The 57671-nt window shown below is 44.7% G+C and carries 51 protein-coding genes, 1 pseudogene and 1 riboswitch (1 of these 53 running past the window's edge); of the genes and pseudogenes, 10 read left to right on the forward strand and 42 right to left on the reverse strand.

Annotated features, from left to right (window positions below; all coding sequences use genetic code 11):
- Positions 1-240 precede the first annotated feature (240 nt).
- Positions 241-441, reverse strand: a complete 201-nt coding sequence (gene cspD, locus BBA02S_RS10875) for a cold-shock protein CspD (protein ID WP_041101023.1) — start codon at positions 439-441, stop codon at positions 241-243.
- Between the two features lie 324 nt (positions 442-765).
- Here cspD and yhfH point away from each other — a divergent pair, with 324 nt between their 5' ends.
- On the forward strand, positions 766-897 hold the full coding sequence (gene yhfH, locus BBA02S_RS20300; RefSeq protein ID WP_082028256.1) for a protein YhfH: 132 nt from the start codon (positions 766-768) through the stop codon (positions 895-897).
- Positions 898-1005: 108 nt separating this feature from the next.
- Here the strand turns inward: yhfH and BBA02S_RS10880 are convergent, their stop codons facing one another.
- The 8 genes from BBA02S_RS10880 to BBA02S_RS20660 form a co-directional block, all read right to left on the reverse strand.
- On the reverse strand, positions 1006-2535 hold the full coding sequence (locus tag BBA02S_RS10880; protein WP_041114302.1) for an FAD-dependent oxidoreductase: 1530 nt from the start codon (positions 2533-2535) through the stop codon (positions 1006-1008).
- 157 nt (positions 2536-2692) lie between these two features.
- Positions 2693-3688, reverse strand: coding sequence for a metal ABC transporter solute-binding protein, Zn/Mn family (locus BBA02S_RS10885; RefSeq protein WP_041101020.1), 996 nt, complete (start codon positions 3686-3688; stop codon positions 2693-2695).
- Between the two features lie 147 nt (positions 3689-3835).
- A complete protein-coding gene (map, locus tag BBA02S_RS10890) occupies positions 3836-4579 on the reverse strand; it encodes a type I methionyl aminopeptidase (RefSeq protein WP_041101018.1) in 744 nt (247 codons plus the stop codon).
- Positions 4580-4651: 72 nt separating this feature from the next.
- Positions 4652-5833 carry an amidohydrolase gene (locus BBA02S_RS10895; protein WP_156141506.1) on the reverse strand — a complete coding sequence of 394 codons (1182 nt, stop codon included), beginning with the start codon at positions 5831-5833 and terminating at the stop codon, positions 4652-4654.
- 17 nt (positions 5834-5850) lie between these two features.
- On the reverse strand, positions 5851-6207 hold the full coding sequence (locus tag BBA02S_RS10900; protein WP_156141508.1) for a response regulator: 357 nt from the start codon (positions 6205-6207) through the stop codon (positions 5851-5853).
- On the reverse strand, positions 6182-7798 hold the full coding sequence (locus tag BBA02S_RS10905; RefSeq protein WP_041114300.1) for a sensor histidine kinase: 1617 nt from the start codon (positions 7796-7798) through the stop codon (positions 6182-6184). Before BBA02S_RS10905 ends, BBA02S_RS10900 begins: the two co-directional genes overlap by 26 nt.
- Positions 7799-7828: 30 nt before the next feature.
- Positions 7829-9436, reverse strand: a complete 1608-nt coding sequence (locus BBA02S_RS10910; protein ID WP_041101011.1) for a response regulator — start codon at positions 9434-9436, stop codon at positions 7829-7831.
- A 360-nt stretch (positions 9437-9796) separates the two neighbouring features.
- Complete coding sequence (locus BBA02S_RS20660; RefSeq protein WP_156136662.1) at positions 9797-9943, reverse strand: hypothetical protein; 147 nt, start codon at positions 9941-9943, stop codon at positions 9797-9799.
- Between the two features lie 198 nt (positions 9944-10141).
- Between BBA02S_RS20660 and BBA02S_RS10915 the strand changes: the two genes are divergently transcribed.
- Positions 10142-10864, forward strand: a complete 723-nt coding sequence (locus tag BBA02S_RS10915) for a class I SAM-dependent methyltransferase (protein WP_231557215.1) — start codon at positions 10142-10144, stop codon at positions 10862-10864.
- Positions 10865-10978: 114 nt separating this feature from the next.
- On the opposite strand, the gene BBA02S_RS10920 is transcribed toward BBA02S_RS10915, so the two are convergent.
- The gene (locus BBA02S_RS10920; protein ID WP_041101009.1) at positions 10979-11302 is read right to left on the reverse strand and encodes a hypothetical protein; all 324 of its coding nucleotides are present in this window, start codon (positions 11300-11302) and stop codon (positions 10979-10981) included.
- 256 nt (positions 11303-11558) lie between these two features.
- On the opposite strand from BBA02S_RS10920, the gene BBA02S_RS10925 reads away from it, so the two are divergent.
- Positions 11559-14723, forward strand: coding sequence for a hypothetical protein (locus BBA02S_RS10925; RefSeq protein ID WP_082040270.1), 3165 nt, complete (start codon positions 11559-11561; stop codon positions 14721-14723).
- A 16-nt stretch (positions 14724-14739) separates the two neighbouring features.
- Positions 14740-15447, forward strand: a complete 708-nt coding sequence (locus BBA02S_RS10930) for a glycoside hydrolase family 16 protein (protein ID WP_041114298.1) — start codon at positions 14740-14742, stop codon at positions 15445-15447.
- 61 nt (positions 15448-15508) lie between these two features.
- Here the strand turns inward: BBA02S_RS10930 and BBA02S_RS10935 are convergent, their stop codons facing one another.
- Positions 15509-16681: an MFS transporter gene (locus tag BBA02S_RS10935; RefSeq protein ID WP_041114297.1), complete on the reverse strand. Its 1173-nt coding sequence runs from the start codon at positions 16679-16681 to the stop codon at positions 15509-15511.
- A gap of 141 nt (positions 16682-16822) precedes the next feature.
- On the opposite strand from BBA02S_RS10935, the gene BBA02S_RS10940 reads away from it, so the two are divergent.
- Positions 16823-17581 carry a TrmB family transcriptional regulator gene (locus tag BBA02S_RS10940; RefSeq protein WP_041114296.1) on the forward strand — a complete coding sequence of 253 codons (759 nt, stop codon included), beginning with the start codon at positions 16823-16825 and terminating at the stop codon, positions 17579-17581.
- A 96-nt stretch (positions 17582-17677) separates the two neighbouring features.
- Here the strand turns inward: BBA02S_RS10940 and BBA02S_RS10945 are convergent, their stop codons facing one another.
- Entirely contained in the window at positions 17678-18304 is a 627-nt protein-coding gene (locus tag BBA02S_RS10945; protein WP_041114295.1) for an HAD-IA family hydrolase, read from the reverse strand.
- Positions 18305-18532: 228 nt separating this feature from the next.
- Here BBA02S_RS10945 and BBA02S_RS10950 point away from each other — a divergent pair, with 228 nt between their 5' ends.
- Positions 18533-19273, forward strand: coding sequence for a YwaF family protein (locus BBA02S_RS10950; RefSeq protein WP_041114294.1), 741 nt, complete (start codon positions 18533-18535; stop codon positions 19271-19273).
- Positions 19274-19640: 367 nt separating this feature from the next.
- Here BBA02S_RS10950 and BBA02S_RS21700 read toward each other — a convergent pair.
- The 28 genes and pseudogenes from BBA02S_RS21700 to BBA02S_RS11080 all read right to left on the reverse strand — a co-directional run.
- Positions 19641-19766, reverse strand: a pseudogene (locus BBA02S_RS21700) (hypothetical protein); the annotation flags it as partial.
- Between the two features lie 104 nt (positions 19767-19870).
- Positions 19871-20530 carry a hypothetical protein gene (locus tag BBA02S_RS10955; RefSeq protein ID WP_041114293.1) on the reverse strand — a complete coding sequence of 220 codons (660 nt, stop codon included), beginning with the start codon at positions 20528-20530 and terminating at the stop codon, positions 19871-19873.
- A 554-nt stretch (positions 20531-21084) separates the two neighbouring features.
- Positions 21085-22569 carry an aldehyde dehydrogenase family protein gene (locus BBA02S_RS10960; RefSeq protein ID WP_041100990.1) on the reverse strand — a complete coding sequence of 495 codons (1485 nt, stop codon included), beginning with the start codon at positions 22567-22569 and terminating at the stop codon, positions 21085-21087.
- 256 nt (positions 22570-22825) lie between these two features.
- A complete protein-coding gene (locus BBA02S_RS10965) occupies positions 22826-23563 on the reverse strand; it encodes a S8 family serine peptidase (RefSeq protein ID WP_052475316.1) in 738 nt (245 codons plus the stop codon).
- Positions 23535-25214 (reverse strand): ABC transporter ATP-binding protein, encoded by a 1680-nt coding sequence (locus tag BBA02S_RS10970; protein WP_041100988.1) that lies wholly within the window; start codon positions 25212-25214, stop codon positions 23535-23537. The genes BBA02S_RS10965 and BBA02S_RS10970 overlap by 29 nt, the downstream gene beginning before the upstream one ends.
- A 10-nt stretch (positions 25215-25224) precedes the next feature.
- On the reverse strand, positions 25225-26217 hold the full coding sequence (locus BBA02S_RS10975) for a peptidase U32 family protein (protein WP_041114292.1): 993 nt from the start codon (positions 26215-26217) through the stop codon (positions 25225-25227).
- A gap of 18 nt (positions 26218-26235) precedes the next feature.
- The gene (locus BBA02S_RS10980) at positions 26236-27168 is read right to left on the reverse strand and encodes a hypothetical protein (RefSeq protein WP_041114291.1); all 933 of its coding nucleotides are present in this window, start codon (positions 27166-27168) and stop codon (positions 26236-26238) included.
- A gap of 35 nt (positions 27169-27203) precedes the next feature.
- Positions 27204-28274: a YncE family protein gene (locus tag BBA02S_RS10985; protein WP_041100983.1), complete on the reverse strand. Its 1071-nt coding sequence runs from the start codon at positions 28272-28274 to the stop codon at positions 27204-27206.
- Entirely contained in the window at positions 28274-29755 is a 1482-nt protein-coding gene (locus BBA02S_RS10990; RefSeq protein ID WP_255211752.1) for a radical SAM/SPASM domain-containing protein, read from the reverse strand. Before BBA02S_RS10990 ends, BBA02S_RS10985 begins: the two co-directional genes overlap by 1 nt.
- A gap of 46 nt (positions 29756-29801) precedes the next feature.
- A complete protein-coding gene (gene peaA, locus BBA02S_RS10995) occupies positions 29802-31421 on the reverse strand; it encodes a quinohemoprotein amine dehydrogenase subunit alpha (RefSeq protein WP_041100979.1) in 1620 nt (539 codons plus the stop codon).
- 14 nt (positions 31422-31435) lie between these two features.
- The gene (qhpC, locus tag BBA02S_RS11000) at positions 31436-31756 is read right to left on the reverse strand and encodes a quinohemoprotein amine dehydrogenase subunit gamma (RefSeq protein WP_041100977.1); all 321 of its coding nucleotides are present in this window, start codon (positions 31754-31756) and stop codon (positions 31436-31438) included.
- 247 nt (positions 31757-32003) lie between these two features.
- Entirely contained in the window at positions 32004-33872 is a 1869-nt protein-coding gene (locus tag BBA02S_RS11005; protein WP_041100975.1) for a sigma-54-dependent Fis family transcriptional regulator, read from the reverse strand.
- Between the two features lie 224 nt (positions 33873-34096).
- Positions 34097-35110, reverse strand: coding sequence for a ThiF family adenylyltransferase (locus BBA02S_RS11010; RefSeq protein WP_041114290.1), 1014 nt, complete (start codon positions 35108-35110; stop codon positions 34097-34099).
- Between the two features lie 13 nt (positions 35111-35123).
- Positions 35124-35942, reverse strand: a complete 819-nt coding sequence (thiS, locus tag BBA02S_RS11015; protein WP_063440975.1) for a sulfur carrier protein ThiS — start codon at positions 35940-35942, stop codon at positions 35124-35126.
- Complete coding sequence (gene thiH / locus BBA02S_RS11020) at positions 35884-37062, reverse strand: 2-iminoacetate synthase ThiH (RefSeq protein ID WP_063440973.1); 1179 nt, start codon at positions 37060-37062, stop codon at positions 35884-35886. The genes thiS and thiH overlap by 59 nt, the downstream gene beginning before the upstream one ends.
- Before the next feature lie 15 nt (positions 37063-37077).
- Positions 37078-37842 (reverse strand): thiazole synthase, encoded by a 765-nt coding sequence (locus BBA02S_RS11025; RefSeq protein ID WP_041100968.1) that lies wholly within the window; start codon positions 37840-37842, stop codon positions 37078-37080.
- Positions 37835-38044 carry a hypothetical protein gene (locus tag BBA02S_RS20665; protein ID WP_041100967.1) on the reverse strand — a complete coding sequence of 70 codons (210 nt, stop codon included), beginning with the start codon at positions 38042-38044 and terminating at the stop codon, positions 37835-37837. Before BBA02S_RS20665 ends, BBA02S_RS11025 begins: the two co-directional genes overlap by 8 nt.
- Before the next feature lie 11 nt (positions 38045-38055).
- A riboswitch (TPP riboswitch) is annotated at positions 38056-38156 on the reverse strand.
- Between the two features lie 84 nt (positions 38157-38240).
- Positions 38241-39665 carry a glycosyltransferase family 2 protein gene (locus BBA02S_RS11030; RefSeq protein ID WP_052475314.1) on the reverse strand — a complete coding sequence of 475 codons (1425 nt, stop codon included), beginning with the start codon at positions 39663-39665 and terminating at the stop codon, positions 38241-38243.
- Positions 39662-40717, reverse strand: a complete 1056-nt coding sequence (locus BBA02S_RS11035) for a HEAT repeat domain-containing protein (protein ID WP_041100965.1) — start codon at positions 40715-40717, stop codon at positions 39662-39664. Before BBA02S_RS11035 ends, BBA02S_RS11030 begins: the two co-directional genes overlap by 4 nt.
- A gap of 203 nt (positions 40718-40920) precedes the next feature.
- Positions 40921-42348: an alanine/glycine:cation symporter family protein gene (locus tag BBA02S_RS11040; protein WP_370670954.1), complete on the reverse strand. Its 1428-nt coding sequence runs from the start codon at positions 42346-42348 to the stop codon at positions 40921-40923.
- A gap of 169 nt (positions 42349-42517) precedes the next feature.
- Positions 42518-44947, reverse strand: coding sequence for a DNA topoisomerase IV subunit A (gene parC, locus BBA02S_RS11045; RefSeq protein WP_041114289.1), 2430 nt, complete (start codon positions 44945-44947; stop codon positions 42518-42520).
- A 4-nt stretch (positions 44948-44951) separates the two neighbouring features.
- Entirely contained in the window at positions 44952-46922 is a 1971-nt protein-coding gene (gene parE / locus BBA02S_RS11050; RefSeq protein ID WP_041114288.1) for a DNA topoisomerase IV subunit B, read from the reverse strand.
- A 326-nt stretch (positions 46923-47248) separates the two neighbouring features.
- Positions 47249-47662, reverse strand: a complete 414-nt coding sequence (locus BBA02S_RS11055) for a CoA-binding protein (RefSeq protein ID WP_041114287.1) — start codon at positions 47660-47662, stop codon at positions 47249-47251.
- A gap of 303 nt (positions 47663-47965) precedes the next feature.
- Positions 47966-48853 carry a DUF4097 family beta strand repeat-containing protein gene (locus tag BBA02S_RS11060; RefSeq protein WP_041114286.1) on the reverse strand — a complete coding sequence of 296 codons (888 nt, stop codon included), beginning with the start codon at positions 48851-48853 and terminating at the stop codon, positions 47966-47968.
- Between the two features lie 118 nt (positions 48854-48971).
- Entirely contained in the window at positions 48972-49895 is a 924-nt protein-coding gene (locus BBA02S_RS11065; RefSeq protein WP_041114285.1) for an ABC transporter ATP-binding protein, read from the reverse strand.
- A gap of 92 nt (positions 49896-49987) precedes the next feature.
- Positions 49988-50923, reverse strand: coding sequence for a sensor histidine kinase (locus BBA02S_RS11070; RefSeq protein WP_041100956.1), 936 nt, complete (start codon positions 50921-50923; stop codon positions 49988-49990).
- 4 nt (positions 50924-50927) lie between these two features.
- On the reverse strand, positions 50928-51566 hold the full coding sequence (locus BBA02S_RS11075) for a response regulator transcription factor (RefSeq protein ID WP_052475320.1): 639 nt from the start codon (positions 51564-51566) through the stop codon (positions 50928-50930).
- 184 nt (positions 51567-51750) lie between these two features.
- Positions 51751-53049 carry a purine/pyrimidine permease gene (locus BBA02S_RS11080; protein WP_041114283.1) on the reverse strand — a complete coding sequence of 433 codons (1299 nt, stop codon included), beginning with the start codon at positions 53047-53049 and terminating at the stop codon, positions 51751-51753.
- A 177-nt stretch (positions 53050-53226) separates the two neighbouring features.
- Between BBA02S_RS11080 and plsY the strand changes: the two genes are divergently transcribed.
- Together plsY and BBA02S_RS11090 are read left to right on the forward strand one after the other, a co-directional pair.
- On the forward strand, positions 53227-53808 hold the full coding sequence (plsY, locus tag BBA02S_RS11085; RefSeq protein WP_041100952.1) for a glycerol-3-phosphate 1-O-acyltransferase PlsY: 582 nt from the start codon (positions 53227-53229) through the stop codon (positions 53806-53808).
- A 154-nt stretch (positions 53809-53962) separates the two neighbouring features.
- Positions 53963-54259 (forward strand): HesB/YadR/YfhF family protein, encoded by a 297-nt coding sequence (locus BBA02S_RS11090; protein WP_041100951.1) that lies wholly within the window; start codon positions 53963-53965, stop codon positions 54257-54259.
- Positions 54260-54316: 57 nt separating this feature from the next.
- On the opposite strand, the gene BBA02S_RS11095 is transcribed toward BBA02S_RS11090, so the two are convergent.
- On the reverse strand, positions 54317-54619 hold the full coding sequence (locus BBA02S_RS11095) for a hypothetical protein (RefSeq protein ID WP_041100949.1): 303 nt from the start codon (positions 54617-54619) through the stop codon (positions 54317-54319).
- Positions 54620-54637: 18 nt separating this feature from the next.
- Entirely contained in the window at positions 54638-55060 is a 423-nt protein-coding gene (locus BBA02S_RS11100; protein ID WP_041100947.1) for an acyl-CoA thioesterase, read from the reverse strand.
- Positions 55061-55208: 148 nt separating this feature from the next.
- On the opposite strand from BBA02S_RS11100, the gene BBA02S_RS11105 reads away from it, so the two are divergent.
- Together BBA02S_RS11105 and ggt are read left to right on the forward strand one after the other, a co-directional pair.
- Positions 55209-56345 (forward strand): M20 family metallopeptidase, encoded by a 1137-nt coding sequence (locus BBA02S_RS11105; RefSeq protein WP_052475313.1) that lies wholly within the window; start codon positions 55209-55211, stop codon positions 56343-56345.
- Positions 56346-56369: 24 nt separating this feature from the next.
- Positions 56370-57671 carry the 5' portion of a gamma-glutamyltransferase gene (gene ggt, locus BBA02S_RS11110; protein WP_041100945.1) on the forward strand. The gene runs 390 nt beyond the window's last position, so the window shows 1302 of its 1692 coding nt (coding positions 1-1302); the start codon lies at positions 56370-56372; its stop codon lies beyond the right edge, outside the window.

Raw genomic sequence — 57671 nt, forward strand, 5'->3', positions numbered from 1 at the left:
GATCAATTTTGTTTTCTTTCACAAGAACTCTATTATCATATCATTATATCAACGTGAAAGTCAACTCTTTTTTATTTTCTCTTCTCACCGATTTAAAATTTAATTATCGGAGGAATTACATTCTATCATCCATCCCAAGAGAAAGTCAATACCTTTTCAATAAATTAATGGTATGAATAAATCCCTAAACAAATCATAAAAAAAGACGATGTGGTTACACATCGTCTTTTGTATGTTTAATTATTGTTTTTCTACGTTAGCAGCTTGTGGTCCGCGTGGTCCTTCAACAACTTCGAAAGAAACGCTTTGGCCTTCTTCTAAAGTTTTGTAACCTTCGCCTTGAATAGCTGAGAAATGTACGAATACATCATCTTGTCCTTCAACTTCGATGAATCCGAAACCTTTTTCTGCATTAAACCATTTAACTTTACCTTGTAACATGTAAATATCCTCCTCGAGCTAACTTGCTCATTCATTTCTTGCTGTTTATTACTATTTCAAGACGAAAACAACTTTATGTAAAAACTTGCTCTCTTTTGAAACGAACTTAAACAACTGCTTTCACTATACCACCTTTGCTGTTAAAAAGCAAGAAAATGTCGCAATGTATTTGGGTGAAACTTCTTTTTTTAGCGCTTCAGGACTATGGTACCAATCTTCAAAATATTTCATTTTGTTGTTTACAACACCAAAGAGAGTGAATATACTGTATTATAACAGAAAAACAAAATGTAAAACTGTTTTATAAAAGGAGGGAGTTAAGCCATGATGAGTCCATTAGAGTTTTTCAGAACACTGCCGCCAAAAATGTGTCCGGAATGCGGAGAGCATATGCATGAACAAGCCGAGTCTTACATGATGGAATGTGATCGCTGCTTGTCAAAAAAAGATGAATAGACTAACACAAGAAATCAAAAAAGCTGACAGCAGTAATTCTCTATCTGCACTGTCAGCTTTTTGTCTTTGTTTTTACTTACTCAAAAACAAAATGAACGTTTACAACGGTCATTCCTGCCACGTTTGGCCCCCGATCTCTCCAAGGTTTTTCAACGGCTTCTTGGCTGGTCCTTCAATTACTTCGCCTGTGATAGAATAACGCGAGCCATGACAAGGACAATCCCAAGTACGTTCGGCATCATTCCACTCACATTCACACCCCATGTGGGTACATGTCGTATCCACAAGATGCACGGTGCCGTCTTTTTCTTTAAAGGCCCCTGCCCGTGTTCCTTCCCAATTAACAACAATGCCTTGATCGACTGGCAGATTCCCCCGCTCCTTAAAGAAATAATCAAGCTTGCCTTTAATAAATGTTGCAGCGACATCGCTTTGCTGTTTAACAAATTGCTGGATGCCGGGATCAGCTTTAAACCGGTCTGGAGAGAATAATTCGGTATAACGATTTTGTTTATGGACAATTAAATCTGAAAGAAGCCTTGCTGCAGCCACGCTCGTTGTCATTCCCCATTTCTTGAATCCGGTAGCTGAGTAAATATTCTCTGCTTCATCCGCTTTTCCGATATAGGGGATTTTATCCATTGGAACTAAGTCCTGTGTAGACCAAGTAAACAATAACTCTTCTATGCCAAATTCCTTTTCAGCAAAGTCCATTAAGTTCTGGTAATGGCTCTCGGTCGGCTGCCCTTTTCCCGTCTTATGTCCATCCCCGCTGATTAGCAGGACTTCTTCGCCATTGTAAACTGTACTTCGCACAGAACGGGTCGGCTGTTCAGCTGTAATATACATGCCGCCTGGAAATTCTTTTTTAGGCTTAATAGCTATCACATAGGAGCGGGTTGGATGCAATTTAGCAAAATAAAACCCATTGTCATAAAAAGGAAAATGACTTGCCACTACAATATCATGCCCGATAGCCTTTACACCCGACCTCAAGACGACAGCCGGCCTCTCCCCTTTTTCTACATCTTCAGCTGGTGAATGTTCATAGATGGCGCCGCCATTTTTAGTAATGTATTCAACCAGCGGCTTTAGAAATTGCAAAGGATGAAAACGGGCCTGGCCTTTCATTTGCACTGCTTGCTTAAAAGGGGTTTTCCATGGCATCGAATCGACAAGCGATCCTTCGATGCCTAGCTTTTTATAACTTTCTGCTTCTTTCAGCAGGCTGGGCTCTTTTTCCTCAGAGTTTGTATAGACATAAGCCGTTTCCTCTTGAAATCCGCACTCGATTCCCTCTTGCTGGATGGTTTCCCTGATCCAGCGAGCTGCCTCCGCGTTTGCTTCATAATACAGTCTAGCCTGTTCCTCTCCCACAGAGGTAATCAGCTGATCGTAAATTAAATTATGCTGGGCTGTCACTTTCGCCGTCGTATGGCCGGTCGTGCCATTCAGTAACTCATCCGCTTCAAGAATGGCTACTTTTTTTCCTTCCTTAGTCAGCATATAACCTGTTACAATGCCCGTAATGCCGCCGCCTACAATCACAACATCCGCAAATATTTGTTCTTGCAAAATAGGAAAAGACGGCAGTTCTGTATCTGCTCTCCATAATGGTTCACGATTCATTTTCGTCATGACTATTCCTCCTTATAAAACATTGCTTGTTTTATATCTTTCCTTGATTGAGGAAAAGTATGCCAAAGAAAGCAAAGCTTTTTCATTTCCGCCTCTCTTTAAACAGACCATAAGAAAGCCGCCTTCCCATTAAATAGTGAAGGCGGCTCTTTAAAAATTATTTTCCAACGGCTTTTTTCAATGTCTGAACATTATGCTCCATAAGGGTAAAGTAATTTTCTCCCTTCGCCTCGTCTTCTTCAGTCAGTACAGACAGGTTATGAATTTGAAGCGCTTCTGCTTTTAACTCTTTTTGTACAACCTTCGCCACTTTCGGCGTAACATTTTGTTCAAAAATAACGTATTGGATTTGATGCTTTCTCGCTGTTTCAATCATTTCTTTCAGCTGTTTTTGGGAAGGCTCATTAGTAGGGGACAAGCCTGCTACACTGATTTGTTTGAACCCATATTCCTTCTCCCAATAGCCAAACGCAGCATGGGATACGAGAAACTCTTTGTTAGTCGATTGTTCAGCAGCCTTTTGAAACTCTCCATCTAATTTCATTAACTTGCTTTTCAGCTCTTCATAATTTCTTTCGTAGTCCTCTTTGTGCTTAGGATCAAGAGCTGATAATTCATCTTTAATCACACCTGACATATCCGCTGCCAGTACAGGATCGAGCCAAATATGCGGATCCGTTCCTCCATGCGCATGTTCATGGCCGTGTTCTTCATGCCCCTCTTCATCGGCATGCTCGTGATCAGCTTCTTCCTCGCCGGAAGCGTCTTTATGACCATATGATCCCAAGTCGATTTCTTCCCCTACCTCAACAACGCGCACGCCTTCTTTATCCATTGATTTCTTGACTTTTGCGCCGAATGGTTCAAGCCCTAATCCGTTATACATAAACAAATCCCCATCAGCAATATCAATGATGGTTTTGGCCGTCGGTTCGTATGTATGCTCATCTACTCCGGCTGGCAGGATACTTTCGACATCGACATGTTCCTTTCCAATTTCTTCTGTAAAAAACGTTAACGGGTAAATTGTCGTATATACTTTCAGAGCACCCTTTTCTTTGCTGTTGTCTTGTTGACTCCCCTTTTCCTGCCCGCAAGCGGAAAGAAGAAGAACAACAGCAAACACAAAGAAAACTTTTAAAAAGCGGAACAAAATAATTCCTCCTCCAAATATAAATATAAAATGATAATAATCAGCATTATATCGAAATCATTCCGTTTTGTAAATAGTAATCATTTCGATTTATAACCGATACAAAAAGCCAAATGCTCTCTATCTGCATTTGGCTGGATTTTTCTCTTATTTTGTTAAGATAATCGGCTCATCTTTAGTAATTACAATTGTATGTTCAATTTGGGCGACGAGGCTGCCATCCGGTGTTTTAAATGTCCATCCGTCTCCCCCTTCTACGATCATGTCTGCTTTAGCAGAGATAAACGGTTCGAAGGCAATAACCATTCCTTCTTTTAGTAAATCATTATCCCACGGATCAAAATAATTTAATATGTGGTCCGGCGATTCATGAAGTGTGCGTCCGATGCCATGGCCGGTTAAGTTTTTGATCACCGTCAAGCCATTGCGCTTCGCTTCATTCATCACTGCTTTTCCGATTTGGTTTTGCTTAGCCCCTGCTTTTGCTTTCAGCAGGCCCCGCTGAAATGCCTGCTCGGCTGTTTCGCATAGCTTGAAGAGCAAAGGATCGCCCTCGCCTACAACAAAAGAAATGCCTGTGTCCGCAAAATAACCGTCATAAGAGCCGGATACATCAATATTGACAAGATCGCCCTCTTTAATAACACGGCTGCCCGGGATGCCATGGGCCACTTCATCATTCACGCTGATGCACGTATACCCCGGAAAATCATACTCGCTTTTCGGGCCTGATACTGCGCCTTTTTCTGCAAATAGCCGGCCGCCGAGTTCATCCAGCTCTTTAGTCGTTACCCCCGGCTTTGTTGCAGCGCGCATTTCGTCGCGAATTTCTGCCACAATCTTTCCGATTTTCTTCAATGACTGCAGTTCTTCTTCCGTTTTTATAATCATCAAACTCTTCCTTTATCTTAAAATTGTTTCCGTAACATACTATACAGAAAATACCTTTGATTGAAAAGAAGTTCAATCTTTCTCATTCAAAAATCTCCAAGCAGCTGAGGCTAAAATTTTCCCAGCATGGAGCATCGCTTCCTCATCAATATCGAACCGCGGATGATGATGAGGATATACTGCATTTTTTTCGGCATTGCCTGCTCCTGTTAGAAAGAATGTGCCTGGAACATGCTGCAAATAATAGGAAAAATCTTCGCCTACCATTAGCGGTTCTGTTACATAACAATTGTCGCTTCCGAGAACTTCCTCCGCACATGAACGGACAAAACTGGTCTCGCGGGCGTGATTGATAACCGGAGGATACCCTTTGATATATTGATAGTTATAAGAGGCGCCTGCCGCTTCACATAGCGAGCGCACTATCGACTCCATTTTTCGCTCAATCACCTGTTGAACCTCTGTCCGAAACGTTCGCACCGTTCCTTTGATGGCTACTTTTTCCGGAATAATATTGAAAGCATCACCGCCATGAAAAGCGCCGACCGTTATAACAGCCGAATCGAGCGGGCTGACATTGCGGCTGACAATCTGCTGAACGAGCTGCACCCAGTTCGTTCCTAGCATAATCGGATCGACGGTTTCATGCGGCAGCCCGCCGTGCCCGCCTTTTCCAGTAATCTCCACTTCAAAATGATCCGCCGCTGCCATAATCGCCTGCGGCTGAAAAGCAGCCTGTCCTACTGGGATAGTTGACCATAAATGTGTGCCAAAAATCGCATCTACCCCTTCTAAGCAGCCATCCTTGATCATCTCTTTTGCTCCGCCCGGCACAAGCTCCTCTGCAAATTGATGAATCAGCACAACGTTGCCGCTTAACCATTCACGCTTTTCCTGCAGCGCCTTTGCCACCGACAGCAAAGCAGCGGTGTGGGCATCATGTCCGCACGCATGCATTTTTCCAGGAACGGTGGACCGATAAGCCACTTCTTTTAAATCCTGAATAGGCAGCGCATCAAAATCAGCCCGCAAGGCTACTGTTTTCCCCGGCCGCCCCCCGCGAATGATTCCGACTACGCCGCGCCCGCCAACTCCGGTTTTCACCTCTATGCCCATTTCTGTTAACCGGCGGGCAATAAATTTAGGTGTTTCTTCTTCTTCAAATGATAATTCCGGGTGCTGATGCAAGTACCTTCTAACCCTTATTGTTTCTTCAAAATCTCTCTCCAGCTGCTGATAAATTTCCTGCAACATCCTCCCATCCCCCTTCTTTATCTTTCTTCCAGTTCTGTCACTAATTCGATCAGTTTTAATGGGCTGAACGGCTTCGCCAGAAAAAAGTCTGCTCCCGCCTCCTTCGCTTCCTCTAAATTTCTCTGCTGTGTTTTAGCGGTCAGCATGACAATTTTCACGTCACTCGTTTCCCTTACCTTTCGAATTACTTCAATTCCTGTCATTCTCGGCATCATGTAATCCAGAAGCAAAAGGTCAAATGTTTTCTCTTTAAAACATTCAATTGCCTCGTGCCCATCAGCAGCCTCCGTGAGAACATGCCCTTCTTCCTCCAGCGTATCAACGATAAGCATCCGCAATACTTCTTCGTCATCTGCAATCAATATATTCATCAGACCTCTCCCCATTTACTGTCGTCTCTTTTTCCTCCCACAGAGGAAGAAGAACAGAAAAAACACTTCCTTCCCCATATTCGGAAGATACTGTAATGGTTCCTCCATGAGCTTCTGCTATTTCCTTGCAAACTGCGAGTCCTAAGCCAGTGCCGCCGATTTTCCTGCGATCCGAATTATCAATCCGATGAAACTTTTTAAACACATGCGGGATTTCGGCAGCCGGTATGCCAAGTCCTTCATCCTTTATCTTTATGAGCATATTCTTCTCATTGTTCGTTACATACACAGCGACCTGCCCTCCCTGCGGAGAAAACTTCACCGCATTGCCAATTAAATTAGTAAATACTTGGATCAGGCGTTCCTGATCGCCGGACAACCACTTTTTAGAGCGTTGATCAATCAGCTGAAAATGATGGCGGTTCGTCGTCTGGCTGATCGTCTCTATAATTGGCTCTATTAAAGGAGCGGGGTCTACCTTTTCAAATGAACAAGCGAAAGCGCCTGACTCCATTCGCTGCAAGTCTAAGAAGTCATTAATTAAGTTAGTCAGCCGCACAGCTTCCTGATGAATCGTCGTTAAGTATTTTTTCTGCTTTTCTTGATTAAGCGAACGATTCAGCATTAATTCAGTAAAGCCTAAAATACCGGCCAGCGGCGTTCGCAGCTCATGACTGACGGTGCTGACAAGCTCAGATTTCAACTGATCCACCTCGAGCAGGCGGTTTTTCATCTGCTCCGTTTCCGCCAGCATTCTTTCCAGCTCTTCCTGCTGCATCATCAATTCCTCATTATGAGCTGTTAGTTCATGCTCCCTTTCCTGGATCGTTTTCGTCATATGAACAAACGCAGCAGAAAGCACACCAAGCTCATCTTTTCTTTTTATTTGCCGAATATGTACTTCACCGCCCGCCGCTAATTTCTCAGCGGCTGCCGTGAGCTCCTGAAGCGGCTGCCCAAGTTTTCTCGAAAGCAGCCAGACTGCTCCGCTAGTCACGGCAAAAACGAAAACAAAATAACCGGCCACCGCTGCATTAAGCGCCCTTGTCTTCTCCAAAAATTGTTTATACCGCTGGTCAATCAGCTCATTCAGGCCGGATTTTTCCGCTTCAACCGCTTGTATTAAAGAAAGGATCTGATCGGTTGTCCCCAAAGATGACAATTGCCGCACGCCTTCATAATTCCCAGCCTTGACGAGAGCCTCTGCTTTAGGAACCAGTTGATTAGTATACGTACCGTTGAATTCAGCCAGCTCCGCAACGAGCTGTTTTTCCTCTGACGAAGAAGCAAGCGGCTTAAACTTCCGCATCGCCTCCTTTAATTTGCGCGCACTGTTATAGGCTTGCTGAAGTTCTTCTTCATTTTGGAAAGCGATATAACCGCGCATGGAGAAGATCGTATGTTTAAAGCTGCTTTCGACCAGTCCGACCGCCTTCACCTTTTCGTTCATCTTTCTTCTTTCTTCCATGTACTCATCAGCGAGCCGTTTTTCAGCCAGATAAGCAACTGCTGCCCCGGCCATTAAAAGCAAAAGCATGGCTACCATAATGACCAAGAATTGTTTGCGGATGGTTTGGCGGAATAGTGTAATCATGTAACCCTCCTATTCAACGGTCCAGATAGATTAATTGACGATTCTCATCGCAAGCCGGCGCACACGCGCTTCCAGCTCTTTCATGCTGAACGGCTTTGTTAAATAGTCATCCGCCCCTAACTCCAATCCTCTGACAATATCTTTTTCACTTTTTCTTCCTGTCAGCATAACGATGATAAAATCCTCTTCCGGGAATTCCTTTCGAAGCCGCTGGAGTACTTCTACACCATCCATTCTCGGCATGACGCCATCGAGTAAGATAATGTACTTCCCCCCTTGCTTGTACCAATCATCGTTAAAGAAAGCTTCCCCTTCCCGAAAGGAACGAATATCTATCTGATAATTTCCAAATGACATTTTGCGGAGTTGATCTTCAAGAATTTGCCTCATAACCGCATCGTCATCAATAATTCCGATGCGCAGCCACTTTTCTTTATCGATAGAAGGATTAATATCTTGATAGTTTGTTACCTTCCCGCGGCCGTTAATCTTCGAAGAGTAAAGAGCGAGATCTGCTTTTTTCAAAAATTCTCCCGGACGCTCTTCTGTATGATTGACTTCCACTACACCCCCGGAAAAGCTGCAAAAAACAGACTGGCCTTCAAACAAAAACTCATGCTGTTCAAGCTCCTGGATCATGGATTGAATGATTTGCTTCGCCTTTTCTCCCGTGCACCCCGGCATAAGCAAAACAAACTCTTCCCCTCCAAAGCGGATAAAAAAGTCATCCTGGTGAATCCGGCCTCGAACCATGCGGCTAAACTCCTTCAAGACCTCGTCTCCAGAAGTATGGCCATATGTATCATTGATTTTCTTGAAATGATCAAGATCCAGCATCGCTAAAGAAAATGGGGAGTGAGATTCTTTTAATAAATGAAGCTGCCGTTTAATTTCCACATTAAAAAACTTACGGTTAAATGCTCCCGTCAGCTCGTCAATTAATACGACCTCTCTCATTAAATCCCGATAATTCATTTTATTCTTCATACGAATAAGAATTTCATCCGGGTCCGCCGGCAGTTGAATGTAATCAAGGGCGCCTGCTTCATAAGCTTCCATGCGTGCTTGCTTTTCCCTGCTTGAACTAATCGCTATAACAGGCGTAAAACGGTTTCCTGCGATTTCTTGAATCTTTCTCAGCAGTTCGATCCCACTGTTTTTTGGCATATCCAAATCAATCAGCAAAAGATCCGGATGCTTTGACCAAAAAGCAGAAAGCCCCTTTTCCGGTGTCATTGCGGCCAGCACCACCCAGCCTTCTTTTTCCATTTCCCGCCTTAATGCCGTCAGCTTTTCAATATCGCTTTCAATAAACAGAACGACCTCACTGCCCCCGGCTTTTTTCTCTTTTATTGGCTCAATAGGCGGTGTTTCCTCTTGCTCATCATGACCTCCTAGCAGTTCCTTTAAAAAAAGCGGCCACTCTTCCCTGCTCCAGCGCTTGTCGCTCTCCTCATCCAGCTGTTCCAGCTTAGCAGCGGCCACTCTTGAAATATCTTCCAACCCAATCGAGCCGGATGTTCCTTTCAAGGAGTGAAGAAATCGGTACAATTCTCTTTCTGCAAGAAACGGCTGGCTCTTCCAGCGTTGAAAAGTGGTGTCCATTTTCTGAATGAATATTTCCTGATATTTTTTCACACATACCCTTCCCCCTTCCATTAATCATACATAAGCAGGCAGCTTACATAAGTGTATATGATAAATAGTTTGCAAATATTATCTCTCAAAGACGCTATGACGAAAGCTTCATCTAAATATTGTACATGGGTTTTGTTCTTGCTACAACGAATTCACCAACAGCCCGGCAGCAAAAAAAGCTTTGATATCTAACTATGTACAAAGGGACAAAACTGGAAAAGCAATGAACCGACCCATTTTTTCTGAAGAATGGATATGGAAAAAGCCCTTTAAGCAAAGGGCCTTATATTTTATGGAAAGGGGCTCGAATCGTCCATAGGTGGAACAAAGCATTTCATTTTGTTTTAATTCCGGCAATGATTAATCTGGCGAGACCATCCCGCCGGCTCCGGCTGAATCAGTGTCAGGGTGGGCGGCAAATGCGGATAATTCGTTTTCCTCTGGCTCAGGCTTTTGTTGTTCAGCAACTTTCAGCTTGCTAGATAACTTTTCTTGTTCAGCTTTCATCGTAAGATTGCCTCCTTATATCGGCCCCTTTTGTTAACTTTTCCCTTTTTATCCTTTAGTAAACCGACGCAGAAATAATATAGGGCTATCATCGAGTTTCACACAGGTTTTCTTATGTGAAAACGATGCGGTAAAAAGGCTTGAGAGGAACCATCCTATTGGTGGCTTCATATCCTATAAAGGAGATTAATAAAGAAGGTGGTCTTCATTAGAGAGTCAATGTATTTAGATTTTTTATCAAAATTTGGTGTCGGCGGTGCCCACCCAGGAGGCCTTGATTTAACCCAGGAAATATTAAAAAATGAAAAAATCAGCGAGTCTTCCCGTATCTTAGATGTCGGGTGCGGAACTGGGCAAACTGCTGCTTATTTGGCCGATCGCTATGGGGCCAGTATCATCGGCATGGACATTAATCCGATTATGATAGATAAAGCGAAAAAGCGGATCAAACAATGTCAGCTGCCAGTAGAAATCATCCAGGGCTCTATCGAAAATTGCCCTTTGCCGGATGGTCAATTTGATTTGATCCTATCCGAATCTGTATTAGCTTTCGCCGATAAGCCCCGCTCTCTTCACGAGATATTCCGGCTATTAAAGCAAGGCGGCCGTTTTGTTGCTAACGAATTAACGATTAACCAGCAACTAAATTCCACCTATACAGAGGAAATTCAACAATTTTACGGACTGGATTCTGTTTTTACGGAAAAGGACTGGCTCAGTCTGCTTGAAAAAACCGGTTTTACGGATATTAAGACCTCCATCCAAAAACCATCCATGCTTGAAAACAATCCTTCGCCTGAATTCCAATTCTCAGAACATATTGAACCGCACCTTTATATGATACCGGACCAGCATTTGTATATGATGACAAAATACCGGAATATTTTGGACTACAGAGTGTTTTCATGTACCAAAGAATAAACAGGCGGCAGCCGCTGCTGATCGACAAAAGGAGTTCGGAAGGGTCTTATTCCGAACTCCTCAGTCTTTTTATTTTTCCTAGGGATGTCTGCAAGCTTGCAGACATCCCTATATTTAAACAAAGAATGGAAAGAACGGACCAAACCCTCTTATGCCATAGAAAGGAAAGCCAAACAAACCAAACGGGCCAAAAAAGGGATAGAGCCGACTTTCGTCTTCGGTGTGCATAGATGGAGCATTTGATGTGTTCGGCTGATTCGTGTTAGGCATGATGATGTACATGTTATTTTTATCATAGCTATGCAGCAAGCCTTGATAGATCGCACCGTCATTCATTTCTACTTGAATAAATTGATATAAATGCTTTTTACACTTATCGTGTAATTTTTTATGATCCCTCTGGTAATAAGGGGCAGCCTCATTGGTATAGGGTTGCATGATACTTCCTCCTCCAATTCATTATATTTACACATATTCTTAAGCCAGGCTTTATGTTACAAAGTCTTGCCATTATTAAAACTCCTGCTTGAAAAGCCGCAAAATTTTTCCGGCATACTTTTTCGCTGCTGTCCTGCTCTTTGGCCGCTGTCTTCTGTCCTGTTCTTACATCCATTCAATGAATGGTTGTTTATTTTATGGGTAAAGGAGCGATATAATCAATTGAAGCAATTTAAATTCGAAAAAGGAGTTAGATATGATGAGAAAATGGCTGTGGTTTGTTCTCCTGCTAATTGTGATCCTGTCACCGATACTCGTCTGGCAGTTCAAACCAGCTGAAAAACTAGATCTATTAATCTTTGATAAAACCGTGCCGGATGATACATACCGGGAACATCAAGGGCTAATGTGGCTGCTGAATTACAATAAATACACTTCCTCCTCAGGCGCAGCGTACAATAAGAAACTGGACTATGCCGGCATCAGGCCGGACGGCAAAACATATGCGAATCGGCCAATTTCACAGCTGGCCCACTCGCCGCAGCTTATTTACACAGCTGATACATATGGGGTGGATACCGACCGCCGGAAAGCCGTGCACGGAGGCATGAGCCAACAAGAATGGACGGAACTGCAAGAGCTGTATTACGACCATCAGCCGGTGTGGGTGTCAGAATATAACAGCTTTGCCTCCCCTACCTCCAAGAGCGTGCGTGAAAATTTCTTAAACTTTCTAAATATCGACTGGACGGGATGGATTGGCCGCAGCTTTGCGGAATTAGACCCGGATAAGAACAAAGAAATCCCCGCTTCCGCTGTTGAAGCCTATAAAAAACAAGAAAAACAGCCATGGAAAAGCTCAGGACCCGGATTTATATTTATTCATGAAGATGGAAAAGTGGCCGTGCTTGAAGAAAAGCATTTAAAATCCCATAAGCTAACCGTTCAATTTACTGCTCAGGGAAAAAAAGAATTCGGCCTGAAAGAAAGTCCGGGCTATAACTATTGGTTTGATGTCATCGTTCCACGCGACAAAAAGGAAGTGATCGCCAACTACCAGTGGCAATTGACGGAGAAAGGAAAAAAACTACTCAGCCGCAATGGCATTCCTGAGCAATTTGCGGCTATCACGAAAACCGACAAAAACGGCTCGCCCGCCTACTACTTCGCCGGCGATTATAACGATACTAATCACTTGCCTTCTTTTCATAAAGTAGCCGGCCTTATTAAAATGAAAAGCTTATTCACGAAAGAAAACAGAATCGACAGCGAGGCTTTTTACTGGAGCACCTATGTACCGCTGATGGAAAAAATCCTTGATCAGGCCGCTCATGAAAAGCCGGAGAAAAAACAGACACCTGCTATAGAAACTAAAAAAATAGACGGCCTGTCTGTTAATGCCAAGCTAGCCAATGATCAATTTCAAATTTTGAAAAATGGCAAATGGGTGCCGCTGACGATTAAAGGGGTCAATATGGGAATGGGAAAACCAGGAGTTTTTCCGGGAGAAGCAGCTATTACGGAAGAAGAATATTACCGCTGGATCAAGCAAATTGGCGAAATGAACGCCAACGCGATTCGCATCTATACCCTTCATCCGCCTGGATTTTACCGGGCGTTAAAGCGGTACAACGAACAAGCTGATACGCCAATCTATCTCTTCCATGGAATATGGATCGATGAAGCGCCGCTTGAAGAAAAGCTAGATGCGTTCGACAGCAAGATTATGAAGCAGTTTCAATCCGATATTAAGACCATTGTAGACGTGGTGCATGGAAATGCTAAGGTTCCTGAAAGACCTGGGCATGCGAGCGGTTCCTATCAGGCTGATGTTTCTCCTTATTTAATCGGCTGGGTCATCGGGATTGAATGGTATCCCTACATGGTGGATAACACGAATCAAAAGCATCAGGGAAAAGGAGACTTTTCCGGCACATACATGAAAACGAAGGATGCGCAGCCATTTGAGCATTGGCTCGCTTATATGATGGACTACACTCTTAAAGAAGAAGCAGCTAATTATGGGACGCAGCACCCGATCAGCTTTACCAACTGGGTGACAACTGACTTGCTGGATCATCCGTATGAGCCGCTTGAACAGGAAGACTTAGTCGGGGTCAACCCGAATGTCATTCATCCGACAGAAAAGCTTCAAGCGGGTTACTTTGCTGCTTACCATGTGTATCCGTACTATCCGGACTTTTTGAATATTGATAAAAACTATTTGAACTATAAAGATCATCGCGGCCAGCCAAACAGCTATGCTGGATATTTACATGATTTAAAGAAAGCCCATACGATGCCGGTATTGATTGCTGAATTTGGCCTGCCTGCCTCCCGCGGCATTACTCATGCTAACCCATACGGCTGGAACCAAGGCCATAACAGCGAGAAAAAACAAGGAAAAGTGGTCGCCGAACGCTTTGAAGATATTATGAAGGAAGGATATGCCGGAGGGCTTGTCTTTAACTGGCAGGATGAGTGGTTCAAACGGACGTGGAATACAATGGATTTTGATAACCCTAACCGCCGCCCCCATTGGTCAAATGCCCAAACCAACGAGCAGCAATTTGGCATCCTTAGCTTTGACCGCTTCGCCATTCGCGTGGATGGAAAAACGGATGATTGGGAAAAAGCCGGCATTCAGCCTGCCAAGCTAAAGAACAACGATGAAATCAAACAAGCTTTCGTTACTCACGATGAAAGGTACATCTATCTGCGCCTCGATTATAAGAAGGCAAAAGCAGCGGGAATGGATACAACTCTTTTGATCGATACCATACCGAAACAAGGAAACAAAAAGATTCCGTACAATGGCGGCATCTCATCCGGACGAGGCATCGACTTTCTTTTGCGGCTTAACGGCAAACAAGATTCGCGCATGCTTGTTGACAGCTATTACGACAGCCATTATTTTATGTATGGCGAAAAGCTAAAGCTTATTCCTGAAAAAGCGTATGCTTCCAGAAAAAACAACGGGCAGTTCCATAAAATCGAAATGGCTTTAAACAAAACATTAGTGAACCCTGTTACGAAAGAAGTCTATCCGTTTGAGTCATTTGAAACTGGAAAATTGGAAAAAGGAAACGGCAATCCTGCTGATAAAAACTATAACTCTCTAGCTGATTATGAAATCAATAAAGAAACCGGCGTGGCAGAAATACGTATTCCATGGCTGCTTTTAAACGTAAAAGATCCAAGTACGAAGGAAATCGCCAGTGATTATTGGCAAGAGGGCTTGGAAGCCTCACAAACGATCAAAAATATTTCCTTCGCAGTGGCTGCCGGACCAAAAGCAGGCCTATTTACTGGCGATGACTTTTTCTCATACAACTGGAAGAAATGGGAGAAGCCGCAATACGAGGAACGGCTAAAACAATCCTATCCAATAATCAAAGAAGAATTTGCTAAATATAAATAACGATGGAGACAGACAAATGAAAAAGAAGTGGCTGCTGGCAAGTTTGTTTTTGTTTATGATTGTTTTTTCTGTGATTCTGCTGCTCTCACTGAAGGAGAGGACCGAGATGCCGAAAACAGAGCGAGAGACGTTTACTCCTTCAACCGTTGAGACATTTCAATCGTTCAATCGGGAAGACTGGGAGATAAGAGAGAAATTTAAATTAGGACGCGGTTACCTGCTTGCCCGGCAAGTGGCGCCCGCTCCCGGCAAAGTAGAAATCAAATTAAACAGCCGCACAGCAGATGGCGGGGAAATAAGAACAAGGGAATCCTTTCAATACGGGCAGTTTGAAGCGGCTATTCAAACGGCCGATGCGCCCGGGTCCATCACCGGATTCTTTCTATATGCCCCTCCTGATCTGCATCATGAAGTGGACATCGAAATTTTTAACGAAAGAAAAAGCAAAGTGCTTCTGACTATTTATCAAAACGGAAAAGTGGCAAAGCAAATGGAGCATCCCCTTCCTTTTGATCCGACAAAGGAGCTTCACGATTACCGGATCGATGTGCTCCCTGAAGAAACTCGTTTCTTGATTGACGGAGAACTCATCCAAGCGTGGAAAGGCAACTTCAGCTCCAAGCCGATGCAGTTAATGATTAACAGCTGGTACCCTTCTTGGCTGGAGGTCAAGGGAGACGCTTCATCACCCACCGTTATTGATCAAGTCAGCTACAGCCGCTAGCAAACAGCTTCATTTACACAAAGCAGCCGGCCGGGAAAACTTTTCCCAGCCGGCTGCTTTGTTATTGCTTGACCGTTTTCATCCCCTCTGCTCTCTTGCTTTCTTTGACAATAGAAAACACGGCAAGAATGAGGGCGATCACAATAAACACTCCGCCGACGCTCGCATTTTGTTCAACCGAAGCATGCTCAATCACGAGCCCGCCAATAAAGGAACCAAAAGCGATTCCAAAGTGAAGCGCCGAATTGTTTAAGCTTTGCTGAATGTCAGCCGTCTCTGGCGAAATTTCTATTAAATAGCTTTGCATAGCTGGTGTAATGGCCCAGCTAAGCATACTCCATAGCACCATCACAATCAAAAACAGCGGCAAAGCAAAGGTCGTATGCGGAATGGCAAACAGCGTAAAAGCAAACAACATGAGAACAGAAAGAATCGTCCGCTTCGTGCCGAACCGGTCCGCCAGCACGCCGCCAATCCCTCCGCCAAGTACGGCTGCGATCCCGAACACAAAATAAGCTATGCTCACCCATGTGCCATCTAAATGAAGCTCCGACTTTAAAAAAGGAGTCAAGTAGCCGTACAGTGTTAAATGACCGGCAAGAAACAAAAATGAAATCAGCTGAGCAAGCAGCACCTTGCCTTCTTTTAACGTCATGAGCTGCTCTTTAAACGGGATAGACGGCTTGGCGTCCAGCTTTTCCATAAAAAGATAGACACCGGCCATGGAAAGAATGGTTAACAGTGAAATAAGAACGAATGGGGCTCTCCAGCCAAATGCATTTCCAAGCACTAACCCGATGGGCACACCAAGCACCAGGGATGCGCTGATTCCCATAAATACAATGCCAATCGCCCGGGCCCGATATGTATCTGCTACAATATTCGCGGCCATCGTTACACATAAGACAACGAGCAGCGAGCCGCTTGACGCTGACAAAATACGGGCAAATAACAAGATTTCATAGGTCGAGCTGACCGCTACCGCCATATTTCCAATCAAAAAAATCAGCAAAGCAAGCAAAGTCAGCTTTTTTCGTTCCACCTTTGCAGTCATCGTCAATAAAATGGGCGCTGAAACAGCAAAGGTCAGTGAAAAAATAGTGATTAACAAACCGGCACGGCCAAGACTTATCTTTAAATCTGCTGCCACTAAATCTAGCAGTCCGCCAATAATTAATTCTACCATTCCAACCACAAAGGAAACGATAGTTAATAGATACACTCTTTTATCCATAAAAGTTCAACACGCCCCTCTAAAAAGTTACTACTAAAAGAGTAACTTTTATAAAAAGAAAAAACAAGAGTAAATTTTTAGGGAGAGCCGAGCTTTCCAGTTGTGTTATGATGGGGGTAAAAAACAATGAGGAGGCAAGCGATGCTTCAACAATTTGGATTCACCCAGTATGAGAGCAAAGTATATGAATCCCTTGTTTCAGCCGGGGAGCCGCTAGATGCAACCAGCATCGTTAAATTATCCGGTGTCCCCCGGGCAAAAGTGTACGAAGTCCTTCATCGAATGGGCGAAAAAGGAATGATCCTCGAATCCACTGTGGAGAAAAAGCGGCTGTATAGTGCTCTTCCTCTTGAATCAGCTATTGAAAAGCTAAAAGCGGATTTCGATTCCCACATTAACGAACTGCGCAAAGCCAAAGTGAAACAAGCAGCAGCAGATGACCGTATCTGGACATTAAAAGAAAATCATTCCATTCAAGCCTTGATGAAAAGCTTAATTAATAATGCGGCTGATTCCATCATTATTTCCGGATGGTCTGATGACTTTGCTGCCTATCTTCCTCTTCTTGAAGAAAAATATCTTCAGGGAACAGAAGTAACTATTCATGTCATCGGCGAAATTTCCACAACGATCCCGACCGTTACTACATTAATTCCGGATACAAATCATGAACAGTTAGAGAAGAGCCGAATCTTAATTGCGGACGGCCAGGAAATGCTGTTTGCGGGAATTGAAGACAATAAGTGGCAGGCGATTCATACGATGTCCCGGCCGTTGGTTAAATTTTTCACCGAATTTTTCTATCATGATGTCGCTCTGACAAAAATCACAGGCAGATACAAGGATACAATTATGAAGGACCCGGCCATTTGCGATCTGCTGCTCACACTCAGATACTAACCTGCCGCCCGATCAGCGGCTTAATCATGACAAAAAAGCTGCCGCCCGGCCATCTTTGGCTAGGCGGCAGCCCTTCGCAGTTATTCTTAGCCGCTATTATAAACTCGCTGCCATCTTTACAATATCTTCCGGCTGGCGCGCGATAAAGTCAGGGCTGGCTTTTAAGGCGATTGCCTCATCATCATATCCCCAAGCCACCCAGGCCACTTTAATTCCTGCTTTTTTGCTGGCAACAATATCCCTTTCCTCATCGCCAACATACAAAACGTCTTCCGCCTGCAATTTATACTTATTCATTAATTTTTTCATCAATTTGTCTTTGCTGAAAATATGCCGTGAGCACAGAATGTCCTCTATATAATCAATTTGATGCGCATCGAGTGAACGACTGATAATATCCGTTGCATTCGATGAGATAATCGCAATTTTCAGCCCTTGCTGATGAAGCTGATTCAGCATCTCTTCCATTCCTTCATAGAGAGGAAGCCCCTTCTCCGATTTTCTTAATGACCGGTAAATTTTTGTCGCCGCCAGCGGAATGTTCCTCATGGGAAAGTTCAAATGACGGCATCTGTCAGGAATGGACATTTTGCTTAAAAACTCCATGTCCTCTATCTTTACTTCACGATAGCCTTCTTTTGCCGCCAAGTCGTTATAGCCAGCAAGAAACAGCTCCAGTGAGTTGGCAAGCGTCCCATCAAAATCAAAAATAATATATTTCACAGTTGTACCCCCTTGTTATTTCCTGTACAGTCGAATTATACCAATATTTTTTATACCTTACATAATTGCACCGTATTTTATTTTGTTCAGATGCGTATAAATTAATAATAGAATAGAAACCAAGTAGATCTGCCCTAGGATCCCGTCAGCTTGTCTGCTTACTATTTCGATTCGTTCACAACTTACTATTTATATGTAAAACTACTACTCAAACAAGGAGGCGAGTAGATGGAATGGTTCAGCGGCAGTTATCAGCATGTCCAATTTAAGATGTTTTCTGCCAGCCACCTCATCGCGCTGCTTTTATTAACACTAATCGTTTGTACACTCTTTCTATTCCGGGAAAAGCTGCAACAGAAAAATATGCAAGCTATCGAACGGGCGGCGGCTTTCTTTTTAATCGGAATTGAGACTGCTTATCATGCTTGGATGTTCCAAACCGGCATATGGACAGCAGACCGTTCTCTTCCGCTTGAATTGTGCAGCTTCGCTTCGTTCTTTACGATTCTCCTGCTGCTCACCGGAAAAAAGCTGTTTTATGAGATTTTGCTGTTCATTGGGCTGCTCGGAGCTTCTCAGGCGATGATTACGCCTTACTTATACTTTGGTTTTCCGCACTTCCGCTTTTTTCATTTCTTTTGTACGCATATATTGATTTTCTGCACGCCGCTTTACTTTACGTGGATAAAAGGGTACAGGCCTACATTTATGTCGGTTGTTAAAACCATGATCTTTCTAAATATTCTCGTTCCAGTTATCTCATTAGTCAACCTGCTTACCAAAGGAAATTACTTATACCTGCATCATAAACCAGCGACAGCGAGCATACTCGACCTGCTTGGCCCTTATCCCTGGTATATTCTTTCCCTTGAAGCCATGGCCTTTACACTCAGCACGATAGTCTGGCTCATTTTTCGGGAAAAATCAGCAGCCGTTATCGCTGAAAAGCATGTTCATCATCATTTCTAGCATATGATAAGCCATTTCAAAACTTTTTAGACAGCAAGAAAAGAAGCGTTTGCTTGTGAATGGAGACAGTTGCTTTCCATTCCAGGCACTTCGCTTTCCGCGGGGCGGGCGGTGAACCTGCAGGAGCTTCGTAGCTTTCATTACTGTTAGTTTAGAATAAAGTTTGATTAAGAACTGTATTCAATCCTTATTTAACAGCAGCGGCAAAAGCTCCATTTTGAAAACAGTGATCAAAATGGAGCTTTTCGTTTTAGCTAAATATAAGGTTTTTATAAAAAAGTTTGATCAAAACAGTTAAAAAGGATATATACAACTATCGAAGAACTTATTGAAGCTGTACAAGATTTAGGTTATTAGTGCCAAATCACTACGGATATATTACATGTTTCTCAAATTCAAGATCTAAACCGAACAGAGACGGATTGGCTAATACTCCCTCAAAGTATATTTGTCCCCTTGGTATAACAGCACATCTAGCATACAGAAATTGATCTGGCGAAAAATACTATCTGTTTCATGAATTTGGTATGTATGAACCATAATCAGAAGTTATCCTTTCTTACCACCACATTCGTTCCTCTCATTTAATTTTACATGTTAGGAGGTTAGTGGCTCTACTCTTATAACCTGACATTTAGCACAAAGGAAAAAGTTGAAAATTAGTTCTCCAAGTAAAAAGGGAACAACAGTGAATAAATCTCCTTCCGTCGCGTCCTCTGTAACGGCGGCTATATGGACCATTTCTTCGTTGCAACATAGACAGCTACATTTTTCTTCTGAAGGAGAGTCTTCCACTGGTCCACCAAAGAGGCGGACAATGTATTCCGTTCCAAAACGGTAAAAAATAATATCTCTTTGATCATCTGTTGTCGAATCAAATAGTATCTCTTCTTCTTCAAGAGGGACCCGTTTAACGGACACTTCAGGCAACGGAACTGGTAATCTATACTCTTCATCCATAATCCAATGCTGATTATCTTTTTGTAAAAGAACCTTTACTTGATTCTCCTCTATTTTGAAAAATTGGGTTTCCCAACACCCGGAACAATTTAAACAACTAACAAGCGGCAGTACAGAGAAATCAGCATTCAACCTTCTAAATACCGGGTCTGATAAATCAAACCTTAAGATTAAATGCATAGGTGTTTTACAGTTGGGACATGAGGGTGTTTGAATACTATCCCCACCAAAATAATGCGCATATTCTCCCTTTCCCTCTAACATTTTATATCCTATAGATTTTTGATCTTGACACATATCCTGACCCCTTTTCTCTCAATTCAAACTTCCATGATTACAACTCCATTTGAATGATAACTGATATCATCTTCTGCAAAACGTAAATCTGGACTTTTTATAATTTGGTATGAACCGGTAATTCAATTTTCACTCCTAGTTAAGCTAAGATATTTGATTTACACTGAAATAGTAGCCGCCCACTTACTTATTTTGGATTTCACTGAAAATTCATCATCATTGATCCAAACTGATTGGCCGATAAAGCGTGCATATACCAAAGGGCTTCGCCTTGTTTCCACTACTATTTCTCTGATCATATAGTAAACATTTCATTTTAAATACTACTATGGCTTCAATGCACTGTACAAGTATAGGTGATACTTACCTTCACTGCCCTAACTCTCAAGAAAAGGATTTGAATAAGCGCCTTGGAAAGATCTATCGTTCTCTCAAATGGCTTGAAAATTATTTAAAAATCGAAAGGGGTTCGGAATAAAATTATTCCGAACCCCTTTTGTCGACAAACTGAAGCATTTGACTGTCTAGGCCAAACGCTTCTTTTTCTATCATTGTTACATGTTCAAATCGACCCAGACGCTTTTCACTTCTGTATACGCATCGAGAGCATAAGAACCCATTTCCCGGCCGAGGCCTGATTGTTTATAGCCGCCAAATGGACTCGCTGCATCTAATGCATTATAGCAGTTCACCCACACGGTTCCTGCTTTCAGGCGATTGGCTATATAATGGGCTTTCTTTACATTTTCCGTCCAAACTCCGGCAGCTAATCCGTAGTTTGTCTTATTCGCCCGTTCCACCAGATCATCAATATCCTCGTATGGAAGTGCTGACACAACCGGCCCAAAGATCTCTTCACGGGCAATCGTCATCGAGTCATCGACATCGGCAAAGATCGTTGGCTGCACGAAATATCCTTTTTCAAACGGCACAGATCCGCCCGTTAGCATTTCGGCTCCTTCCTCTACTCCCTTCTCGATATAGCTCATGACTCTCTTTTGCTGCTCATCTGAGACGAGCGGCCCCATTTCTGTAGATGGATCAATTCCTTGTCCCTGCTTGATTTTTTGCGCATGGCCGACCATATCGGCAAGAAAGTTGTCATATTGCTTCTTTGGCACGAACAAACGAGAGCCGGCACAGCATACTTGCCCCTGATTAAACATAATGCCGAACAAAGCCCCTGGCACGGCTTTGCTTAAGTCTGCATCAGGCAGAATGATGTTCGGCGACTTTCCGCCTAATTCAAGCGTTACTCTTTTCAATGTATCAGAAGCCTGTCTCATAATCAGCTTTCCTACTTGCGTAGAACCCGTAAAGGCAATTTTATCTACTTGTTCATGATGAACGAGCGGAGAGCCGGCTGTTTCTCCAAACCCGGTAATCACATTGAGCACACCCGGCGGAAAACCGACCTCCTGGGCAAGCTCCGCTAAATAAAGGGCGGAAAGCGGCGTCTGTTCGGCCGGCTTCAGCACGACTGTACAGCCAGTAGCAAGTGCTGCACCAAGCTTCCACGTAGCCATCAATAAAGGGAAATTCCATGGAATAATCTGGCCGACTACCCCTACTGGTTCATGGCGCGTATAATTTAAATAATTGCCGCTGACCGGGATCGTTTGGCCAAGAATTTTTGTTGACCATCCTGCAAAATAGCGGAAATGCTCAATGGCAAGCGGAACGTCCGCTGCCGATGATTCGCGGATTGGCTTTCCGCTATCAAGTGTATCCAGCTGCGCCAGCTCCTGCTTATGCTCCTCCATCTTGTCAGCAAGCAAATAAATAAGCCGGCTTCGCTCCGCAGCACTCATTTTGGACCATGGGCCTTCATCAAAGGCTTTTCTTGCTGCCTTGACCGCTTGATCGACATCTTCTTTTTGTCCGTCAGCCACTACAGCGAGTACATCTCCTGTAGCTGGATTGGTCGTTTCAAATGTTTTGCCCGATACCGGCTGGACCCATTCGCCATTAATAAACAGCTGTTTTGTCCCTGATAAAAACGTTTGAACGCGCGGCAGTACTGAAAGTGTTTTTTCCATAGTTATCCCTCCACTTTTTGAATAACAAACTGCAGCTCTTTTGGCGAGAGCTGTTTATCCGCTTACGAAGACTAAAAGAATCATAGATGAACGACATGTTATACTTATGCAAGAGTGATGCCATACATTCTTCTTTTTAAAAAGAGCGCCATTGCCCGCTTTCTCGCCATTGCCTATGTGAAATTGTTCAAAACTCTTAAACAAACTGTTCAGCCTGATTGAACAATTTGTTTTCGATTCTGCCCCCTCTTTCTCTTTACGTGCTCAATTGGTGCTTCCCGATATCCATCAGTACTTGATTCATTTTCTCTATCGTTTCCGCCTCCGGGTATTTTTCTTTTATTTTGGCAAGAAACCCGGTCATGTGGGCTGCAGCAAAGCTATGTCCTTGAAAATTAAACTTTTGCATCGGGCCTTCCAGACTTCTCGGGAAACCCGATGTTTGAAATTGGACCGGCTGTTCAGGATGAAATTGAAAGGACTGGCTCTTTCCGTTCTCCAATGACTGAACAGCATAAGCGGACCCGTAATATCCCGGCCAGTACAGCGCATTTTGCTCATCACAGGCTGAGACAATCATTACTCCCGCTTCATTTGCTTTTGCGCAAATAAACTGCAGGCTGTCCAGGTCTGTTTTTACCCCTAGGCTTAAATTAATAAAATCAACCTCTTGTTCAATGCACCATTCAATGGCTGCACAAAGCACTTCAATATAAGAAAACAGCTGATCATGAAATATTTTCACAGCTAAGATCTCTGCATCCGGCACCTGCTCTTTAATCACGCCGGCTACTGCCGTTCCATGGCCAAGGTCGTCCTGATAGCTCGCCGCCGTCACAATTTTTCCTTCCTCATTTACTTGAAAAGCGATGCCGCCGGCTACTCGGCCGACGTGCGGATGCCATTCGTTAATTCCGCTGTCAATATGCGCAATCTTGATTCCTTTTCCACGGCCCCATTCTTCCTCAGCCATGTAATATTGATACGTTGTCATTTGATCCTCCCCCCGCCTCCTGTTGACTGTACCGTTCCTGTCCTTCAGTTAAATCAATAACCCGATCCATCCAGTCTAAATTGTCATACCTGTGAGTAATCACAATGACTGTCTTTTCAGAAAAGCAATCCTTCAGAAGTTGAAACAGCTGGTGCTCTGATTCCACATCCAAATGGCAGGTGGCTTCATCAAATATATAAATATCCGCCTCGCTTAATAAAGCGCGGGCGAGCAACAGCCGCTGCTTCTGTCCCGCTGATAGCGTGATGCCCCGCTCACCGATCACTGTCTGCCATTTTTGAGGAAGACTATGCAGCCATGCGGTTAACCCAACAGCCTCAAGGGCGCTGAACATCTCTTGTTCAGAGACTTTATGTTTCCCTAATCGCAGCCAGTCAGCAACAGTGCCAAACCAGACGGGATGATGATGTGCCACCAAGCACACCGCTTCATGCCAGCTTTTCCTGGAGAAGCTGTGAATATCTTTATTATCAAGATAAATCGCTCCGGCAGACGGGCGGTACATGCGGGCGAGCAGCTGGGCAAATGTGCTCTTTCCAGCACCGTTTTCACCAACCACCCCGAGCTTTTCTCCCCTGCGAATCTCCATGCTCAAATCGGTGATTACGTCCTTGCCCTGCTCATGGGCAAATGACACACCCTGAAAATGGATGGCTCGAAAGGATGAAGGCAGCGGCTCTCCCTCCTCTTGTTCTTGAGGAAGATGAAAAAAGTCATGTACCCGCTGAATTGAGGCCTTGCCTTTTTGCCAGCGGATGTATAATTGCGACAATCCCTGAACGGTTCCGTATAAGCTCGCTTGGTAAGTAATAAAAGCAAGCATCGCCCCGATGGTCATCGTTCCGCTGATGACCCGCGCCCCTAAAAACCAGAGCATAAAGATGGCTGATATCATCAGCAGCACTTGAGGAATACCTTGAGCCCACGCCTGGCAGACTATCACTTTCATAGTCTGCTGATTGATTTCCTGCAGCTCGTTTTTGAATCTCCGTTGCAGTGTGCTTTCTAGATGCGATGCGCGAATAAAGTCAATCGCTGAAAAAGTATCATACATAAAGCTCTGGTTTTTGGCGGATTGCCTGCGCAACTCCATTTGATTGGCAAAAATCAAATGACGGAACTTTTGCATGCCCCAAATAAGCAGCGGCATGAATAGAAAAGAGAAAAAAGCTAAACGCCAATCAAGCCAAAATAACAGCACAATATTTAAGAACATGGTTAATCCGATCGTAAAAAACTGCAGCACGCTTTCTGTGTAAAGCCGCTGGATTTCTGTTAAATCCTCATTCATCCTAGAAACGATATCCCCGGTGCGATTTTTTATAAAGAAAGCAAAAGGCAAATGAAGCAAATGATTGTAAAAAGCGGAGCGCATGTCGACCATAAGACGCAAGCTCATCCTTAAGTAAAGAAACTTCGTCAATAGAGAAACAGCAAAGCCGGTCAGCATGATCAGCAAGCCGGCCGTAAAGACACTGGAAAAGGGAAACCGCTTAGCGATCAGCACTTCATCAATGAGAAATTTTCCCATAAGCGGCTGGACCGCTGTAAGGATGGTAGAAATCAGCCCCATGAAAAAAACGAGGACAAATACAAAGCGGTACGGTTGAATATAAGAACGAATATTCATCTTTTTCCCCCTACCGGTAATAACACATCAAACCGGATTCACAGTATTGCGGCTGGTTGCGGATTTTTCGCGCCAGCTTCTCCACCTCTTCCTCCGCAGCCTTTCCTCTTACTTGCTCCATTACCGCTTTGACCATTTGTACACTTGCCAGTTTTCTGTATGGAGCCCCTTCCCGTCCGACAATTTTCAGGGAATCAACCCCCATGCTGTCCAATTTAGCAAGAGAGCACAAGCCGCAAGGACCGAGCGGCAAGCCATCGTGAGCAATTTGACAGTTGCAATCATTGACAAACCAGACAAACTCCCTATAGTCGTCTACCTGCTCATTCAGTGTATCCAGCTCCGCTGCCGTTAAAGACTTATTTCCATCAGCATGCTGAGGAACATAATTCCATTGCGCTTGAGAACAAAAGGCCCCTGCCGAGTGTGTAGTCATGCAAAAGCTCTCCTCATATACGCAGCCGTCATTTAAAATAAAAACCTCTAATTCAATGTCGCCCGCCGCTTCTTTCAGTGCCGGTATTTCATTTAACTGGACACTCCTTGGCAAAACAATGCGTTCGACCTGCATTTGCTTATACAGCTCTATACTTCCGGTATTCATCGGGGCAGCCAGGCTGCTGACATGAATGGGCGCTTTCGGCACTTGGCTTTTCATCGCCGCCATCAAACCCGGATCACTGACAATAAAAGCTTTAATTCCGACCTCTTCCTGGCAGCGTTTAATTAAATCAATCAGCATCGGATATTGTGCTTCCGTATAGTAAGGAGCATTCAGCGTTAAAAAAAGGGGGATATCATAGGCTTCTGCTCTCCGGACTGCTTCCTCGAGATCTTTAAAAGAAGGAAAGCCCGCATACGGATTGCGGCGGTTAATCCAGACACCGGGCGAATATTTTTCCATCCATTCCATCGGTGTGATCCCGCAGTAAAATTCTTCAGCTCCACTTTCCGCCAGCATTTCCACTTCTTCCTTCGCTCCCAATGGAGCAAGAATATTCACATTGATTCACCTCCATAATTACACCGGGATGCGCAAGCTGTAGACAGCCCGCCCGTTCTTCATTGCCTGCAAACTTTCTAACCCCATTCTTACTAAGCCGCTGTCATGGCTGTAAAAAGCACTGTTGCCTTTTTGAAAAACGCGGTTGCGCATATCGAGATGGCGCTTATTCTTCAATTCGAATACATAGCGCTGACACTGCTGCTTGCATTCGGGGTCTCCCCGGAATTTATCAGCTTTGTCCATATCGATAAAACCAACCATACAGGCGCTGCCGCTCGCTGTGCAGCCAAAAGGGAAATGAAGGCCGATGGTCTGCTCGGCCTCTTCCTCACTTAAGAAATTCCCTTGAATTAACTGGTCAAATTCAAAGCCTGTCACCCTTCCATTACCAAGAAATTGGCGAAATGACTGAGAAAACAAGCCGGTTTTTTTAAAAAACTCTTTTCCTTCCTCCGGAGCATTCGATTCATTATAATAATGAGCGACTCTAGGATCACGAATTGATTTATTCAAAAGCCTTCCTATCACTAAATCCAGCTCCGGGAACCGCTTTTTCGTATAAAAATAAACGCCCCAATCATTGACAATGATCTCTATGTTCTTTTCATGCTTTTTCATCTGCTCATCCAGCACGGCTAAAATATCAGCAAGCTCTTGAAACTTTTCTTCATGCATATAAGAAGTAGCGAAGGAAAATTCAAAGCCGTTTTTCCAGCAGTAATCAAGCGCTTTATTCACCGCTCGTACCGTTGGAAGACGATGCTGGCAAAATTCCGAGCCGAAAATAATCCGGCTCGGCGCCGCCACCTCTCCGAAAACCTCTTTCCATGCCCCGAAAAAAGCAGACTGCATTTCAGTCTCGATCTCATTTTGCAAATCAATCGGAGCCCAAGGCTCTTTGGCGAATTTCAAATCACGCACTGACTGTACAGCTACAGCAAACTTCAATAAGCTGACCCCCTCCGCATTCGACATGATCCATTTTACTGCTCAATTTTCACCACTTTTAAATCTAACGTATCAGTCGGCAACACTAGCTGCTTCTCTACCTCCAACTCTTTGTTTGCAATGATAAATTCATTGCCGGCACCGCTGTAATATACTTTTTCTTCGTCCGCACTTAGATTCACGCCATACAAGCTGCCATTCGGAGGGACGGATTCCTTCACAATTTTCTGACTTTTAATATCAACCTTGTACCATTTATTCAATGTGGTATAAGCGTAGTTCTCTTCTTTATCAACGACCGCTGAGAACATTCCGACCGGTTCTCTGTCATATTCCAGCGTTTTTATGGTGCCGGATTCTCTGTTCATCCACATGATTCCTTCTGTCACGCGCCCATCGGGGTATTCCTTCATTAATGGAATCGAATTCATGCCATTTTCTCCTCTAGGGAAAAGCATCAAATAATTTCCGATTCCATCTTTTTCATTCTTCGGATGTTTTATTCCTTGCCTCAAGGTTAATTTCATTTTTTTGAGATCTAATTCAAATAAATCATAGCCCCAAACAAAGAGAGTATTGGCGTCATTTTGTTTAAATTGAAGCACATGCGTGCCGTATGGAGCTTCTACACTTCGCAGCTCCTCCTTGCTTTTCAGATCGATTTCGATAATTTTGCTTGGATGGACTTTAAAGCTGCTTCTTCTCTTTTCCCCTTGGGTTACAAAGGCATAGGCTTTCTTTCCGTCCGGTGAAATTGCGCTTCCCCACACACGGCGGTCAAGTAGTCCTTGATCGGTTCGGGCCTCCAAATTGACTTCATTAACAATCTTATTTTGCACAGTGTCCACGACATAAAGAGATTTTCGGTCATTTGCAAGGAACAGTCCGGTTTTGCCGTCATCGGTAAAACTCATATCGCGAACGGGGCCTTTCACTTTAATGCTGGCGGCGATTTTAGGCGCAGCGGGATCAACAACAATAATTTGTCCGTATCCAGAAATGAACACTCTCTCTGTGTACTTTTCTGCGGCTGCCCCGGCAGGAACAGCACTTAAAATAAGCAGAGGAAAAACAAAAATGAACAGTTGGACTAATCTCCTTATCATTAGTTACTAATACACCTCTCTTTCGTGATTCCGCTGATTTGATCTAAAAATGCCGGATTATGCTGCAGGATCTTCACGTATGCTTTCAAGCCGATGGTGATCCATTCATGCATCCAGCTGCAATAATGGGCGTTAGGCGCCCGATAATCACCCTGCCGTTCCATTGCTTCATAGTAGCATCCGCCAGAACAAATATGCTTGAGTGCACACGATTGGCAAGTCGGCTTATGATCGACATGCAGCTCATTCAGCATCGCTGTTCTTTTCTTCTGGTCAATGCCAAAGTAAATGTCCCCGAGGCGAAACTCCTCCTGTTCGTTAAAGCGGTGGCATAAAAACAAACCGCCATCAGGGCTGACAGCAAAGAAGCCGAGCCCCGCTCCACAACCGTACGCTTTATTCGTGCCGGTATGCAGCTCCTTTAATAAATTTGTCAGGTTGGAAAAGCCGACATATTCATTCTTCAGCGCATGCTCGACAAATAAGTCGGACAGTTCCTCAAACTGCCGCAATAATTCGGCTAAATCCTCTTCATCCAAAGCTAGCTGCATATTCGTCTCCGTGACAGGGGCAAAGCCCACCTCATAAAATCCTTTAGAGAGCAAATGCCGCAAAGACGTTTCCAGCTTTTCAAAATCCTTCACCACGGTCACTCTCGTTCCAATAGGTGCGGCCGTGTGAATCTCCATTAATTTTTCCACATTCTTGCTTACCCGGTCATAGGAGCCCTGGCCTCCAGCCATCGGACGGTAGCGGTCATGTGCTTCCTTCGTTCCATCCATGCTGACAGATACCATCACTTTATATTTATTTAAAAAAGCCATTTGCTCCTCGTTCATTCTCGTTCCATTGGTTGTGAGGGAAAAGCCTACTTTCTTTCCCCGCTGTTTTCCCTCTGCACTTGCTTGTTCAACCACATGCTTTAACGTTTTCCAGTTGAGGAAAGGCTCCCCGCCAAAAAGAACGATATTGACCTCTTTTTCTCCTAAGCTGTTTTCCATTAAAAATTGAATGGCGCGGTCGGCCGTCTCTACCGTCATATATTTTTTCGGAGCCCCATATTCCCCGTCGCCTGCGTAACAGTACGTACACCGTAAATTGCATTCATTCACCAAATGAAAGACTAATGTTTTCACCGGCATATCTTCTGTCGTTTGCGGAGGAGGCGGGGTAGCAGAAAAACGAGCATGTTTCTTGTCGCTCTTCTTAACAATTTCCAGCTGCTCCAATTCAGCCAGCACGCGGGAAAAAGAAGGGTTCTCCTGCAACAGGGCCTCTTCGGACAAAACCGTCGTATCTGCGACATGCTCCCCTTTGCTTCTGAACACATCGACCATGTCTTTAGACAGATCATCCAGCTGAATAATGCTGCCTGTTAAGCCGTGATATAAGAACTCTTCGCCCTGCACCCGAAATGGAATATAGTTTGTCAATGCTGCGTTTGTGATTGTAACCCTCTCCTTCCCAATAAATGATCGCACCCAAAAGTTTGATAGATTGTGATGCCTGATGAAAAAATGAACAACCTTAATGAATATTATTTACATAATCTGGAACGGTGGTAATGTGATGGGATTTAACCGTCAGCTCTTTCCCATCTACCTTTGCCTTGGCTACAACCGTGGCACTCCCGACATTTTCCTGAACAAACTCCCTTTCTTCATTTACACCTTCCACACTAGGTGTATACAAGCCATCGGCAGCAATTTTCCCAATATAAGGACGGTCGTCTCTCCCCTCTGCTCCTTCAGGATACGGCAGGAGCGACCATTCTGCCGGCACGGGGCCGAGCTTTAAATCATCTTCCGTTTCCTTTTTTCCGTCCTTGCCATGGCTATACGCATAAGCTACATATTGAATACTCATTTTATCCATCGGACCAGCGCCGCCCATCCGCGACACACCGTAAGATGGTTCGATTTTTAAATAATCCGCCTGATCATAAACAGTAAACTTTCCATGAACAGCCGCTTGGCCTCCGTTGATCACAAACATGTGGGACTCCGCCTTTTTGTCCACTTTGACCTCAGCTGTCAGCTGCTCGTCAGAAACGGCTGTTAACTTGGTCAGCTCTACCCCTTTCGGCAAGTTCAAATCTTTCTCTTCCAGCTTGTTTAAATTCATGCCATAAAACGTAACTTTATTCACTGATCCTTTTCGCCAAGCCCGGGGCTCAGAATGGATAATTTCCGGATTTTCCGTTTGAACTTTATAATAGGTTTCTTCTCCGCTGATGCCCAAGTCTTCTTTATAGGACCAGTCGCCTTTAATTAAATTTTCACTCGTTACATTATAAAAACCATTGATCTTATGGTCATTTTGCTTATAATGCGAACGAAGCATATAGCCCGTATAGATTTTCATATCGCCGTTCAGTTGCTTTGTTTCTTGCCCTGTTAGAAACTTAACGGATTTTTTCTCGCTGTATCGGTCATCCGCTTTCGTGAATTCACTTTCCCCGAGATAAAAGCCTTTTGTTCCTTGAAAACCAACTACCTTCCATTTGCCGCTGACATCATATTCATTGCCTTTCCATTGATCCCATACCTTCGATTCCACCCCGTAATTTTTTGCTAAATACTCGATCGCTTTATCTGCTTCCTGCGGCCAATCCATGTGGCGATGGTTTAAATAAATAGAAGGGTATGAAACAAGGTGAAAGTCTTTCAAGTTTTTCCATTCTTCTTCTGTGCGCCTTTGGGCTTCAAATCGGCCGGCAGCATGGCAATTAATACAGCTTTGGGCAACGCTTTCATTTTTTGGATCTGGTTCTGCATAAGATGGTTTATTGGCCAGCCAATACTGGACCTTTTCCGCTTCTTCAGGAGCAAGCCCTCTTTCCCGGCTTAAATCAGTAATCAATTGTTCCCGCTCTTCATCCGTGATCGTTAGCCCATGAGTCCTTTCCATGCGGGCAATGGTTTGAGACCAGCCTTCTGGACTTTTTCTGACTGATTCAATTCTTTCCAGCTTCCCCCCCTGATCAACCGCATGACAGCCCATGCAGCTCTTTTCCACCTGCTGGCTGACATGAACAGCCGATGTTGCCTTTTCGTTTGTTTCAGTTGACGGATTTTCTGCACAGGCACTCACTATCAATGCCACTCCTACAGCGGCTGCCACAGATAAAAACTTTTGTTTGATCATCGCATTTCTCCTTTTTATGGTTTTACATATTTTAATTTTCGCCAGTCATTGGCAGCCACTGGACATTCGTCTGCCCAGCTTCCATAGTTCGTTAAGCCGTCAGGCACTTGAGCCGCCCACCAGCAATCACCATAGCAGCCATAAATATCACGGTAATGAGGCTGGCAGACCCCTTCAAGCCCCATGCCTGAGAAATCTGTTTCCCATCCTGGATCGAAAAGACTAGTACATCCCATCGGCAGCAGCGCCAGTCCTTGCACCTCGGGCTCCTTTTCCAAATTAACCGTTTGCTCAATCATCTTTCCTTTCCAGTTCAACGGCTTTAAATGCTTCATGCTGTCCCTCCGCTCCTTTCTTAGTTAAAGCTTGTTCATGCCATTGTTTAAAAAACAATGCATCACCGCCTGGCGGGCATATAAAAACCCAAGGCAGACAAGTTTGATAATCAACTTGCAATTTCTATGCCATCTTATTTCATCGCTCATACCGGCGATTTTCGCTTCTTTCACCAGCAGAAGAGTTAACATTATTCACTAAAATAAACAAACTGTTCAAAATAATTTGAACAGTTTGTTTATTTTATCATCTATAGGAAATATTATATTTTTTTAAACGATTGTACAAAGTGCCCCGGGAAAAGCCTAGCAGCTGGGCGGCTTTCGTTAAGTTGAAATTTGTCCGCCTCAGCATATGGAGGATACAATCCCGTTCGTCTTGATCACCTTCCGGCTGACCTTCTGCTGGTTCACTGCAAGCTTCTGCCATCATTTGCTCATGAAAGGCATCCGGCAGATGAGAAGGCTCAATTACCTCATTCTCTGCGAATAATTGAGCATACTGAATGACATTTTTAAGTTCCCTGACATTTCCAGGCCAGTCATACTGCTGCAATAGTTGTTCTGTTTCCGGTGCCAGCATCACATTCGCCTGTTTCTCGTTCTGTTTGATAAAATAACTAGCTAACAAAGGGATATCTTCTTTTCTTTCACGCAAAGGCGGAATCATTAAATGGATAACATTTAACCGGTAATATAAGTCCTCTCTGAAGGTTCCTTCCTTGATCATTTGCTTTAAATCTCTATTTGTCGCTGCAATGACTCTGACATTGATTTTTTTTGGAGCGTACTCTCCAATCCTCATGACTTCCTGTTCTTGCAGCACTCTCAGCAGCATCGGCTGAACAGACAGCGGAACCTCGCCAATTTCATCAAGAAACAGGATGCCCCCGTCGGCTGCTTCAAACAGCCCCTTTTTCCCTTCTTTCAATCCCCCTGTAAATGAGCCAGGGCCATAACCAAACAGTTCACTTGCTGCCAGATCATGATTCAATGAGGAACAGTTAAAAGAAACGAACGGCTGATCACAGCGATCACTGAGACGGTGAATCATCCGGCTGAATACTTCCTTGCCGGTGCCGCTTTCTCCAGTTAACAGTACAGGTACGCTGCTCGGTGCGATTTTCTCTATTTTGCTGATAAAAAAGTTAAATTTATTTCCGCGGCCGATAACGCCATAGTGGTTATATTCTTTCTTAGGAGCTGCGGAGCTTTTCTCAAACAGATGATGTTGAGGAATTTGAACAATGATGCCAATCACACTGTTTTTGTGAAAAACAGGCAAAACTTTGCCGCGGGGATGGCCATGCAAAAACGGAATGGTTTGTTCTTCCCATTCCGGCTCGCCCGAACACTGCCATTTATGCATATATTCATGCCAATTAAACGGTGTTTTCCAAACATAGTGAAACGGCTCGGACAGGTGATTTTTCTCCATTAAGCTTCCTTGATCATCAATGGCCAATAACCAGTCGCTGCGGAGTCTGCGGCTATGTTCTAAAAATACCTCTTTTAACAAATTATTTTTTTCATAAATACGGACAAGCATATCCGCTTGAATCATTTCCGCTATCGCTTTTGTTAAAGGCAAACTGTGTTTGCGGAAATCCTCATCTTTACTTGATAAATCAAGCACTCCTATCACTTGCTTATCCACAGGATGCCAAATAGGAACTCCAGCACATGAAAATGCACTCCACGCCTCGCAATAATGCTCTGCCGTATGTATAGTCACAGCTTCTCGGGCAGCAAGGGCCGTGCCGATTGCATTCGTCCCTGCTATCGTTTCATCCCAATGACCGCCTGGATAAAAATTCACCTCACCCAACTGGTCATGCAGCTTGCCTTTCATGCGCACGCCAATCATTCTGCCGTCTTTATCAGCCAGACCAAGGGCGTAGCAATCATCAATCTCGTTTTTCATTCTGCTATAAGCGGCTGCAAACGACTGGTATAGTTCGCCTCTGCTTTTTATCAGCTGCAATTCCGTTTCCGTTAGCACGAGAGGCGCTTTAGAGAGGTCACGTGATATATTATTCTTCCGGCTTCTCTCCCACGATTCCATCACTAGTTCAGACATATTTTTCTTAACCAGTTGACCACGTTTTCCTATCATGATCGCTATCTCCCTTCCACCCTATATAGTGATAACCAAGCAGGATAGTTGTGATTGTGTCACAATTTCAGATTAAACTATTCTAAATATTAAGTCAATTCAACAGAGACTTTTACAGAGAAGATGGGCTTGATTTCCCATGTTCTCTCTGTGAAGGCCGGCAAGAAAAAAAGGGCCGTCTTAGTCAGATATGGACAGCCCTTTTCGCTCTATTCTGCTTTCTTTTAACCGAGCAGCCGCTGATAAAGCTTTTTTGCCTCTTCCGGATCCTTTGATCCATGTACCAGCATTCTGCCGTCCTGGAACAAGACAATTCTCTTTCCGGAAACAATCGCCGACAACAAAAAACCATTCATCTTTACTGAGGCGTCCCACTGCTTCAGCATAGCGGCAATCTCTGGCAAATTGAATGCCCTGTTGTTCGGCGGTCTTACTTGTACGGTATTTCTTCCGCATAATACCGCCGTTTTTGTTTGATTTTCTTCCGTTAAATACGGATAGACGGCTGTGTCGCTGCAGGATGGACAATCCGCCTTCTTTAAAGAGACTGTAGAAATAGATGAATATGTATTTTTCCACAAATCAACACCCACAAGCTCCCGGCGAATGTCCTCCCAGCGGCCCGCAAGTATTTTCAAAGCCTCTGCTCCTTGGAAAGCCGTTGTCATTTGAACAGCTGGCGCAATAATTCCTGCCGTGTCGCATGTCATCCCTTCTGCCGGCAGAACATCGAGCAAACAGGCGAGGCATGGAGTTTCTCCCGGCACAATCACACAGCTGACTCCCTGGCTGCCCACGCAAGCACCATATATCCAGGGCACCTGATATTTTTGAGACAGATCATTGATAATGAATCTTGTCTCAAAATTGTCCGTTCCATCAAGCAGCAGGTCTGGACATTTTTCATCCATAAGCGCAGAAAGCTCCTGCGGGCCTGCATCGGCTGTAATAGCCGATATGCTGACGTCGGAATTAATCTCCTGAAGCCTTTTTTTTGCCGCCTCCGCTTTAGGCAGGCTATCTCGCGCGTCCTGCTCATTATACAGCTGCTGGCGCTGGAGATTGGTCCAATCGACGTAATCCCGGTCAATGATAGTAAGCTGCCCAATGCCGGCCCTGACTAGCATTTCGGCCAGTGCGGAGCCAAGTGCACCGGCTCCGACAAGCAGAACATGTTTATTAGCGTAAGGATGCTCTTCCTTTAAAAATAGTTCCTGTCTCGAATAACGGCTGTTCATTGCCTTCTCCTCCTCAACCGCCTCCCACGAATTGAACAATTTCAATTCGGTCTCCTTCTTGAATAGTTGTCAAGCCAAGCCGTTCTTTCGGCACGATATGGCCGTTTATCTCTACAATAACCGCTTTTCCTTGCAAGGAATAAGAAGCCAGCAGCTCTTCAATAGTCAGCTCCTGCAAAGAAATTGGCGTCGATTTCCCATTAACCACAATGTGCATGTCGTTGATTTCCTCCTTTTTTATTGCTGTTTGATAGCTCGCGGCTGCAGCTGCCGGGTCCTTGCTCGCAAAGATCCCTGACATGACTGCTACGCCTTTTGCTCCGGCGGCCTTTACTTCCCTAATATGGTGCGGTTTAATGCCTCCGATAGCAATAACAGGCACGCGGGAAGCATAAGCTGCGGCCTGCAATGTCTCCAAGCCTCTTGGTTTCCTCCCAGGCTTTGATGCTGTGTCATAAATGTGGCCAAATAAGATCCAATCCGCCCTTTCTTCATTGGCATGAGCCACGGCAGCCGGCTCATGAACAGAGCAGCCTGCCGCCAGTTGTCTGAGAAATGGCCGAACCTGCTTTAACGGCACGCTGCTTTCCGTCAGCTGTACACCGCCGGCTCCGGCTGCAAGAGCAACATCCAGCCTGTCATTAACAATAATCTTTTCGGCCGGAACCCCCGCTTTCCTAAAGGCTTCCACCCAATACAACAGCTCTCTGGCGCTGCGCTGTTTTTCTCTTATGTGAATATAGTCAACAAATGAGTGAATGGCGGCGGCAGTGCTAGACGCCTGCGCCAGCTCGAGTGTCCCCGTTGTGATGGCGTGAAGCTGAAAAGTCATTCCATTCCTCCTCGTCCGCCAAAATGTCCCAATCTTTAAAAACCGGCTGATACCCAAGCTGCTTTAAGCGTTTTTTTACTTCCGCCACCGAACGAGTATCGGAAATTTCAAATTGGCTATTGTCTTCTTTCTTCGCCGCGTAGCCGCCAACAACTGTCGAAGAAGCAGCGGACATTTTTGTCACGCCCAATTTAATAAGGTGATCTCTAAGCTCTGCTTCCTCGCGTGTAGACAGTGTAATGCCTGCCCGGGGCATAAACAGGCGGACAGCAAGCATCGCTTGCACAAGATCTTTATCCTCCACAACAGCACGAGGCTCAAACCCTCCAAGATTCGGGCGAATACGAGGAAATGAAACGGCAATGTCCGTTTCTAAATATCTTTTTTGCAGGTATTGGGCATGCAGAGCAGTGAAAAACACTTCCTTCCGCCAGTTATCCATTCCGAGCAGCGCTCCAATGTTTACCGACCTCATGCCGGCCTGGCATCCCCGCTCTGGTGCATCCAAGCGGTAACGATAGTTTCTTTTTGGACCTTTTATATGAATTTCCTTATAAATTTCTTCATTATATACTTCTTGATAGACAGTAAGCCCATCCACTCCCGCCTGGAACAACTGGCGGTATTCCTCGGTATCAAGAGGCTGTACTTCAATGGAAATCGAGGAAGCATATTTTCTTAAGATATGGGCGCTTTCTGTAAGATAGGCAACAGATGAATGAATGCGCGATTCCCCCGTCAGCAGGATGACATGCTGAATCCCCATATCTTTCAACGCTTTTGCTTCTTGACTGATCTCCAAAGCGGTTAATTTTCTTCTTGGAAAGTCATTGTCAAAACTGAAACTGCAATATGCACACTTGTTCACACAGTAATCCGTTAAATAAAGCGGCGCATACAAGGAAATCACTTTTCCGAAATTCTGAATGGTCAGCTTTCGAGCTTTCTGGGCCATATCCTCCAGCCGCTCTGCAGCAGCCGGGGAAAGGAGCGCCAGTAAGTCATATTCGTCCGGTTCCGCTTGATTCAGTGCCCTGTCTACATCTTGAACCGTCATAGCAGCAAGGATTTCCTCATAGGGATGATGCTTGATTTTGTTGTACCTGTCATAAAAGCTCATAGAAACTCCTCCTTTTTACCGTAAAAACCCAGTGAGCGGAGACGAAGCAGCTGCCCGTTGCGACACCGGTCCGAGCCCTGCAAGATAAGCCTTTCTGCCGGCGGCTACAGCTAAACTGAATGCCTCTGCCATCCGCACCGGGTCGTCTGCTGTAGCAATAGCCGTATTTACGAGAACTGCATCCGCTCCCATCTCCATTGCTTCAGCCGCTTCTGACGGCTTGCCGATTCCGGCATCCACAATGACCGGCAGTGTTTTTTCTTCGATAAGTATGCGGATCATCTCTTTCATGCGGATGCCCCGGTTTGATCCGATCGGGGAACCAAGCGGCATGATGGCCGCAGCCCCGGCATCAGCCAGCTTTTTGGCTGCCATTAGGTCTGGATTCATGTAAGGAAGAACAACAAAGCCTTCATTAGCCAATATTGCGGTCGCCCGGATCGTTTCTTCATTGTCAGGAAGCAAATATTTCTGATCAGAAATAACTTCGATCTTAATCCAATCTCCCATCCCGGCGGCCCTTGCCAGCCTTGCAATGCGGACAGCTTCCTCCGCATTTCTTGCTCCGGATGTATTGGGCATAATCGTCATATTCTCTGGGATATCTGCTAAAATATTTTCATGGCCTGCCTCTAAATCCACTCTTCTTACTGCTACAGTTACCACTTGCGAGCCCGAGGCACTAAAGGCTTGTTTCATAACAGAGTGATCGGCAAACTTCCCCGTTCCTGTAAACAGCCGGCTTGACAACTTTTTTTGACCAATAATTAATTCATCCATTTAACATCCTCCTTTTTGCAATAGGCTCTGCCATTATCGACGATTGATTGGTTAATTGTTCACCTAAAAGGGCAAAAGCGGCGACTTCCACGGAAAGTGTCCGCCTGCAGTGAAACCGATAGACAAACCAACGATATTCTTTAACAGAGCCGTACAATAAAAAAAAGCCTGCCACAACGGCAGGCTTTTCTTTATGCATCATAAATAAAGACACGTAAATAAAGACAGCTTCCCTCCGTTGGTACTAACCAAATCAGGTTCAAGAGTTGGATGCATGCATCCTCTCAGCCGTAAAGGCACCCCTAGCTTACTTTTTCTATATTCAGTTTCCTCTAGTATACTCCTAATATTCTAAATTGTTAACCACTTTTTCAAAAAAAGAATTCCGCTTTTTTGCTTTATTTCGCTTCGGTCTTCGCCCCTACGCCAATCCGCTTCATTTCTCCCCAATCCTTCTTGCCGGCTAAAAACTGAAAAAAGCCTTCCAGCCTCCATTTAATCATGAGCGGCCGATACCAAAACGTTTCAGAAAGTGCAAAGAAAAACAGTCTGACGATGTCTCGCGGCTTCGGATATTTTCTCAAGCTCCATTCCTCTAAGAGCACTCCGCCCATCGATAACACCGATCCGTATAAGAACGACAAAGAGGCAATCAGGACGGTGATTTCAACACTGATAAACGAAAACAGCAAGCCGAACAGAATAAGCAAGTAACCAAGCAATTCGACAAAGACACCCATCAGCTCAATCAAAAAGAAATAAGCCATCGATAGCACACCAACCAGGCCATATTTAGGATTAAACAGCATATCCTTGTTATTCCAAATCACTTCGCAAAGTCCGCGGTGCCAGCGCTGGCGCTGTCTGCGCAAATAAAGGGGGGACTCTGGCGCTTCTGTCCAGCAAACAGGATCAGGAACATACAATATCTTTTTCTTCAATCCCCTATCTTTAATCATCCGGTGCAGGCGGACAACCAGATCCATATCTTCTCCAACTGTATCCGTTCGGTACCCGCCTATTCTGGTCACTGACTCTTTCTCAAACACACCGAAAGCACCGGAAATAATCAGCAACAGGTTATGACGGCTTAAGCCAATCCGGCCGATTAAAAACGCGCGCAAATACTCGATCACTTGCATAACCACCAACGGTTTTTTAGATAAACCGACCGTCATCACTTCCCCGCCTTCAATATGACAGCCATTCGCAATCCGCACGCTGCCGCCGACTGCAATAACCTCTCCGTCTGAATCAAGAACCGGCTTGATCACTTTCAAAAAGGCATTTCTCTCTAATACAGAATCTCCGTCGAGAGAACAAATGTACGGGTAATGGGATAAATTTATCCCAGCGTTCAAGGCATCGGCTTTTCCGCCATTTTTCTTGTCGATCATGTATACATTTTCATAAATCGTTGACCGGTAGATGCCGTTAATTTCAGCAACAGGTATTCTCGTACGTACAACAAAATTTATTTTTACCATTTGAAAGGCCTCAATCATCGTTTCGGCTGTTTTGTCTGTCGAACCATCATTGATAACAATCACTTCATATTCCGGATAGTAAATACTTAAAAGAGAGCGGACACTGTTATAAATCCCTGCCTCTTCATTATAGGCAGGCACAAGAATCGAGACCGGTTTTGTATCAAAAGAATCCAGCAAATCTTCTTCTGCCTCTTTTGAATTAAATCCATATTCGCTCCGCAGCTGCCTGGCTGAAATAAATAAAATGACGAGATAAAACAAAATGACAAAGGAGGTGTAGAAAATAAATAACCACGGCAAAAAGGTGAACAGACTGCTAATGAATTGAGTCATCCTATTCTCACTCCTTCACTCTCAAGCCACTGGGCAGCCATATCCTTTGCATACCGGTCATGATGGGTTTCAATAATATGCTGCAAAATCAGCGTGCCGTTTGCATATTGCTGCAGCGCTTCCCCTGCCGCATTGCGGACAAACCAGTTTTCATCTGCAATCAACTTCGTAAGCTGAGGCAGAAAACCGTCTTTTTTCGCTGCGCCTGCCAGCTTGGCGAACATCATTCTCTCCTGCCAGTACTGAGAATAGCTGAATGGATACACATCTGCTGAATCAGCCGTGTACCCGAACAAATAAAGCACTTTTAAGGCAGCAATTCTTAGCTCTAAATGCGGCTGCTTCAGCTGTTCTACTACAAAAGGAAGATAGCTGTACTCCTGTGTTTCTGCTACCCACTCAATGATTGCCTGCTTAAACACGTTGTTCAGCTTCTCATAATTCTCGATAAATCCTGCGTCATATGTATCGTTAAATCTTCTTAATACATCCTTATAAACAGCTTTCGAAAGCGGAGGATCAAGGCTGATTAAATCCCTGGCCAACGCGTTCGATTGCAAGGAAGCCAACACACGAATCGCTTCTGTCCGTTCGGCCTCTGTTCGCAGAGCGTTTTCGGCAAGCGCCAGCCACAAATGATGCGAAAAGGAAGACATATAAAAATTTTCAATGCGGTAAAGCACATTCATTCGTGTGCTCCACCTTCCTTTCGCCAGCCGCCGATGATACTCCTCTTTCAGCCACTCCTCAGCAAGAAGTGTAATCGTCTCTCCTGCCATTTCTCCCTTTAGGATACTTGCAGCCTCCTCCAGCAATTCTTCTAATGCCTGAATGCTCAATGGATCATTATTTAGCCATCTGTTATGGATCTCCTCTTCCGTTCCTAACAAATAAGCAAATAAATCCGGACGCAAGTAATCTTTTATTTGTTCCACTCTCTCTGTTCTTTTATTTGTTATCACTTTTTGAACAATCAAAAAAACAAGCAAGAAAAGCAGAATGCCTAGGAGGATCAAATTGATATATATAATGACTTTCATCGTATCGCTCACATTTTTTCACCCGCTTTACCATTTGCCTGGCAGCTCATTTTCTTCTACTTCCTTTATTCCACGAATAAAAAACGATAAACTGATCGTGCCTCTTCGATTCTACCAAAGTTGTGAAAATAAAAATAGATGTCTATAGAAGCGAATGTTTTGTTCTATTCATCCTGCATGCAAATAAGCATAGGGCAGCCGAAGCTGCCCTATGCTTATTTTTCTTCCTGCGGTTTCCGTTCCCAGCAATCCGCCGTACCGACTCCTTCGATGGAATCAGCATAAAACACCGGTTCTTTGCCGGCTTTTCGCTGCTGCTGATAATCTTTTAAAGCAGCCACAGCAATTTTATAAAGCATGGTAATGGCCACTAAGTTGATCAGCGCCATAATCGCCATGAAAAGATCGGCCATATCCCACACAAGGCTGATTTTGGCAACTGAGCCAAAATATACCATGCCGAGTACAGCTAAACGATACACAAACAAGGCAGCGGGAGAGTTTTTAATAAACTCAATATTCGTCTCCCCGTAATAATAGTTTCCAATCACAGAGCTGAAGGCGAAAAGGAAAATAGCAACTGCTAAGAAGATAGATGCCCAATCACCGATATGCACAGAAAGAGCAGACTGTGTTAGGTTAATAGAAGAAGCGTCTGCCCTTAAATATTCGCCTGACAGTAAAATAATAAAAGCAGTAGCTGAACACACGACAATCGTATCAACAAACACGCCAAGTGTCTGAATCAAACCTTGTTTGACAGGGTGGCTGACAGCAGCGGCAGCGGCAGCGTTAGGAGCAGAACCCATCCCTGCTTCATTAGAGAACAAACCGCGTTTAATTCCGTTCATCACAGCCGCACCAAGCGTCCCGCCCAATGCCTCTTCTATACCGAAGGCATTTTTGATGATAAGCATAAACATTGCCGGAATTTCAGTAATATTCATAATTAACACAACAAGAGCGACAAGAATGTAGATAATAGCCATAACAGGGACAAGCACTTGTGTCACGTGAGCGATGCGTTTAAGTCCCCCAAAAATAATTAACGCTGTCAAGATACATAGAACTAGACCGACAACAGGCTTTGAAACATGAAAGCTTTCATTCATTGCGATTGAAATGGTGTTAGACTGAACAGAATTGAAGACGAGGCCAAAGCAAAAAGTAATTGTAATGGCAAAAATAATCCCCATCCATCTTTTATTCAAGCCTCTTTCCATGTAGTAAGCCGGTCCGCCGCGAAAGCCGGTTTCATCCTTTACTTTATAAATCTGGGCGAGTGTGCTTTCTACAAAACTGGAGGCCGCACCGATAAAAGCAATCAGCCACATCCAGAAAACAGCACCTGGTCCGCCGGCTGCAATCGCTGTCGCTACACCAGCAAGGTTGCCGGTGCCAATTCTGGAAGCTGCACTGACGGTAAACGCCTGGAACGAAGAAATTCCTGCCTTTCCTTTAGTGGAGATGGTCGACTTTTCAAAGATCACCCGAAACATTTCCCCAAATAAACGAAATTGCACAAACCTGGTTCCGAATGAAAAGAGTAGACCCAGTCCAATTAATAAAGCGATCATTACATTCGTATACAAAAAGTCATTTATTTTCAGTATGTAATGATCAATCATTTCCATCCAATCCATAAAACGCATCCCTTCTTAAAGTGAAATGGTAAAAGTTAATCTATTTCAATCTATCAAAAGATAGCTATCCAATCAACCGGCATAATGATCATTCCGCTCTTCTTTTTTAGCAAAAACGGGCACAAGGAGCGGCACACAGCCGAAAAATCGACTGATAAGCCGCCCCTTGTCAGGATTCCTCTGATTCGATCTTTTTCCAAACAGCTATGACTTTTCCGCTCTCATTCTCATCTAAAACGAATGAGCCGTTCGAATAGCGGTCACTCTTCTTTAGAGCGGAGAAATCAAATGGGTCGGATAGGCCCTTTTCTGTTTGCAACACAAACTGTGCTTCTTGTTCTATCAATTTCAGTCCCGCCACACGATGCGGATTCCCTTTTAACTCCCGAAGCATTACCACGCCTCTCGAGGCGCGTGAAAGCGGTTCAAACTCTCTTGAGCTCATTTTCTTAACAGCGCCCCGCTGAGTGACGAGCAGCAAATCCCGTTCTTCGTTCGCTTCCCACACCTCCGCGCTGACTACAGTGTCGTCTTCTTTTAAATTGATTCCTTTGACTCCCGCTGCACGCGGGCCAACAAGGCTCGCCTCTTCCTCGGCAAACAAAAGCCCGTAACCGAAATAAGTCGCCAAGAACACCTGCTTGCTGCCGGTGGTGAGATGTACGTCAATCACCTCATCATCGCCTTTTAGCTTAATGGCGGTTAACGGCCTTGAGTAGCGCTGCACTTTATAAGCAGCCAGCTCAGTTCGCTTTACCATGCCGTTTTTCGTCACAAACAATAAATAAAGAGGGGCTTGAAAATCTTTCACAGTAAAAACACTTATAATCGATTCATCTTTTTCAAGAGCAACAAGACTCGCCACATGCTGCCCCAGGTCTTTCCAACGAATATCAGGCAGTTCATGGACCGGCAAGTATAAATAGCTCCCCTTGCTCGTAAAGACAAGCAAAACATCGGTTGTATGAACCTCTTCCTTAAAGAGCAGACGATCCGTCTCCTTCATCGCCAAATCTTTCCCGCCGGATGCCGAATAGGAACGCAGGCTGGTCCGTTTAATATAGCCGTCTTTTGTCACTGTAACAATGACCTCTTCATTCGGAATGAGCACTTCAAGGTTCACTTTGATTTCTTCAATTTGCTCTTCGATCACGGTCCGCCGCGTGTCGTTATATTTCTTTCGCACATCTTTCAGTTCTTTTTTAATGACACCTGTCAGCTTTTTCTCACTTGCCAGAATAGCGGTGAGCTGCTCGATTTCTGCCAACAATTCTTGGGCTTCCTTTTGGAGGGCAGTGATATCTGTATTCGTCAGCCGGTATAACTGCAAGCTGACAATCGCTTCTGCCTGCGCCTCTGTAAACTCAAAGGCTGCCATCAAATTATTCTTGGCATCGCGCTTATCCTTCGATGCCCGAATGGCCGCAATCACTTCATCAAGGATGGATAAAGCCTTAATCAAGCCGTCTACAATATGCTGGCGGGCCCGCGCCTTCGCCAATTCATATTCAGAACGCTTTGTAACCACTTCTTTTTGGTGGCTTATGTACGCATCAAGCAGTTCAGGCAGTCCCATCAGCACCGGACGCTGATTATGGATGGCCACCATATTAAAGTTATAACTGATTTGCAAGTCACTCGCTTTGTATAAATAATTTAAAATGCCTTGGGCGTCGCCATCTTTTTTCAGCTCAATGACGATGCGGAGCCCTGTGCGGTCTGTTTCATCCCTTACTTCGGCTATCCCTTCTACTTTGCGGTCCAGACGGAAATCGTCTATTTTTTTCACCAGGTTTGCTTTATTGACATCATAAGGAATTTCGGTGATGACGATTTGTTTTTTTCCGCCGCGAATATCTTCAATCTCGGCTTTTCCGCGTACAATGATTTTGCCTTTTCCTGTTTTGTACGCTTTCTCAATTCCTTCAATTCCTTGAATAATGCCGCCGGTCGGAAAATCAGGCCCTTTGATCACCGTCATCAGCTCCTCGACCGTGCAGCCAGGGTGCTCCATTCTCATAATCGCTGCATCAATCACTTCGCCGAGCTGGTGCGGCGGAATTTCAGTTGCATATCCGGCGGATATCCCGGTAGAACCATTGACTAATAAGTTAGGGAAGCGCGCCGGCAAAACGGTCGGCTCCTCTGTTGTATCATCAAAGTTCGGAATAAAATCAACTGTGCGCTTATCAATATCTTTCAATAATTCGCCGGAAATAGCAGAAAGCCTTGCTTCCGTGTAACGCATGGCAGCCGGCGGATCGCCGTCCACGGAACCGTTATTTCCATGCATCTCAACGAGCAGCTGCCGAAGCTTCCATTCCTGGCTCATCCGCACCATCGCGTCATATACAGACGTATCGCCGTGCGGGTGAAAGTTCCCGATGACGTTCCCTACTGTTTTTGCGGATTTACGAAAGCCTTTTTCGTGGGTGTTCCCCTCTGTATGCATCGCATATAAAATCCGGCGCTGTACAGGCTTCAAGCCATCACGGGCATCGGGAAGCGCCCGCTCTTGAATAATATATTTACTGTAACGCCCAAAACGGTCTCCAAGCACCTCTTCAAGCGGTAAATCCTGAAATACTTCTTTTTGCATCTACTTACTCCTCCTTGCCGACTGAAAGATTCTCATTATCTAAAATATTGCTGTCTTCTTCCAGTCCGAAAGCAACATTTGACTCGATCCATTTCCGGCGCGGCTCTACTTTGTCCCCCATTAGCGTCGCAACACGGCGTTCGGCGCGGGCAGCATCGTCAATCAGCACACGGATCAACGTTCTTGTTTCCGGGTTCATGGTCGTTTCCCACAGCTGGTCTGCATTCATTTCCCCGAGCCCTTTGTAACGCTGGAGCATGCATCCCTTTCCGACTTTCTTCATCGTTTCCGCCAGCTCTTCATCGGTCCAGGCATACTCCACCTTTTCTTTCTTGCCGCTTCCCTTGCTCACTTTATAAAGCGGCGGCAGTGCAATGTATACTTTCCCCGCTTCAATCAGCGGCTTCATGTACCGGTAGAAGAAGGTCAGCAGCAGCACTTGAATGTGGGCGCCGTCGGTATCTGCGTCCGTCATGATAATTACCTTATCATAATTGGCATCCTCCACGTTAAAATCCGGTCCTACCCCTGCTCCGATCGCATGGATAATCGTATTGATTTCTTCATTTTTGAAAATGTCGGCCAGCTTGGCTTTCTCGGTGTTAATAACTTTTCCGCGCAGCGGAAGAACGGCTTGAAAGCGGCGGTCGCGCCCTTGCTTAGCCGATCCTCCGGCTGAGTCCCCCTCCACTAAATACAACTCATTTTTTTGCGGATTGCGTGACTGGGCAGGAGTCAATTTCCCGGACAGAACGCCTTCATTGCGCTTGCGTTTTTTTCCGCTGCGGGCATCTTCACGGGCCTTTCTTGCCGCTTCTCTTGCCTGGGCGGCCTTGATAGCTTTTTTAATTAGCAGAGAGCTTGTTTCTGGATTTTCCTCAAGAAAGTAAGAGAGCTGTGAAGAAACTACACTGTCTACTGCGGAGCGGGCTTCGCTCGTCCCTAGCTTTCCTTTTGTCTGACCTTCAAACTGCAGCAGTTCTTCCGGAATACGCACGGAAACAACGGCCGCTAAGCCTTCACGAATATCGGAGCCCTCTAAGTTTTTTTCTTTCTCCTTAAGCAGGCTTACTTTGCGGGCATATTCATTGAATACTCTTGTCATCGCTGTGCGGGCGCCTGCTTCATGAGTGCCGCCGTCTTTTGTGCGGACATTATTTACAAAAGACAGGATCGTTTCAGAGTAGCCGTCATTAAATTGGAAAGCAAAGTCTACTTCAATGCCGTTTTGATCTCCTGCAAAGGAAACAACCGGGTGCAATGTATCTTTCTCTCCATTTAAATATTTAACGAATTCTTCAATGCCTTTTTCATAGTAAAACACTTCTTCTAATCGCTGCCGTTCGTCCGTCAAACTAATTTTCAAGCCTTTTAACAAGAAAGCTGACTCTCGCAGGCGCTCGCTTAACGTATCAAAATTATAATGAATGGTACTGAAGATAGACGGATCTGGCTTAAAGTGAATTTTCGTTCCTGTTTTTTTCGTGTTTCCGATCTTTTCAAGGGTGGTGACCGGAACGCCTCCATGTTCAAAGCGCTGCTCATAAACGAAACCGTCGCGGTGGATTGTCACTGTCAGCCACTCAGATAAAGCATTGACGACGGAAGCGCCGACGCCATGCAAGCCGCCGCTCGTTTTATATCCTCCCTGACCAAACTTCCCGCCGGCATGAAGAATCGTTAAGATGACTTCCGGTGTCGGCTTTCCGAGTTTATGCATACCTGTAGGCATACCGCGGCCAAAATCCTGGACGCTGACCGATTGATCTTTATGAATAATAATTTTAATTTCGCTGCCATAGCCGGCAAGCGCTTCATCCACTGAGTTGTCTACGATTTCATAGACTAAATGATGCAGCCCCCGTGTATCCGTGGAACCGATATACATTCCGGGGCGCTTTCTGACTGCTTCCAGGCCTTCGAGAACCTGAATAGCGTCATCATTATAGTCAAAGGTCACTTCTTTTTTCGTCACAAAAATTCCCCTTTCAGACTTCCTAGAGAAACAAACAAACGTTCGTACGCTTCATTATATCATAAAAATTCCAATCCTTCATCTCCCCCGCCGCCGGGAGCTTATAATGGTACTGTGCCGTTCTGTATTTTCCTCTGCCTTATTGTATGGTCAACAAGCCATTTATGCAAACGCCTTGTCCAAATTTTTTGTTCTTTTTCAATCATTTTGATGACAAAAAAGAGAACGCGGAAACGTTCAGGCTGTATCGTTTACTTTTAGGTATACCTTCCTCTTTCACGTTAAAAAACAAGCGGCAGCACACCGCTTGTTCTTTGTTTGGCTGATTATTTTGTGAGAGCATGCTCCACTTTAATGCATCTATCCATAATCACCGTTTTGCCTTTCTCTTTTAGAAATTGATACGCCTCTTCATTAGCTACGCCGAGCTGCGCCCAAAAAATTTCACTATCTATTTCAGCAAATTCTTTAGCAATTTCCGGCAAAAATTCTGAGCGCCGAAACACATTCACGATATCCACCGGCTCTTGAATTTCTTTAAGAGAAGCAACCGCCCGTTCTCCCAGCACTTCATCGATCGCAGGATTAACCGGAATAATTTTATATCCGGCCCGCTGCATTGCTTCAGAGACCATATAGCTTGTCCGCTCCGGGTTATCACTTAAACCGACTACGGCGATCGTTTTCGCTTTTTTTAACAGCTTGCCCATTTCTTCTCTTGTTGGATTTATTATCATCAATAACTCTCCTCCTTGCACAAACTAATTCGTTCCTGCCCCGTCATTTTCCTTCTGCCGCTTTCCCCGACCTGCTGATCTTAAAATAAAGTTTGGTTCTATCTTTTCTGCATACTTTAGAATCTATCCGATATGCACTAAAATTTCCAGGGATTTAAAGGGCTCGCTCTCGCTTGGAAAATCTGCAGGCAACTGATGCATATATACCCATTCTATACCGGGTTGGCGGCTATCAGCAATCAAATGACGGATGAACATCCATAGGACAGAACAGAAAATGATTTCAAGGAAAGTCAAGCAACGTGATTAAAAAAACTTAAATGAAAAGTCTCCTGATTCCGTTCTTGCATTGAGCAAATATTTTTTCTTCCCGATCTCTCCCAGCAGACTATTTTCTGTTTTTTCTTTAATAGTAAAGTAGTTTTCCGGCAAATGAGCTTTGCCTGAATGGCTTAAAAAATCAACCTTTAGAGAATCTGGTTGTTGGTTTGACTGAACAAGTATATCACCGCTTGTAGAAGCCAGCTTCATATTCCCTTCCATGCTTTCGGCAGAGACGGAAATATCCCCAGATGAAGTGCTGGCTGTTAAATGATCGGCCTGCATACCTGTTGATTGAATATTTCCGCTTTCGGTAAAGAGCTTTGCTTTGTTAGCTTCGTTGTGTTTAAGACTTAAGGAGCCGCTTGATGAAGCAAGGGCCAGCTGTTCATGAATGATTACATCATTCATTGTCTGATCCCCTGATTCAGTTTCTATTTCCATGTGTTTTGTATGTACTTTTTTAACCGCTATATCTCCGGAAGAGCCCTTCACTTGCAGGCTGTCATACAGCTTTTCCGGAAGCTTCACAATGAGGTTAACATCTTTATCACTGCCTGTGCGCAAGCCTACTTTTCCTTTTTTCAGAAGGTACTTCACCTGCAATTTGTAATTTTCCTGCTTAACTGTCCATTGATATCGATCAACCATCTTTTCATCGATTTGCCCTTCAAGTGAGACCACGAGATCTGTACCACTTGCCGGTATAACTTCAATATCAGAAGCAGCTGCCTCAATGAAAACTTCATCCACCGCCTTTCCATCCATCGTTTTCTCTTCACGTACATCCGCCGTCCCCCCAAAGCCGAACCAGCCGCATCCCGCCAGGATGCAGCAGCCGGCGGCGAACAAAAATAGTCTTATCCTCTTCATCCTTCTGCCCACTCCTTCTGAATCCTTCCTTAATCGGCGTTCTCACGCTCTATGCTTTGGAATGATAAACATCCAAACGCTGCCATAGCTTAAGTTTTCTGGCCTTGCATCTCCTCATTTACGCACTCGTTTTGCTCCCATTAATAATATCCATAAAATAATCTTCCAGGGAGTGGCTCTTTTGGCTGATCTCTTTCACAAGCACATCACTCATAATCAATGCCTTGGAAATCTCTGCTTGAGAGTCAGCAGCTTCATACACTCTTATTCTTGACTCATCTATGATCTTATAATTTTTCAATGCTAGTTGATGCTCCAGCACATAACCGGCTTTTCTCACATCGTCTACCTTCACTTCCATATACTCCGTTGTCCCCTGGTGAATCGATTCCAGAGAAACCTCCTGCAGCAGCCTCCCGTCACGGATAACGCCAATCGTATCAGCAATTTGTTCAATTTCAGCTAATATATGGCTGGAAATGAACAAAGTAATGCCATATTCTTCAGACAACATGTGGAATAAATCTCTCATTTCTTTTATTCCGACCGGATCAAGCCCATTGATTGGCTCATCCAGAATTAACAGCTCCGGCTTCGTGATCATCGCTCTGGCAATGCCGAGCCTCTGTTTCATCCCAAGTGAAAATTCCTTCACCGGCTTCTTCTCGCCCACAGATAAACGGACAAGATCCAAAGCCGATTGGACGGCCCCGTTTTTGTAATACCCCATATACTCACAATGCAGCTCAAGGTTTTCCCGTGCCGTCAAATGGTCATAGAAAACCGGATATTCAATTAAGCTTCCGATTCGCTTGAGCTTTTCATGCGGCGTGGAATGAACCCCCTCCCCGAATAAGAGGATTTCTCCGGCTGTCGGTTTGACTAAATCCATCAGCATCTTCATCACCGTTGTTTTCCCTGCGCCATTCGGGCCGAGGAATCCATAAATCTCGCCCTTTTTCACATGAAGATTGACATTGGATACGACTTCCTTCCCTTTGTAAACCTTCGATAACTGTCTGGTCTGGATAATATAGTCCATTGTTTTAGATTCCTTTCATCTCAATTTCTTTTATTGTAGGGAAAAGAATTTTCTTTTTTCTTACTCAATCCTTAAGAAAATCTTACGTTTATTTAAAATGAGATCTTTTTTAATTCCACAGTAAAGACCGTCTGAACATACGGCTTGCTTTCAAGATAAATCCTGCCGCCGAGCTGTTCTATGATTCTCTTTGTAATGGTCAGACCCAGCCCGCTTCCTTGATACGCTTTATTTCTGGAGTCCTCCAACGTATACAGCCGTTCAAAAACACGGTCTTGTTCAGGCTCGCGAATGCCTTTTCCCTGATCCCAAACATCTATGAATACAGTCTGATCATTTGAGCGAAGAGCAAGGCCAACCACTCCTCCCTCGCTGCCATATTGGATCGCATTGGAAAGTAAGTTATGAAGCACCCGGTCCAGCTCTTCATCATTTCCCCAGCCATAAACCGGGTCTTCAGGAAGATCAATCTTGACTTGCAAAGCTTTTTTCGTTAACACGTCGTAAAAGCCGAGAATATTCCTCCTGCACAGTTCATTCATATTCACCCGGGAAACCGCTATCTCTTTATCCCCTGAATCCAGGCGGGAAAGCTCAAAGAACTTTTTGATAAGGGCGGACAGCTCCGCGGCTTTGCTATTTGTCTTTGTCAGCAACGTCTTCATTTCTTCCTCGCTGGCATTAGCATCGTTCAAAATAATCTCAATGTAGCCTTGAATAACAGTAAGCGGTGTTTTTAAATCATGAGAAATATTGGCAAGCATTCTCCTTTTCGAAATTTCCATTTTCCGATAAGCGGCGATCGTCTTCTGGTTATGCTCGAGCAAGGCATTAATTTCTCTTAAAACAGCTTTCATTGAGGGATCATCTGTATCGATCAGCAGTTTTTCACCTGTATGCTCTGCTATGATCCGGTGCATTTTTTGGGCCGCGTACTCAAGCTGTCTTTGCTGCTGCCGGCGTGCCCGATATTGGTATATGTGGCCCCCTGCGCTGGCTAGCAATATCATAAACAAAACAAGCGCCATCCTATCATTCTCCTAATTTATAGCCGATCCCCCACACCGTTTGAATATACCGGGGAGCTGACGGATCGTCTTCAATTTTTTCTCTTAATCTTCTAATATGTACGTTGATGACGTTTTCGTCTCCAAAATAGTCTTCATTCCAAACTTGCGTATAAAGCTGCGCTTTGGTAAAAACCCGTTCCGGCTTGGCAGCAAGCAGCTTCAGTATTTGAAATTCCTTCGCTGTTAACTTGACATCAACTCCTCTTTTTTGGACCGAAAAGTTCGTCGAATGAATAAGCAGATCGCCTACCTCGATTGCAGCCTGCTCCGGCTGGCGGGCGGCTGTGTAAAGGGTGGCCCGGCGTATAAGCGCTTTAACCCTGGCAGCCAGTTCAATCATGGAAAAGGGCTTTGTAATATAGTCATCTGCTCCAAAACCAAGACCAAGCGCTTTATCTACCTCGCCATCCTTCGCCGATAGAATAAGGACCGGCACCGTACTTGTTTCCCGGATCTTTTTCAAACAATCCAGCCCATCCATTCCCGGCAGCATTAAATCGAGCAGGATTAAGTCAAATGGATCAGCCTGCCCGAGCACCTCTATCGCTGACAAACCGTCGAACACCGGCGTTACAGCGTATCCTTCTTTCGTTAATTGCATAGAAACAACCTCGCTGATTGACGGATCATCTTCTATAAGCAATATGTTTTCCCGCAAATCGATCACCCACTTCTTTCGTTATGATAAAAAATAGAAAAAAACGCTTTGCATTGCGAAGATGGCAATGCAAAGCGGACGTTTACTGTTGTATACTGCTGCCAAGAATTTTCATCCAGCCCGATGTTCAAGCGCCAGTCTTTTTCCGCTTACCTGCTACCCGTAAAAACTGTTCTACACAAATAGCTGTCATGGTCCCGAGGATAAGTCCATTGTTCAAAATAGAAGCAGCGGCAGCCGGGAGATTAGTGAAGGCAGCAGCCGGCACAAACATAACACCTACCCCGGCCAAAAGCGACACTCCAGCCACAAGACGGGCACGGTCCTGCTCGGTCTCCTTTTCCATTTCCGCAAAGGCAAAACCAGCCATGCGGGAGAAAATAACAAATGTCACAGCATACCCCACAGGAGCCGGCAAGGAAGCAAGTCCATTCATCACCGGCGGAAACAAGCTCATCCCGACAACGAGCAGCGAACCGGCAAAAAACGGACGAACCGACGCATTGCCGGTTTGAGCAACAAAGCCGGCCGCTCCCGAAATTGGAACAGAACCGATGGCGGAGAATGCGCCCCCGAGCATTTGATTAAGACCTGCAGCTACCCCAGCACTGCGGTAGCTGCCTTTTCGGCCAGTCGCATGCAAATGAGCCATCACCTCTTCCATCACTCTGATTGAAGCGATCATATTCGCTGTTAATAGCAAGGTAATAAAGGCAGCGGTGACAACCGTGCCGGAGTCGAACAATGGCGGGCCAAAAACAAACAAGCCCGGCAAGCTAAACAGCTGATTGCCTGAGGAGGCCATGAGCGGAGCCTCGCCAATCAGGAGAAACAGCAGCCAGCCAAACGCTAACGAAATAATGACCGAATACTGCCGCACCCACTGGATTCGATGCGAAGAAAAATAAAAGGCGGCCAGCAAAGTAGCGGCACTGCCTGCCAAAATAAGCGGACGAATCGTTCCCGCTTCATTCGGCAAGCCGAGCATGCCGTTTAAAAACGATCCGCTCAATTGTAAAATCAGCAAAAGCAAATAAATGAACGTTACCGTTGGCGTAAACAGCTTCGCCATCTTTTCCAATAAGCCGAAAGCGGCCAAGAAAATAAAAATAACGCCTGAAACAATCATCCCGCCTTCAAGACTCTGCAGCGCCTGCTCGGTCGAAGAGTAAATAGTTCCGGCAAAGCCAGCATAAATGGCAAACACACCCCACCAAAGCCCAGCCGGTCCTTCATTGATCGGCAGCCTGTGGCCTATCAGCACTTGCAAAACGCCTGACAGCCCCAGCACAAACATCGTCCGCTGAACAAATTCTGCTGTATCCGCCGGAGAGAGATGAAATAACCCGGCAATCGCAATAGGAGCTACGAGTGAGCTCGCCAGCATAAAAAACAGCCATTGGACAGCGCTAAAAAACAATCCCATACTTTCACCTGTTTCTTTCTTAAGTTAACTTCTTCCATTTAATCAGCGTACGCTAATTTTTTCATTCAGGCAACGGAAAAATCTCCTTTTCTCATTCTTTGCATGTTAAAATAGGAATCAGCATGTAAAACTTTTCATACATATACTCACAAAGGACAAGATTAAAGGAGTAAGTTTATGATTACTGCATTTATTATTTTACTAGCGTATTTACTCGGGTCCATTCCTTCGGGGCTAATCATCGGCAAGTCCTTTTTCGGCATTGATATCCGGGAGCATGGCAGCGGCAATCTCGGTGCAACAAATTCATTCCGCACGCTCGGTGTAAAAGCGGGCATCGCTGTGACACTTGCCGATATTTTAAAGGGAACTGCAGCGACGCTGCTTCCGCTTCTTTTCGGATCAGGTCTAGACCCGCTGATCCCTGGCGTAGCAGCTGTCATTGGACATATGTTCCCCGTCTTCGCCGGCTTCAGAGGCGGGAAAGCGGTGGCCACCTCTGGCGGTGTTCTCTTAGGTGTTCAGCCTGTCATGTTTCTTGTGATTTTTCTCAGCTTTTTTCTTTCACTTTATCTCACTAAATATGTTTCTCTGTCATCCATTATCGTTGCGGTGGTTGCGCTGACCTATGCCATTATCCTGCAAAATACGCCGCTGATTCTCGTTGTCGGCATTTTAGCTTTTTTTGTCATTTACCGTCATCGGGCAAATATCGTGCGAATTAAAAACAAGACAGAGCCGAAAATTAAGTGGATGTAAGGTGCCTTTATAAAAAAAGCGAAAAGCATCGCCTTGCTTCAGCAGGCGATGCTTTATTATATCGGCTGGATAAGGCGGTCCGGCAGTGAGGCATCTATTTTCCTTATTTCAAGCTTCCATGGTACACTTGGGGAAAAGCAGAGGTGAATCACCCATGAATATTCAAATAGGAAACAAAGCCCTCTCATGGTTTAAAGAGGAAATGGACGTGCATCGAGGCGATTCCATCCGCTTTTTCGTCCGATACGGGGGTTCCAGTCCGCTTCATGAAGGATTTTCACTCGGTGTCACGAAAGACGAACCGATGGAGATTGGTGCCCAAACAGAAATAGACGGAATCGTTTACTTTGTTGAGCAAGCCGATCTCTGGTATTTTGACGGACATGATTTGCATGTAGAGTACAACGAACAGCTGAACGAACCGCGCTACCAATATGTCCAACCTTCTTAAAAAGCGAAAAGGCCGCTTCCTGCGCCTTTTCGCTTTTTTATTATTCAACGGGCTGATTTATAGACGAAATTTTTTAATATGGCTGTGCAGCCCTTCTTTTTCCAAAATTTCTTTCTGCCGATCGCCAAGCAAATCAAAATGCGAATAGCCATCCTTTCTCCGATCAATCCACTCTTTTTGGAGCCCGTGTGCTTCTCCCCAGCAGGCCAGCTTGTCTAAATCCCTGCAGCCTGCCTTCGTTACCGTACGGCAGTGAGGGAATCGATCATCAAGCCAATAATGGGTTAAAAAAGCGATATTGCCTTTGTCAATTTGCCGCTTCCACTCCGCCAGCTCCCGTTTGTCTACACCAAATGCCATTCCCTTCGCCTGCCCGTCCTATGATTGTTTTTTATTTTCCTCGTACACTTTATGCCAATCCGGAAATACACGCTTCATTGATACCGGCCGAAACGTGTCTTTTTTCACGATTGTGTGGGACGTGGTGCCTGTCAAACACACCTCTCCATCCTTGTTTTTAATTTCATACCCGTATACCGTGCGGACCCCATTATATTCTTGAATCCACGTATAGACCCAAGCGGTATCCCCGTAACGAAACGGCTTTTTGTAAGAAAGCTGGATATCCAAAACTGGCGCCACATACCCTTCTTTCTCCATCTCTGCATAATTAAAGCCTAGATCTTCAATCAATTGAGTGCGGCCCAGCTCAAGCCAGACGACATACTGGCCATGATAGACTACCTGCATTGCATCTGTTTCTGCATAGCGTACTTGTACTTCTTTTTCTGAAACGAACATCTATTGATTCTCCCTTATTCTTTCTTAACGTATATCTCCTGATTAAACTAGTATATCTTAGCCAGCTGGTAAAATAAAGCATGTTTACCTTCAAAGCTAAACAGGGAATTAAACAAGGACAACTACCAATAACGAAGGAGTGCTTCTTGTGATTGATTATTTGCAAAGCCAAAAGCAAGAGATGATTCATTTGTTAGAAACGATCGTAAATATCGACAGCAATTCTTATGATAAAGATGGTGTCGACCAAGTGGGTGCTTTGCTTAAAGATAAATTTGAAGAAATCGGAATGCATGTAAAAGTTCATCGCCAAGCGGAGCAAGGCAATCACCTTGAAATTAAAGCGGAGCGGGAAAGTGAACCTAAAATCTTAATTGTTGCACACATGGACACTGTATTTCCGAAAGGAGAAGCTGAAAAACGCCCGTTTTCCATTATTGGAGATAAAGCGTACGGACCAGGCGTCAACGATGAGAAAGCGAGCCACGTACAGGTTCTATATGCGATGAAGGCGCTAAAGGAAAGCGGCTCCCCCGCTATCAGCAACGTTCACATCATTTTCAACAGCGACGAAGAAATCGGCTCTGTGTCTTCGAAAGCATTAATAGAAGAAGCTGCCGCAGAAAAGGATTACAGCCTGATCGTGGAATGCGGACGGCCAAATGACGGAGTCGTCACTTCCCGAAAAGGAGTCGGCCACTTTACGATGAATGTACAAGGAAAAAGCGCGCATTCCGGGGTAGAGCCGGAAATCGGGGTCAGTGCAATTGAGGAACTGTCCCATAAAGTGATTCGCCTTCAAAAATTAAATGATTATGACCATGGACTGACCGTAAATGTTGGCCTGATTAAAGGCGGTACCTCTGTTAATACAGTCCCGCCCCATGCAGAAGCGGAAATTGATGTCCGGATAAAAAATAAAGATCAAGGAATGAACGTGACAAAATCCATCAATGAAATTGCCTCGGAGGAAACCGTAGAAGGAACCAGAACAGAACTGACAGGCAGTATTAGCCGCCCTCCTATGGAACGGACAGAAGGAACAGGGAAATTATTTCAGACCATACAGGAAACAGGAAAAGAACTAGGCTTTTCCATTCATGAAGTCAGTACCGGAGGAGGATCGGATGCCGCTTTTACAGCATCAAAAGGAATCCCTACGATTGATGGCATGGGGCCGATTGGAGAATTTTCTCACAGTGAAACAGAAGAATATACTGATTTGAACTCTCTCGTTGATCGAACCCTTTTACTCGCCAAAACCATTGAACGATTGTCTGAATAACTTATCAAATTTGAGGTGAAAAAAATGAATATCGAATCTATTATGAACAATCAAAAAAGAGAAAACGGCGGGCAGCGCGCCTGGGCTGACGGCGGAATGACAGCAAGTGCCACAGCGGAATCCTCCGCCATTGGCGCCGATGTATTAAAAGCCGGAGGAAACGCGATTGACGCCCTGGCTGCTATGCAATTCGCCCTGGCCGTCTCTGAGCCTTTTAATACAGGTCTCGGCTCCAGCGGGTTTATCGTCTATTATGATGCCAAAAAACAAAAAACCACCGTTATTCAAGGGCATTCAAAAGCACCTAACAGCGCCAGAAAAAATGTGTTTGTTGATGAAAAAGAAGATGTGATCCCCTTTCTAGAACGCTCAACACCTGGCACAGCCGTTGCCATCCCCGGTATTATTAAAGCCTTTGATAAAGCAATTAAGCTTTACGGCAAAAAAACATGGGAGGAAGCGCTAGAACCGGCCATCCGCTTATCAAAGGAGGGCATAAAAGTAAATAAAACATGGGTTTCAGGTCTTCAGCGATTCGGCAACCGCCTCGGGAAAGAAGGACGGGCTTTTTTCTTTCCTGATGATGTGCCGTTGGCAGAAGGCGAAACAGCCGTTAATAAAGAGTTGACCCGTACCTTAATCGAGCTTCAGCAAAACGGCGCCGACTCCTTCTATGGAGGCACGATTGGAAAGGCCATTGTAGAAGAGGTGCAGAGGCTGAAAGGTTGTTTAGAGCTTGAGGATCTGGCCGAGTATGAGGCTGAAGTGAAAGCTCCCCTTCAAGCTGCCTATAAAGGATTTGATATTGTCGTGCCGAGTCCTCCCAATGGGGGCGGCTTTGCCCTTCTTTATATGTTAAAGCTGCTTGAGCAGCTAAATATTGGCCAGTACGATGTTCATTCCTGGGAGAAATATTATTTAATTGCAGAAACATTAAGGGTAATGACCGCCGATAAATTAGCGTTTATGACAGACCCTGACTATTATGATATTCCTATTGACGGCTTGCTTCACCCGGACTATATAAAAAAGCGGCTTAAGCTGTATAATTTTTCATTCCGCAATGATCAAATCAACCCCGGTAATCCTTGGGAATTTGATCGAGATAAAAAGCCAAGCGGTTTAAAGGCACAAGCCGTTGAAGTCGGATCGGAAACTACTCATTTTATCGCTGTAGATGCTGAAGGAAATGTTGCTGCCTGCACTTCTTCTTTAGAGCACACATTCGGTTCCGGCATCATGGTGCCAGGTTACGGCTTTTTATTAAATAATGATATGACTGATTTTGATCCTTCTCCGGGAGGCATTAACAGCGTAGAACCAAAT

The sequence above is a fragment of the Bacillus badius NBRC 15713 genome (assembly GCF_001591605.1).
In the GTDB taxonomy this organism is placed as follows: domain Bacteria; phylum Bacillota; class Bacilli; order Bacillales; family Domibacillaceae; genus Pseudobacillus; species Pseudobacillus badius.

Coding starts and splice junctions, on each gene's coding strand:
- cspD (WP_041101023.1), bottom strand. CDS start 441: ATGTTACAAGGTAAAGTTAAATGGTTTAATGCAGAAAAAGGTTTCGGA.
- yhfH (WP_082028256.1), top strand. CDS start 766: ATGATGAGTCCATTAGAGTTTTTCAGAACACTGCCGCCAAAAATGTGT.
- BBA02S_RS10880 (WP_041114302.1), bottom strand. CDS start 2,535: ATGACGAAAATGAATCGTGAACCATTATGGAGAGCAGATACAGAACTG.
- map (WP_041101018.1), bottom strand. CDS start 4,579: ATGATTATAAAAACGGAAGAAGAACTGCAGTCATTGAAGAAAATCGGA.
- BBA02S_RS10895 (WP_156141506.1), bottom strand. CDS start 5,833: ATGTTGCAGGAAATTTATCAGCAGCTGGAGAGAGATTTTGAAGAAACA.
- BBA02S_RS10905 (WP_041114300.1), bottom strand. CDS start 7,798: ATGATTACACTATTCCGCCAAACCATCCGCAAACAATTCTTGGTCATT.
- BBA02S_RS20660 (WP_156136662.1), bottom strand. CDS start 9,943: ATGAAAGCTGAACAAGAAAAGTTATCTAGCAAGCTGAAAGTTGCTGAA.
- BBA02S_RS10920 (WP_041101009.1), bottom strand. CDS start 11,302: ATGCAACCCTATACCAATGAGGCTGCCCCTTATTACCAGAGGGATCAT.
- BBA02S_RS10925 (WP_082040270.1), top strand. CDS start 11,559: ATGATGAGAAAATGGCTGTGGTTTGTTCTCCTGCTAATTGTGATCCTG.
- BBA02S_RS10930 (WP_041114298.1), top strand. CDS start 14,740: ATGAAAAAGAAGTGGCTGCTGGCAAGTTTGTTTTTGTTTATGATTGTT.
- BBA02S_RS10935 (WP_041114297.1), bottom strand. CDS start 16,681: ATGGATAAAAGAGTGTATCTATTAACTATCGTTTCCTTTGTGGTTGGA.
- BBA02S_RS10940 (WP_041114296.1), top strand. CDS start 16,823: ATGCTTCAACAATTTGGATTCACCCAGTATGAGAGCAAAGTATATGAA.
- BBA02S_RS10950 (WP_041114294.1), top strand. CDS start 18,533: ATGGAATGGTTCAGCGGCAGTTATCAGCATGTCCAATTTAAGATGTTT.
- BBA02S_RS10955 (WP_041114293.1), bottom strand. CDS start 20,530: ATGTGTCAAGATCAAAAATCTATAGGATATAAAATGTTAGAGGGAAAG.
- BBA02S_RS10960 (WP_041100990.1), bottom strand. CDS start 22,569: ATGGAAAAAACACTTTCAGTACTGCCGCGCGTTCAAACGTTTTTATCA.
- BBA02S_RS10965 (WP_052475316.1), bottom strand. CDS start 23,563: ATGACAACGTATCAATATTACATGGCTGAGGAAGAATGGGGCCGTGGA.
- BBA02S_RS10970 (WP_041100988.1), bottom strand. CDS start 25,214: ATGAATATTCGTTCTTATATTCAACCGTACCGCTTTGTATTTGTCCTC.
- BBA02S_RS10985 (WP_041100983.1), bottom strand. CDS start 28,274: ATGATAAGGAGATTAGTCCAACTGTTCATTTTTGTTTTTCCTCTGCTT.
- peaA (WP_041100979.1), bottom strand. CDS start 31,421: ATGATCAAACAAAAGTTTTTATCTGTGGCAGCCGCTGTAGGAGTGGCA.
- qhpC (WP_041100977.1), bottom strand. CDS start 31,756: ATGAAGCATTTAAAGCCGTTGAACTGGAAAGGAAAGATGATTGAGCAA.
- BBA02S_RS11005 (WP_041100975.1), bottom strand. CDS start 33,872: ATGATAGGAAAACGTGGTCAACTGGTTAAGAAAAATATGTCTGAACTA.
- BBA02S_RS11010 (WP_041114290.1), bottom strand. CDS start 35,110: ATGAACAGCCGTTATTCGAGACAGGAACTATTTTTAAAGGAAGAGCAT.
- thiS (WP_063440975.1), bottom strand. CDS start 35,942: ATGACTTTTCAGCTTCACGCCATCACAACGGGGACACTCGAGCTGGCG.
- thiH (WP_063440973.1), bottom strand. CDS start 37,062: ATGAGCTTTTATGACAGGTACAACAAAATCAAGCATCATCCCTATGAG.
- BBA02S_RS11025 (WP_041100968.1), bottom strand. CDS start 37,842: ATGGATGAATTAATTATTGGTCAAAAAAAGTTGTCAAGCCGGCTGTTT.
- BBA02S_RS20665 (WP_041100967.1), bottom strand. CDS start 38,044: ATGATGCATAAAGAAAAGCCTGCCGTTGTGGCAGGCTTTTTTTTATTG.
- BBA02S_RS11030 (WP_052475314.1), bottom strand. CDS start 39,665: ATGACTCAATTCATTAGCAGTCTGTTCACCTTTTTGCCGTGGTTATTT.
- BBA02S_RS11040 (WP_370670954.1), bottom strand. CDS start 42,348: ATGGATTGGATGGAAATGATTGATCATTACATACTGAAAATAAATGAC.
- parC (WP_041114289.1), bottom strand. CDS start 44,947: ATGCAAAAAGAAGTATTTCAGGATTTACCGCTTGAAGAGGTGCTTGGA.
- BBA02S_RS11060 (WP_041114286.1), bottom strand. CDS start 48,853: ATGAAGAGGATAAGACTATTTTTGTTCGCCGCCGGCTGCTGCATCCTG.
- BBA02S_RS11065 (WP_041114285.1), bottom strand. CDS start 49,895: ATGGACTATATTATCCAGACCAGACAGTTATCGAAGGTTTACAAAGGG.
- BBA02S_RS11070 (WP_041100956.1), bottom strand. CDS start 50,923: ATGGCGCTTGTTTTGTTTATGATATTGCTAGCCAGCGCAGGGGGCCAC.
- BBA02S_RS11075 (WP_052475320.1), bottom strand. CDS start 51,566: ATGCAATTAACGAAAGAAGGATACGCTGTAACGCCGGTGTTCGACGGT.
- BBA02S_RS11080 (WP_041114283.1), bottom strand. CDS start 53,049: ATGGGATTGTTTTTTAGCGCTGTCCAATGGCTGTTTTTTATGCTGGCG.
- plsY (WP_041100952.1), top strand. CDS start 53,227: ATGATTACTGCATTTATTATTTTACTAGCGTATTTACTCGGGTCCATT.
- BBA02S_RS11090 (WP_041100951.1), top strand. CDS start 53,963: ATGAATATTCAAATAGGAAACAAAGCCCTCTCATGGTTTAAAGAGGAA.
- BBA02S_RS11095 (WP_041100949.1), bottom strand. CDS start 54,619: ATGGCATTTGGTGTAGACAAACGGGAGCTGGCGGAGTGGAAGCGGCAA.
- BBA02S_RS11100 (WP_041100947.1), bottom strand. CDS start 55,060: ATGTTCGTTTCAGAAAAAGAAGTACAAGTACGCTATGCAGAAACAGAT.